Annotated in this window: 48 protein-coding genes, 1 tRNA gene and 1 rRNA gene (1 of these 50 running past the window's edge); 28 read left to right on the plus strand and 22 right to left on the minus strand. The window is 45.4% G+C overall.

Annotation, left to right across the window (positions count from 1 at the left end):
- Window positions 1-152 precede the first annotated feature (152 nt).
- Window positions 153-264, plus strand: a 5S ribosomal RNA gene (rrf, locus tag IE165_RS00005).
- Between the two features lie 178 nt (window positions 265-442).
- The gene (locus IE165_RS00010; protein ID WP_189624549.1) at window positions 443-1,921 is read left to right on the plus strand and encodes a S10 family peptidase; all 1,479 of its coding nucleotides are present in this window, start codon (window positions 443-445) and stop codon (window positions 1,919-1,921) included.
- A gap of 78 nt (window positions 1,922-1,999) precedes the next feature.
- On the opposite strand, the gene IE165_RS00015 is transcribed toward IE165_RS00010, so the two are convergent.
- Entirely contained in the window at window positions 2,000-3,862 is a 1,863-nt protein-coding gene (locus tag IE165_RS00015; protein ID WP_189624550.1) for a CocE/NonD family hydrolase, read from the minus strand.
- Window positions 3,863-4,002: 140 nt separating this feature from the next.
- Here IE165_RS00015 and IE165_RS00020 point away from each other — a divergent pair, with 140 nt between their 5' ends.
- From IE165_RS00020 to IE165_RS00035, 4 genes are read left to right on the plus strand one after another with little or no spacing between them, the layout of a single operon-like run.
- A complete protein-coding gene (locus IE165_RS00020) occupies window positions 4,003-4,515 on the plus strand; it encodes a GFO_1088 family ECF-type sigma factor (protein WP_189624551.1) in 513 nt (170 codons plus the stop codon).
- Complete coding sequence (locus IE165_RS00025) at window positions 4,484-5,128, plus strand: hypothetical protein (protein ID WP_189624552.1); 645 nt, start codon at window positions 4,484-4,486, stop codon at window positions 5,126-5,128. Before IE165_RS00020 ends, IE165_RS00025 begins: the two co-directional genes overlap by 32 nt.
- Window positions 5,129-5,139: 11 nt before the next feature.
- The gene (locus IE165_RS00030; RefSeq protein ID WP_189624553.1) at window positions 5,140-5,610 is read left to right on the plus strand and encodes a DUF4252 domain-containing protein; all 471 of its coding nucleotides are present in this window, start codon (window positions 5,140-5,142) and stop codon (window positions 5,608-5,610) included.
- Window positions 5,611-5,612: 2 nt separating this feature from the next.
- The gene (locus tag IE165_RS00035; RefSeq protein ID WP_189624554.1) at window positions 5,613-6,122 is read left to right on the plus strand and encodes a DUF4252 domain-containing protein; all 510 of its coding nucleotides are present in this window, start codon (window positions 5,613-5,615) and stop codon (window positions 6,120-6,122) included.
- Window positions 6,123-6,221: 99 nt separating this feature from the next.
- Here the strand turns inward: IE165_RS00035 and sucD are convergent, their stop codons facing one another.
- Both sucD and IE165_RS00045 read right to left on the minus strand, forming a co-directional pair.
- A complete protein-coding gene (gene sucD, locus IE165_RS00040) occupies window positions 6,222-7,094 on the minus strand; it encodes a succinate--CoA ligase subunit alpha (protein ID WP_189624555.1) in 873 nt (290 codons plus the stop codon).
- An 80-nt stretch (window positions 7,095-7,174) separates the two neighbouring features.
- A complete protein-coding gene (locus tag IE165_RS00045; RefSeq protein ID WP_189624556.1) occupies window positions 7,175-7,708 on the minus strand; it encodes an RNA methyltransferase in 534 nt (177 codons plus the stop codon).
- A gap of 166 nt (window positions 7,709-7,874) precedes the next feature.
- Here IE165_RS00045 and rpsT point away from each other — a divergent pair, with 166 nt between their 5' ends.
- Window positions 7,875-8,129 (plus strand): 30S ribosomal protein S20, encoded by a 255-nt coding sequence (rpsT, locus tag IE165_RS00050; RefSeq protein WP_189624557.1) that lies wholly within the window; start codon window positions 7,875-7,877, stop codon window positions 8,127-8,129.
- 106 nt (window positions 8,130-8,235) lie between these two features.
- Here rpsT and IE165_RS00055 read toward each other — a convergent pair whose 3' ends face one another.
- Both IE165_RS00055 and IE165_RS00060 read right to left on the minus strand, forming a co-directional pair.
- A complete protein-coding gene (locus IE165_RS00055) occupies window positions 8,236-9,081 on the minus strand; it encodes a 3-keto-disaccharide hydrolase (RefSeq protein ID WP_189624558.1) in 846 nt (281 codons plus the stop codon).
- A gap of 15 nt (window positions 9,082-9,096) precedes the next feature.
- Window positions 9,097-9,912, minus strand: coding sequence for an AraC family transcriptional regulator (locus IE165_RS00060; protein ID WP_189624559.1), 816 nt, complete (start codon window positions 9,910-9,912; stop codon window positions 9,097-9,099).
- Window positions 9,913-10,239: 327 nt separating this feature from the next.
- Between IE165_RS00060 and scpC the strand changes: the two genes are divergently transcribed.
- Entirely contained in the window at window positions 10,240-11,730 is a 1,491-nt protein-coding gene (gene scpC, locus IE165_RS00065) for a succinyl-CoA:acetate CoA-transferase ScpC (RefSeq protein ID WP_189624560.1), read from the plus strand.
- Window positions 11,731-11,775: 45 nt separating this feature from the next.
- Here scpC and gldG read toward each other — a convergent pair whose 3' ends face one another.
- The 7 genes from gldG to IE165_RS00100 form a co-directional block, all read right to left on the minus strand.
- Window positions 11,776-14,187: a gliding motility-associated ABC transporter substrate-binding protein GldG gene (gene gldG, locus IE165_RS00070; protein ID WP_189624561.1), complete on the minus strand. Its 2,412-nt coding sequence runs from the start codon at window positions 14,185-14,187 to the stop codon at window positions 11,776-11,778.
- A gap of 105 nt (window positions 14,188-14,292) precedes the next feature.
- Window positions 14,293-14,871: a hypothetical protein gene (locus IE165_RS00075; RefSeq protein ID WP_189624562.1), complete on the minus strand. Its 579-nt coding sequence runs from the start codon at window positions 14,869-14,871 to the stop codon at window positions 14,293-14,295.
- A gap of 57 nt (window positions 14,872-14,928) precedes the next feature.
- The gene (locus IE165_RS00080; RefSeq protein WP_189624563.1) at window positions 14,929-15,636 is read right to left on the minus strand and encodes an ATP-binding cassette domain-containing protein; all 708 of its coding nucleotides are present in this window, start codon (window positions 15,634-15,636) and stop codon (window positions 14,929-14,931) included.
- A gap of 42 nt (window positions 15,637-15,678) precedes the next feature.
- The gene (locus IE165_RS00085) at window positions 15,679-16,626 is read right to left on the minus strand and encodes a glycerophosphodiester phosphodiesterase family protein (RefSeq protein WP_189624564.1); all 948 of its coding nucleotides are present in this window, start codon (window positions 16,624-16,626) and stop codon (window positions 15,679-15,681) included.
- Complete coding sequence (locus tag IE165_RS00090; protein ID WP_189624565.1) at window positions 16,610-17,131, minus strand: shikimate kinase; 522 nt, start codon at window positions 17,129-17,131, stop codon at window positions 16,610-16,612. Before IE165_RS00090 ends, IE165_RS00085 begins: the two co-directional genes overlap by 17 nt.
- The gene (locus IE165_RS00095; protein WP_189624566.1) at window positions 17,131-18,330 is read right to left on the minus strand and encodes a BT_3928 family protein; all 1,200 of its coding nucleotides are present in this window, start codon (window positions 18,328-18,330) and stop codon (window positions 17,131-17,133) included. The genes IE165_RS00090 and IE165_RS00095 overlap by 1 nt, the downstream gene beginning before the upstream one ends.
- 3 nt (window positions 18,331-18,333) lie before the next feature.
- Window positions 18,334-18,879: a DUF1599 domain-containing protein gene (locus IE165_RS00100; protein ID WP_189624567.1), complete on the minus strand. Its 546-nt coding sequence runs from the start codon at window positions 18,877-18,879 to the stop codon at window positions 18,334-18,336.
- A 118-nt stretch (window positions 18,880-18,997) separates the two neighbouring features.
- Here IE165_RS00100 and IE165_RS00105 point away from each other — a divergent pair, with 118 nt between their 5' ends.
- The 5 genes from IE165_RS00105 to cysM are packed head-to-tail and all read left to right on the plus strand — an operon-like array spanning window position 18,998 to window position 22,430.
- Window positions 18,998-19,549 (plus strand): DUF4269 domain-containing protein, encoded by a 552-nt coding sequence (locus IE165_RS00105; RefSeq protein WP_189624568.1) that lies wholly within the window; start codon window positions 18,998-19,000, stop codon window positions 19,547-19,549.
- Window positions 19,536-20,333 carry a HipA family kinase gene (locus IE165_RS00110; RefSeq protein ID WP_189624569.1) on the plus strand — a complete coding sequence of 266 codons (798 nt, stop codon included), beginning with the start codon at window positions 19,536-19,538 and terminating at the stop codon, window positions 20,331-20,333. Before IE165_RS00105 ends, IE165_RS00110 begins: the two co-directional genes overlap by 14 nt.
- Window positions 20,311-20,694, plus strand: coding sequence for a DUF3037 domain-containing protein (locus IE165_RS00115; protein WP_189624570.1), 384 nt, complete (start codon window positions 20,311-20,313; stop codon window positions 20,692-20,694). The genes IE165_RS00110 and IE165_RS00115 overlap by 23 nt, the downstream gene beginning before the upstream one ends.
- 54 nt (window positions 20,695-20,748) lie before the next feature.
- On the plus strand, window positions 20,749-21,558 hold the full coding sequence (epsC, locus tag IE165_RS00120; protein WP_189624571.1) for a serine O-acetyltransferase EpsC: 810 nt from the start codon (window positions 20,749-20,751) through the stop codon (window positions 21,556-21,558).
- Window positions 21,558-22,430, plus strand: coding sequence for a cysteine synthase CysM (gene cysM, locus IE165_RS00125; protein WP_189624572.1), 873 nt, complete (start codon window positions 21,558-21,560; stop codon window positions 22,428-22,430). The genes epsC and cysM overlap by 1 nt, the downstream gene beginning before the upstream one ends.
- Window positions 22,431-22,441: 11 nt before the next feature.
- Here the strand turns inward: cysM and IE165_RS00130 are convergent, their stop codons facing one another.
- The 4 genes from IE165_RS00130 to IE165_RS00145 form a co-directional block, all read right to left on the minus strand.
- The gene (locus tag IE165_RS00130; protein ID WP_189624573.1) at window positions 22,442-23,128 is read right to left on the minus strand and encodes a hypothetical protein; all 687 of its coding nucleotides are present in this window, start codon (window positions 23,126-23,128) and stop codon (window positions 22,442-22,444) included.
- Between the two features lie 225 nt (window positions 23,129-23,353).
- A complete protein-coding gene (locus IE165_RS00135) occupies window positions 23,354-23,914 on the minus strand; it encodes a GNAT family N-acetyltransferase (protein ID WP_189624574.1) in 561 nt (186 codons plus the stop codon).
- 70 nt (window positions 23,915-23,984) lie between these two features.
- Entirely contained in the window at window positions 23,985-25,319 is a 1,335-nt protein-coding gene (locus IE165_RS00140) for a trigger factor (RefSeq protein WP_189624575.1), read from the minus strand.
- A 74-nt stretch (window positions 25,320-25,393) separates the two neighbouring features.
- Window positions 25,394-25,475, minus strand: a tRNA-Leu gene (locus IE165_RS00145).
- A gap of 153 nt (window positions 25,476-25,628) precedes the next feature.
- On the opposite strand from IE165_RS00145, the gene IE165_RS00150 reads away from it, so the two are divergent.
- From IE165_RS00150 to IE165_RS00190, 9 genes are all read left to right on the plus strand, one after another.
- The gene (locus tag IE165_RS00150; RefSeq protein WP_189624576.1) at window positions 25,629-26,243 is read left to right on the plus strand and encodes a hypothetical protein; all 615 of its coding nucleotides are present in this window, start codon (window positions 25,629-25,631) and stop codon (window positions 26,241-26,243) included.
- A gap of 1 nt (window position 26,244) precedes the next feature.
- Window positions 26,245-26,547, plus strand: coding sequence for a winged helix-turn-helix domain-containing protein (locus IE165_RS00155; RefSeq protein ID WP_229826214.1), 303 nt, complete (start codon window positions 26,245-26,247; stop codon window positions 26,545-26,547).
- 49 nt (window positions 26,548-26,596) lie between these two features.
- Window positions 26,597-27,082, plus strand: a complete 486-nt coding sequence (locus IE165_RS00160; RefSeq protein WP_189624577.1) for a Coq4 family protein — start codon at window positions 26,597-26,599, stop codon at window positions 27,080-27,082.
- A gap of 12 nt (window positions 27,083-27,094) precedes the next feature.
- Window positions 27,095-28,573, plus strand: a complete 1,479-nt coding sequence (gene creD / locus IE165_RS00165; protein ID WP_189624578.1) for a cell envelope integrity protein CreD — start codon at window positions 27,095-27,097, stop codon at window positions 28,571-28,573.
- Between the two features lie 136 nt (window positions 28,574-28,709).
- Window positions 28,710-30,803 carry a S9 family peptidase gene (locus tag IE165_RS00170; protein WP_189624579.1) on the plus strand — a complete coding sequence of 698 codons (2,094 nt, stop codon included), beginning with the start codon at window positions 28,710-28,712 and terminating at the stop codon, window positions 30,801-30,803.
- A 606-nt stretch (window positions 30,804-31,409) separates the two neighbouring features.
- Window positions 31,410-32,042, plus strand: coding sequence for a hypothetical protein (locus tag IE165_RS00175; RefSeq protein ID WP_189624580.1), 633 nt, complete (start codon window positions 31,410-31,412; stop codon window positions 32,040-32,042).
- 323 nt (window positions 32,043-32,365) lie between these two features.
- The gene (locus tag IE165_RS00180) at window positions 32,366-33,139 is read left to right on the plus strand and encodes a hypothetical protein (RefSeq protein WP_189624581.1); all 774 of its coding nucleotides are present in this window, start codon (window positions 32,366-32,368) and stop codon (window positions 33,137-33,139) included.
- A gap of 92 nt (window positions 33,140-33,231) precedes the next feature.
- Window positions 33,232-35,484: a TonB-dependent receptor plug domain-containing protein gene (locus tag IE165_RS00185; RefSeq protein ID WP_189624582.1), complete on the plus strand. Its 2,253-nt coding sequence runs from the start codon at window positions 33,232-33,234 to the stop codon at window positions 35,482-35,484.
- Window positions 35,485-35,499: 15 nt separating this feature from the next.
- Window positions 35,500-36,378, plus strand: coding sequence for a DUF4249 domain-containing protein (locus IE165_RS00190; protein ID WP_189624583.1), 879 nt, complete (start codon window positions 35,500-35,502; stop codon window positions 36,376-36,378).
- Between the two features lie 162 nt (window positions 36,379-36,540).
- On the opposite strand, the gene IE165_RS00195 is transcribed toward IE165_RS00190, so the two are convergent.
- Window positions 36,541-37,488, minus strand: coding sequence for an MlaD family protein (locus IE165_RS00195; protein WP_189624584.1), 948 nt, complete (start codon window positions 37,486-37,488; stop codon window positions 36,541-36,543).
- 58 nt (window positions 37,489-37,546) lie between these two features.
- Window positions 37,547-38,416: an N-acetylmuramoyl-L-alanine amidase family protein gene (locus tag IE165_RS00200; RefSeq protein WP_189624585.1), complete on the minus strand. Its 870-nt coding sequence runs from the start codon at window positions 38,414-38,416 to the stop codon at window positions 37,547-37,549.
- A gap of 196 nt (window positions 38,417-38,612) precedes the next feature.
- Between IE165_RS00200 and IE165_RS00205 the strand changes: the two genes are divergently transcribed.
- The 3 genes from IE165_RS00205 (at window position 38,613) to IE165_RS00215 (ending at window position 44,014) form a co-directional block, all read left to right on the plus strand.
- Window positions 38,613-41,231 carry a putative LPS assembly protein LptD gene (locus IE165_RS00205; protein WP_229826215.1) on the plus strand — a complete coding sequence of 873 codons (2,619 nt, stop codon included), beginning with the start codon at window positions 38,613-38,615 and terminating at the stop codon, window positions 41,229-41,231.
- A gap of 20 nt (window positions 41,232-41,251) precedes the next feature.
- Window positions 41,252-42,514: a competence/damage-inducible protein A gene (locus tag IE165_RS00210; RefSeq protein ID WP_189624587.1), complete on the plus strand. Its 1,263-nt coding sequence runs from the start codon at window positions 41,252-41,254 to the stop codon at window positions 42,512-42,514.
- 99 nt (window positions 42,515-42,613) lie between these two features.
- On the plus strand, window positions 42,614-44,014 hold the full coding sequence (locus IE165_RS00215; RefSeq protein ID WP_189624588.1) for a dihydrolipoamide acetyltransferase family protein: 1,401 nt from the start codon (window positions 42,614-42,616) through the stop codon (window positions 44,012-44,014).
- Between the two features lie 33 nt (window positions 44,015-44,047).
- On the opposite strand, the gene IE165_RS00220 is transcribed toward IE165_RS00215, so the two are convergent.
- Complete coding sequence (locus IE165_RS00220; protein ID WP_189624589.1) at window positions 44,048-45,439, minus strand: MATE family efflux transporter; 1,392 nt, start codon at window positions 45,437-45,439, stop codon at window positions 44,048-44,050.
- A gap of 184 nt (window positions 45,440-45,623) precedes the next feature.
- Between IE165_RS00220 and IE165_RS18595 the strand changes: the two genes are divergently transcribed.
- Together IE165_RS18595 and IE165_RS00230 are read left to right on the plus strand one after the other, a co-directional pair.
- Window positions 45,624-46,106 carry a Sec-independent protein translocase subunit TatA/TatB gene (locus IE165_RS18595; RefSeq protein WP_189624590.1) on the plus strand — a complete coding sequence of 161 codons (483 nt, stop codon included), beginning with the start codon at window positions 45,624-45,626 and terminating at the stop codon, window positions 46,104-46,106.
- 206 nt (window positions 46,107-46,312) lie between these two features.
- Window positions 46,313-48,541 carry a Tex family protein gene (locus IE165_RS00230; RefSeq protein ID WP_189624591.1) on the plus strand — a complete coding sequence of 743 codons (2,229 nt, stop codon included), beginning with the start codon at window positions 46,313-46,315 and terminating at the stop codon, window positions 48,539-48,541.
- A 38-nt stretch (window positions 48,542-48,579) separates the two neighbouring features.
- Here IE165_RS00230 and IE165_RS00235 read toward each other — a convergent pair whose 3' ends face one another.
- Together IE165_RS00235 and IE165_RS00240 are read right to left on the minus strand one after the other, a co-directional pair.
- A complete protein-coding gene (locus tag IE165_RS00235) occupies window positions 48,580-49,944 on the minus strand; it encodes a RagB/SusD family nutrient uptake outer membrane protein (RefSeq protein ID WP_189624592.1) in 1,365 nt (454 codons plus the stop codon).
- A gap of 13 nt (window positions 49,945-49,957) precedes the next feature.
- Window positions 49,958-53,503: a SusC/RagA family TonB-linked outer membrane protein gene (locus IE165_RS00240; RefSeq protein ID WP_189624593.1), complete on the minus strand. Its 3,546-nt coding sequence runs from the start codon at window positions 53,501-53,503 to the stop codon at window positions 49,958-49,960.
- A 200-nt stretch (window positions 53,504-53,703) separates the two neighbouring features.
- On the opposite strand from IE165_RS00240, the gene IE165_RS00245 reads away from it, so the two are divergent.
- The gene (locus IE165_RS00245) at window positions 53,704-53,994 is read left to right on the plus strand and encodes a hypothetical protein (RefSeq protein ID WP_189624594.1); all 291 of its coding nucleotides are present in this window, start codon (window positions 53,704-53,706) and stop codon (window positions 53,992-53,994) included.
- Here the strand turns inward: IE165_RS00245 and IE165_RS00250 are convergent.
- Window positions 53,991-57,671 carry the 3' portion of a translocation/assembly module TamB domain-containing protein gene (locus IE165_RS00250; RefSeq protein WP_189624595.1) on the minus strand. 681 nt of this gene lie beyond the right edge of the window, so only the last 3,681 of its 4,362 coding nucleotides appear in the window; its start codon lies off the right edge, out of view; it ends in the stop codon at window positions 53,991-53,993. The two genes, IE165_RS00245 and IE165_RS00250, sit on opposite strands and share 4 nt — an antisense overlap.

Consider the following 57,671-nt stretch of genomic DNA (forward strand, 5'->3'; position numbering starts at 1 on the left):
ATTGCCCGAAGCTTTCCACGCCGGTAGAACGTTGTTGTCTTCCTTCTTTTTCTTTCTTTCAATGCATGTCATTAATTGTAATGGGAATTGCGTACTGCGAATAGAGTGTTTTACTCACTGCGCATTGCTCTGTACCCAATACTAAAAGATATTCAGGTGCCTATATCGGCGGTGTCTACCTCTTCCCATTCCGAACAGAGCAGTCAAGCCCGCCAGAGCCGATGGTATTGCCGTAACAGGTGGGAGAGTAGGTCGGTGCCTAATTTTAAACGAAGCCCCTTCAGGAAACTGGAGGGGTTTTTCTTTTTTATCCGTATGGTGGTCTTTGTCCTTACTTCATATTCCATAGCGTGCTCCGTCCTCCGTAATAATCTTGTTTTAATCTTGCTACTCTTAGAAAAAAGCGCGTTATTGCAGGCATTGACTACCAATAATCTACGACATGATAAAACAACTATTTTTGGGTCTAATCCTATTCTCCGTATCCGCCTTGTGTTTTGGCCAACGGTTTCCGCCGGCGGATAGCGCAGTTGTGACCAAGCATCAACTTACGGCGAATGGGCAACGCTTCATGTACACGGCTAAAGCCGGTACACAACCCGTGTGGGACGAAAAAGGGAAAATATTGGCTACCGTACAATACACCTATTATACCCGGGACAACATCACTGATTTAGCACGTAGGCCGTTGCTCATTTCATTCAACGGGGGGCCGGGATCCGCATCCGTATGGATGGAGCTGGCCTATACGGGCCCCAAGTTGCTGCACATCGATGATGAAGGATATCCACTTCAACCCTATGGAGTAAAAGATAATCCTTATTCTATCTTGGATGTCGCAGATATCATCTATGTCAATCCCATCAATACCGGATATTCTCGAATTTTAGATGAGAAGGCCGACCGAGCGACTTTCTTTGGTACAAATGCCGATATCCGTTACCTGGCGGAATGGCTAAATACGTTTGTCACACGGCATAATCGCTGGTCATCCCCGAAGTATTTAATTGGTGAGAGCTACGGCACCACGCGTGTATCGGGCTTGGCGCTCGAACTGCAAAATGCACAATGGATGTATTTGAACGGTGTGATGCTGGTATCCCCGACCGATCTAGGCATTTCTCGTGATGGTGCGATCGAAAAGGCATTGCGCTTGCCTTATTTTGCTGCCACAGCGTGGTACCATAAGAAACTATCGGCTGATTTGCAGTCACGCTCGTTGGAGAGTTTATTGGAAGAGGTGGAGAAATATACCTTGGATATTTTCTTGCCGGCAGTAGCGCGGGGGTATTCCTTACCTAAAGCTGATCGAGAGCGCATTGTGCAGCAGGTGGCAGCATATAGCGCGTTGCCGATCGCCGTTGTGGAACAGAATAATTTAGATATATCAACATCGCTTTTTTGGAAGGAATTGAGGCGGGGTGATGGATACACCATAGGTCGACTGGATTCCCGTTACTTGGGAATCGACATGCGCGAGGCCGGCGAAAGACCGGATTATAACGCCGAACTCACCTCCTGGCTACATTCGTTTACACCGGCTATCAACCACTATTTTTGGAACGATTTGGGGTACCGGACCGATGTGAAGTATAATATGTTCGGGCCCGTGCATCCTTGGGACAGGAGCGATGATCGCACAGGGTTAAGTTTACGTCAAGCAATGGCTGCCAACCCCTATTTGCACTTGATGGTACAGTCTGGATATTTCGATGGGGCGACTGATTATTTCAACGCAAAATATAATATGTGGCAAATGGATCCCTCCGGGAAATTGGCGTCAAGAATGCGTTTTAAAGCTTACAAAAGCGGCCATATGATGTATCTCCGAAAAGACGATCTTATTCAGGCGACGAATGATATTCGTCAATTCATCAACGAAACACTGCCCAAAGACAATCAGGCGGCCAAGTACGAATAGTAATGATAAAAAGATAGCATGCGGTTTGAAGCGATGATGGGAATCCGCTCAAACCGCATACTGCTCTGCGCAAGCCTGCTAGTCAATTACTTCAAAAGAGATACTGCTCGGTTGGTCTTTTGCAAAGTATAAGCGGTGCTCATTTTTGATATAGTCTTTTGCTTCCGCTTGGTAAATATCCATAAACTGGTTTGGATTCCTGTCGACCAGCGGAAACCAAGAATGCTGAATCTGGATCATCAATTTATGGCCTTTCCGAAAGGTATGAGCGACGTCAGGCAACAGCACGCGAACAGGGGTCTTCTTGTTCGGTACAAATGCTTTTGGATCGCTGTAACTGTCCCTGAATTTACCCCGGAGTACCTCGCCACGTACCAACATCTGGTAATTTTGCATGACCGTGGTCTCGTCCCGAGGCGATGTTGCACTTGAACTGTCAGGATAGACATCAATCAATTTCACAACGAAGTCTGCATCGGTTCCAGTCATGGAGACGATAAGATTGGCCAAAACTGGTCCAACAACAGTTAAATTATCCTGCAGAACATCCGTCTCAAAAACCAACACATCCGGACGGTTCGCAACAAATCGCTGATCGGCCACCATATATTCTCTCGTTCGGTCGGTGATGATTCCCTCTTGAAAAGGAACGGGTTTGTTCGGATCACTACTATAGCTGACGTGGTCTTCGGTAGGCATGTCGGTTTGCGACGTAAGTTTGCCGGTCGACGTAAGGAAAAGTGTTCGTTCGCTACCTGTTGCCGGAGGCCATTGCTGAAATTTTTTCCAGGTATTGGAGCCGGTGATGTAGATGGTCGCTTCTGCAGGGTTGAAATTTCCTTTCCCTTTCAAGTGATGTTCGAAAAACGGGAGTTCGATTTCCTGTTGATAATAATGACTTGTTTTTTCGCCAAAACGGATATCACCAAAGTAGTCCCCTTCCGCACGCACCCATCCGCCATGATACCACGGACCTGCAACCAGCACGCTATTGTTCTTCGGACTGCGTTTCTCAATCATTTTATAGGTTTCGAAAGCCCCGTAGGTATCTTCGGCATCGAACAAACCGCCCACCACAAGTACCGCTGGTTTTACCGCGCCCAAATGTTCCGTTATCGTTCTGCTGATCCAAAAGCTGTCTCTCGCAGCATGTTTTGCCAAGTCATCCCAAAACTTGACCGTATGGTCTAAATAGGAGGCTTTCAAACCAGACAGCGTGGGGTTTTCGAGAAAGAACCGGTAATAGTCTTTCGATTTCAACTGGAATCCCTTGGGCGCCTCGGCATTGGTGACCGGTTTGGGCCGCGGTGCATCAAAGCTGTACATAAAGCGGAAGGCATCCATCAGGAACAAGGCACCGCCATGGTGAAAATCATCCCCAATAAACCAGTCGGTAACAGGTGCTTGCGGAGAAACTGCTTTCAAAGCCGGGTGGCTCCCAATAAGTGCTGCTGTGGAATAGAATCCAGGGTAAGATATGCCATACATACCCACCTTGCCATTATTGTTTGCAACGTTTTTGACTAGCCAATCTATCGTGTCGTAGGTGTCGGTACTTTCATCGATCTGTAAACCGTTCGATGGAGACCGCGTAGGCCGAATATTCTCGTAGGTACCTTCGCTCATCCAACGGCCGCGGACATCTTGGTAAACGAAAATATAACCGGCTTTTGTCATCGCGGGGAAGTTGCCTAAATAGTTTTTGGCGGTGTCGGTCCCATATGGTGCAACGGTGTAAGGCGTGCGATTAAGCATTATGGGATACTTCTTCTTGTTATCTTTAGGAACATAAATGGATGTGAACAAACGTACGCCATCCCGCATGGTGATATACTGTTCTATTTTTGTGTAATGGTTTTTGACATAGTCTGCCGTGATATCCTGTGCACGGCCAAGTGTACAAAAAATAATAAGGAAAAGCGTAATAAAAAGTCTATTCATCGGGCTAAATTTGCTTTAGTTTAATCAACTATGAAAGTACGCAAATAGTTTGGAAGCACAACCGCTGATTTTTGTAAAAAAAAGTGAATTTAGATGTAATGTTTTGCTATGTGTACTTGTCTTCCTATTAAATGAGCCAAATGAATCAAGATATCTTCAAAAAAACGGTTTTCGTCTTCAAAGACAAGATGTATCGCTTTGCGAAGAGTATGCTCACCGATACGGACGATGCCTACGATCTGGTACAGGAGGTCATGATGAAGCTTTGGCAGATGCGGGATGAGTTGGCGCAGGTCACCAATAAGGAGGCATTTGTGATACGCTGCGTACGTAATGAAGCGATGAATAGGCTGAAACATGCGAAGGTGGTACAGCTTTATCAATATACGTTGCAGGAAGGTGTGGTAACAGAGCATTATCCGGCACTGACGAAGGAGTTGATACAACGATTGATAGCAGCGCTGCCGGAAAAGCAAAAAATGGTTATGCACCTGCGCGATATCGAAGAATATGAGATTGCGGAGATTTGCGAAACACTGGATTTGGAAGAAAGCGCGGTACGTGTAAATCTGAGCCGGGCGCGACAACGTGTTAAAGGACAACTTCAAAAAATTTTTGATTATGAAAAAAGACAGATCAACAGAAATGGATGAGAAGTATTGGGAGGGGATTTCGTCTTTGCGCGAAGAACGCTCTCTTAAGAAAAAGGCAGAACAGCCCTATTATGAGCAGCTGGATCAGCTTGCCAAATCCGAAATGAAATGGGACTTTGATGATTTTGTGCAGATGACTGCAGAAAGCACGGAAAAGGGGTATATCGTACCAAGCAAATCAAAAAGCCGTTGGTGGGTGTTAGCATCTGGCATGGCGGCAAGTCTAGCTCTGGTCCTTGGGTTCCTTTTTTTTAAGTCGAACGATAGCGAAGAGGTAGTTGTTTCTGCGGCAAAGCACAGCAGCAAGATCCCTTCTTCAGCTACCTTGCCGGATGCGCCTCTGGTGCAAGTTGACGTGCCTAGCGATGTCGCTACGAAAAACACACGGAAGCAGCCCAAGAAGCGAATCGCTGTACAGCCGCAACCGCAAGAAATGATGGATGACCTGACGCAGACGGGCGACGATGCATATGTGTTCGTGAATGGCAAGCCGGTTTATGATCAGGAAGAAGCAGAAGAAATAGTCTTGGCATCATTGCAGATGATGACCGCTAATTTGCAAGAAGGAAGAAATGCACTGGAAAAAGTGAAATATATACAAGTTGAATTGTAAAAACCATAGATATGAAAATTATATTATCCGTCACGATGCTCCTTTGGGTAATCACGACACAGGCACAGGTATCAAAACTTGACAAGATTTTTGACAAGTATCAAGAGGCAAAGGGTGTAACGTCCATTAAAATAGGGAAGCCCATGTTCAGTATGATCCAAAAACTGAATATCGGTGAAGATGAGATGGGACAGATCAAGCCGTTGCTAACCAAAATCAATTCGATAAAGATGTTGGTAGTGGAAGACGACAGCCTACATATCAAAGATGAAGTTAAATCTGCATTTTCGAATATCCAGTATGAAGAACTTATGGCGATCCATAGTGATGGAAGTCGAATCAAGTTTTTGGCTGAAAGTACAGCTGGCGATGTCTTAAACAATTTATTATTGGATATTTCGGCGGATGGCAGCACTATTTTTATGATTTTGGACGGCCGCATCAGCTATGCGGATATTGATAAACTGGTAAATCAAAAATAGCCATGGTAAAAATATATCAACTTACATTTTGCATTGTCATGATTATCATGATGCAATCCTGCTACATCAAGCAGCGCCCTAATATGAACTTTGTGGACCGTGCGGATGCAGGGCAGCAAGCCGACATTGTTTCCATCAAGGTGCCAATGTTTTTAGTGAAGCCTTTTTTAAGAAAAGAGCTGCAAGAAGAGGATGACGAAATGCTTCGTCTTGCGATGAGGAAGATCAAAAGTGTCAAGTTAATGACCTTGTCAAACGCCAGCAATAATGCGCGCATCCAAGAAAACTATAAGCAATTTTTGCGAGACGAGCATATGGAGGAGTATGCAAGTATCATCAGTGACGGCGATCGGGTTACGATCAACGCACAAACCAAAAAAGACAAGATCCGAAAGTTGATGTTAGGTGTGTCTTCAGAGGATGGAGAGCATGTCTTTATCGAAGTAAAGGGAAATTTTTCTGTAGCAGATATTGCGCATGCGCTTGATTCTTACGAAAAGAAAAACAAGTAAATTTTTCTGCTCGATGTGTGGATCCGCCAGCCTTACAACAGGCAATAAAAAAAGCTCGAAAGTAATTTCGAGCTTTTTTTATATTGGTATCGTGAAAGCTTATTTTGCTAATTCTTCCGCGATTGCCGCGCCGATTTCGGCAGGAGATTCTACTACACGGATACCGCACTCACGCATGATTTTCATTTTAGCCGCAGCCGTATCGTCAGCACCGCCAACGATTGCTCCTGCATGCCCCATACGGCGTCCTGGAGGCGCTGTCTGGCCGGCAATAAAACCGACAACCGGTTTAGTGCCAAATTCTTTGATCCAGTTGGCGGCTTCCGCTTCCATGCCACCACCGATTTCGCCAATCATAATGATCCCTTCGGTTTCTGGATCGTTCATCAGTAATTCTACCGCTTCTTTTGTCGTGGTGCCAATAATGGGGTCACCACCAATACCGATAGCAGTGGTAATGCCTAGCCCTGCTTTTACAGTTTGGTCTACTGCTTCGTATGTTAACGTACCAGACTTGGACACGATACCTACTTTGCCTTTTTTAAAGATAAAACCAGGCATAATACCGATTTTAGCTTCTTCAGCAGTAATGATTCCCGGACAGTTTGGACCAATTAAACGAGATTTTTTGTCACTCAAGTAAGATTTTACTTGAATCATATCTTTAGTAGGGATACCCTCTGTAATACAAACGATTACTTCAATACCTGCCTGTGCAGCTTCCATGATCGCATCAGCGGCAAATGCAGGTGGAACGAAAATTATAGAAACGTTAGCGCCAGTTGCTTCTACGGCATCCTGTACCGAGTTAAATACAGGACGATCAAGGTGCGACTGTCCACCTTTTCCTGGTGTAACCCCACCTACCACGTTGGTCCCGTACTCGATCATTTGAGAAGCGTGATAAGTACCTTCATTTCCGGTAAAACCTTGTACGATTACCTTTGAATCTTTATTGACTAATACACTCATTTTTTCTGTTTTTTTGCAAAGCAAATCTACTATTTTGCAACGACTTCTAAAAATTAAGCTTAGGCTAATACTGCATTTTTTTATAAAAGCTTTAGCTTTTGGATGAAATGCCAAAGGATGATCCCTACCGTTACCGATACATTCAACGAATGCTTGGTTCCAAACTGCGGGATCTCAATGCAATGCGCTATTTCCTGCATCACTTGATCAGAAACGCCATGCACCTCATTGCCGAAAACAAATGCATATTTTTTTGTGGTTTCCACTGATATATCGTGCAGGGCTGTACTATCTGCCGCTTGCTCGATGGCTACGACGGTATAGCCGTTTTTTTTCAACGATCTTACGGCATCTAAGGTGTCTTCGACATGTTCCCAAACAACGGACTGCGTGGCGCCCAGTGCGGTCTTCTCGATTTCGCGGTGTGGTGGTGTGCCGGTAATGCCGCACAATAGTATTTTTTCCACCGCAAAACCATCGGCAGTCCGAAAGGTCGATCCAACGTTATGCATGCTACGCACGTTGTCTAACACAATAACGATAGGCGTTTTATCTTGCGCTTTAAATGATTCGACATCTGGTCGATTCAATTGTTCCATAGATAATTTTTGCATGATTTTCGGTGTTAAAAAGGCCAAAATTACATATTTTAATCCGGATCCCATCATAACAAAAAGCCGGAGCACTACATTTTTAAAAATAGATTTTGATAATTGAAAATATCATGTTATTTTTGCATTCCGAAATTAGTACACAGAAAATAAAAATCAGCTAAGAGAAATGGCAAATCATAAATCAGCGATCAAAAGAATTAGAGCAAACGCAGCAAAACGCTTAAGAAACCGTTACCAAGCAAAAACTACGCGTAACGCGATTAAAAAACTACGTAACACAACGGATGCGGAAGAAGCAAAGTCTTTGTTGCCAAGAGTTGTTTCTATGTTAGATCGTTTGGCTAAGAAAAACGTAATCCATAAAAGGAAAGCATCTAACAATAAATCAAAATTGACAAAATTTGTCAATAAATTAGCGTAAGCTTTTTGTTATTGAACAGCATAATAGGGAAGTATATTCGTACTTCCCTTTTCTTGTTTACGATAAGAAAATAGGGTCTGATGTTATACGCAGACCCTATTTTTTGTTAGCGTATTGCTTGAATGGCTTTATCCAGCTTGGCTTTATCGTTCTTATAAGGCGAGAGATCATACAGTTCCACTTTGCGAAAATCAATCGGGTGACTTTCACTTTGCAGGTGAATGAATCCGTTGCTCAACAGCTTTCCGTCCGGTTTTTGTTGTGGGTCATAGTTTTCAACATTTCCGCCTCCAAACTGGGGTTGGTTGTACTCCAATACCACCTGACCATCCAGGATATGTTGGATAAGCGAATCCCCAAGGACCAAAAAGTCGGCCGTGACCCACTGATCACCATGGTATGTCTTTGAGGTTGAGCTTTGGCAATGTGGCGTAAAAAGCTTTTCATTGATCACCACATTGGTGCCTGGCGTGCATAAGTTTGATGTGGTACGGGCATCAGTTCCGTTGCCACCTAGCAATTGCCCTTCAATAGAGATAGGGAAATCTTGATCCTTCAGCATTGTTTTCGGGTCTTGTCCATGCAGCATCGCACCGCTGTTTCGCCATGCCCAGCCTTCGCCTCCTTTCGCTTGCTCTTCTACAAAGCGGTATTCCAATCGCAGCAAGTAATAACTGTATGGAGTATTGTAGGCCAAATGTCCATATTGCTGATTGAAATCATCGTATCCATCGTAGCGCACTTTCAATAGCCCATCTTCCACACGGAAAGTATTGGCGTAGTTTTCTCCACTTTCATGCAGTCTGATTTTAGGAGTCCAGTTCTTCAAGTCTTTACCATTAAATAGCTGTATGGCTTTTGGGGTTTCTGTTGAGGAGGTCGCACGGCTGTTTGTTGAACAAGCAAAAAAAATGGCGCTTGCAGCCATTACCGAAAAAAGAGTGGTTTTCATGTTTACATATTAAGTTTAAAGTAGTAGATTTTTATTTTTTACATATTCGCTTGGACGTACCCCAATGATTTTGTTGAAGGTGTTGCTAAATGTAGGCAAACTGCTGTATCCGACGCGCAGTGCAACTTCGTTGATATGTAATTTCTCATCCAAAAGGAGTTTCAAGGCTGAAAGCATACGTAAGATGGTATAGTATTGGATGAACGACATATTAAGCTCGCGCTGGAAAAGACGGGCGAGTGTGCGCTCGCTGATATCAAATTCTTGGGCAAGCATTTTAAAACTGATGTTTTCATCGATACGATGGTCCAAGTAATTTACAATGTCCTTAAGCTTTTCATGTTTCGGATAAGGAAGAGCGAGCGGTAATTCGGTATTGGAAACTTCGGGAAGGATCAACTTGAATGCTTTCGCTATTGCGAATTTCGATGCTTCTGTCGGAGAGATGTTGCCGGTCCATCGGTTTGTAAACATGATAAATTCAATCAGGAAATCGTTCACAGGATAAATGTTTACCCGATCAAAAAAATCCGTATCCGTATGGAACGCCGGGAAATATAGGTTGCGCATGATCACCTGCGGGCTACTGGGGTGGATACTATGCCGTATCCCGGCGGGGATCCATATGTAATGTCGCGCCGGGAGGAAGTAGCTCTTTTCTGGTGTTTTCAAGAACACTATTCCGCCTTCCGTGTACAGAAACTGCCCCTTTTTGTGGCTATGCTCGGCAATAAACGTTTCGCCCATGACGGCGTGGTGGCAATAGATGCTGTCAGCAAACGAGTCTACCTCGGTCATGTAATATTTGTCGACATATAACTTATTGTCCATAGCGTGCCTTTTTCTTGAGGTTATAAATCTCATGTTTTTTAATGATATAACCAAGATAGTTCAGGGTATCGTGTACGGAAAACTATGTTTTGTTGCATGAAGCGAGCTGCCTTTCGGTTTCGAAAGTGGTCTTTACTTGATGATTCTTTTGTTGCTTGATATCTGTCGGGATCTGTATGGCAGTGGTTTGATGCTGAACGGACTCCTATACCGCTAGGGAATTTTGATAATAATGTGTCGCATGTTAATAAAATACGTAGTGAAAATATGCGTATTATTGTTTATCCTATTTTGGGACCTTTGGATCGGGTTTGTTAATCAATGAACATGGCTTACGAGAGAATAAAACTAGAACGATTAAAAGACAAAGTGATGTCGGCGGAAGATGCCGTGCTTTTGTTTGAAAATGATATGCTGGTCGGGGCCAGCGGTTTTACGAAGGCTGGCGACAGTAAGGTGGTGTTGGAGGCGTTGGCAAAACGGGCCAAAACGGAAGGTATTAAGATCACACTGATGACGGGTGCGTCGCTGGGCCACGATACCGATGGGAAACTTGCGGAAGCGGGTGCGCTAAAGAAACGGATGCCGTTTCAGGTAGACCGCGTACTGCGTAACAAGATCAATGCTGGGGAGGTGCTTTTCATCGATCAGCACTTAAGTGAAAGTGTGGAGTTATTGCACAATAAAGTAACACCCCCGCTGGATATTGCCGTTATCGAAGTTGCTTACATCGATCGTGATGGAAGCTTGGTGCCCACCACATCGGTAGGGAATTCGGCTACGTTTGCGGAGTTGGCCGATAAGATCATATTGGAGGTCAACACCGCCATTCCTATGGAGATTTACGGTTTGCATGATATCTATAAGGCGGAAAATTATCCCTATCGCAATGTGATCCCGATCGTTGCACCATGGAACAAAATTGGCAGGAAGACCATTCCTGTTAATCCGGACAAGATTGTGGGTATTGTGTTTACCGATAAAAAAGACAGCCCTGCGGATATTGCGGAGCCGGACGAGAAAACGACGGCGATTGCCGGACATATCCTGAAGTTTTTTGAAAATGAAGTCCAGCTCGGACATCTTACAGACCGGCTTTTGCCCTTGCAGGCCGGTATAGGTAAAGTGGCTAATGCCGTGCTAACCGGGTTTAAGCAAAGTAATTTCTACGATTTGACGATGTTCTCCGAAGTTTTGCAGGATAGCACGTTTGATTTGATAGACGCAGGTGTACTTTCTTTTGCTTCAGCCTCGTCCATTACGGTGTCTGCCGCTTGTTATGAACGGGTTTTTGGCAACCTGCAAAAATACCGCGACAAAATTGTCTTACGCCCTCAAAACATTTCAAATACGCCTGGGCTAATACGCAGGCTCGGTATCATAGCCATCAATACGGCGATAGAATTTGACATTTACGGAAATGTTAACTCTACGCATTTAGGCGGTACTAAAATTATGAATGGTATCGGAGGATCGGGTGATTTTGCCCGTAATGCTTATCTAAGTGTTTTTGTCACACAGGCGGCGTCTAAAGGAAATACAATCTCCCACGTATTACCGATGGTTTCGCATGTAGACCATACCGAACATGATGTTGATATTCTGGTGACGGATATCGGTTTGGCAGATCTTCGGGGTTTGGCGCCAAGGGAACGCGCCCAAAAGATTATCGATAATTGTGTGCACCCGGATTTTAAAGACGAATTGCAATCTTATTTTGATAGAGCCTCTGCAAGAGGTGGACATACGCCGCACCTGCTGGAAGAGTCCTTCAGTTGGCATATCCGTTTGTCGGAAACGGGATCCATGAAGAAATAGGAGAAAGGAAGGAGGTTGGCCTCTTTTTCTTTCGTTTTGAAGATGCTATCGTCTTGCTTTGCCAAATTTTCGTCTGCGAAACTGCTGTTGCGCAAGCGCAATGACGCTTAACAAGAGTATGGGCGCTGCTACATTTACCAGTTGCCACATTAGCTTTTGTTCCTTTATTTTGACGGGGTTCAGCAGTCTTAGTTTCACTGACCGATTTCTCAAGCCTATCAGGCTGTCATCGTGCAGCAGGTAGTCGACAGTGTTTTGCAGGAAGGCTTTATTCGCAAATTGCCGTTCCATGTAGCGATCCCATCCTAATGGATAGGGCGATTGGTCTTTGCTGTCAATTTGGTTGATGAGCCAATCTGCATCTGCAAATACGAGCATCTTGCTAGTGTGGTGGATGTTCGTCAAATCAATTGGTTCGGCGATGTCGCTAGGTGCCGCCCTGTTTTCAAAAAGATAGGGGAATTCTCCGCTCAGCAATACGGCAACGGGATAGGGATGCGTATGGAATTTCTTTGGATCGGGCTCTTCCTCCACCATTTGTAAGCTGATGGACGCAGGAACGCGCCATCTCTTTGCAAACGCCGAAGAAGTCAATATGATATTTTTTTTGATAGATGGCGAACCCACGGTATCTAAGGTGCCGACAAACTCCGTACGGATGCCGTCCAGGTTTCGGACAATTGGATGAGATGAGGTGGGCGTTACGATGGGGAAGAAATACCAAGGGGCGAGTGCTATCTGTGGTTGCCCGGACATAGCGCCTACCGTGATCGGAATCTGCCCGCATTGGAGGTCGGCAATGAGCTCATCATTCAGTCGTACACCATACATGAAGAGCTGGTCGTCTAAATTAAGCGAACGCGCTATGAGCGGCTGGCTACCGGTTTTTTGGAGGTGATGCAGGGATGCATCCACTTGATCGATCGCCCACACCACACGCCCACCATGCCGCACGAAATAATCGATCTTGTATTTATGACTTTCTTTAAATGCCGAGGTTGGTTTTACAATGAAAAGAAGCTTAAGCTGATCTAACGAGGCGTAGGTTACGGAGTCGAGATTGACACGCCCCACTTGATGCCCATCTGCCGCAAGGCACTGCATGGCATCGTATAGCTCTAGATCGCTAGGCTCCCCGTGGCCCTCCGTAAATCCTACAAAAGGGGGCTCCTGGCTATTCGCCTTTTTTAGGGCAGCGGTAAAAGCGTAGGCAAGATTTTGTATGGAGTTGTTGATTGCTTCTTCAGGAGAAACACTTTGCTTTTGTTGCAATAGGTTAACCAGGATTTCTTGTGTTCCGGAACGAATGACGGCGGTAGGGAAAATCAGTTTTTGGCTCCATCCCTGATCCGTCTTCACCCGAAGATTGGTGGGCTGTATGCCTCTCGATAGCAGGGCATCGGCAAAAGCCTGTTGTTCAGCTTGACTACCTTCCAAGGGATCGATCAAGGTATAGTCAAGTTTGCCAGGGGCATAGGATTTCAGATCGCTGGCCATATCCATAGCTGCTCGCTTTAGCTCGTTGAACCCGTTCGGTAAATCACCATCCAAAAAGATAGTGATGTGCACGGGGGCTTCCATACCCTGTAGTACTTCTTTTGTCGCCTCGCTTATACTAAATCGTCGATCTTCTGTCAAGTCTAACCGAATCGAATAAGAAAAGTATTGCTGGTTCAGGAGAAAGTAAGCTAAAAGAGTTGCTGTATACCACGTAAGTGTCTTGCTGCGTTTTCTGAAATGACGCCCCAAATGGCCGACGGTAAAAATGATGAATAGCGCTGATACACTGAAGAAATAAATCAGATCGGCTAGGTCCAGGACCCCCCGGCTGATGCTGGTATAGTGCGCCTGCAACCCCAGTTTTTTTATAAACGCAGTACCTGCTTCGAAGGATAGCAAATCGCCCATGGCCTCGAGACCGTAATAGGCAAAAAATAGGGCAAATACGGCAAGTAAAAAAGCGACGATGGCATTTTTCGCTAGGGAGGAACAAAAGATGGCGATCGCGGCATAGGTACATGCTAGAAAGAAGAGCCCGAGGTATGATCCCAAAGTAGCACCGATGTCGATATTTCCGGTAGGACTAGCTAGCAGGTAGATGGTACAAGCGTAGATGGTTGTGGGGAGAATGGATAAAACAGCGATCCCCACGATGCCGAGATATTTTCCCGCGACAATTTGGAATAGGGTATTGGGCCGGCTAAAGAGCAGGTCGAACGTGCCCGCTTCTTTTTCTCCAGCTATACTGCGTGCGCCAATGGCAGGAATCAGGAAAAGAAAAAGATAAGGAGCGACAGCGAAGAAGCTATGCAGACTGGCGTATCCTCCATCAATAATAGAGGTGCTGGGGAAAATCCAAGCCAGCAATCCACTAGCAAGTAAAAAAATGGCTATTGCCAAGTATCCTACCAGCGAATTGAAGAACGAATAAATTTCCTTTTTGAAGATGTTGATCAAGGCAAAGCAGTTTTGTCCGCTCGAAAATAGCAAATTCAGGGCGCTAAAGCAAGAACGCACGTATCCGGATGGATCGTGCGTTTTTTGTATCTTGCAATGTAGGGACTATCTTCTGCCTGGAAGGTAGATTTGGAAGCCGACGGCAACACCTAGGCCACTTTGTCCACCACCAGAGTTGACATTCGCTTTGCTATAGTTATAACCTGTCATCACCTCCAACGCAACGGTCTGTGTGATGAAGTGCGCATAGCCAACGTTGGCGCCGAGAGCAAGCGACACGTCGCTACCAGGTTTACTGCCGGCAATTCCGATATCGCCTTGTCCAAAAAAGCGACCAGATGAGCTTGCTCCTCCTGGAAAGTAATAACGCACAAACGGAGAGATACCATAATTGTAGACATTGTCGTCTCCTTTGATAGCTGTAAAGCCTAGGCTCGCTTGTGCACCGATAGCTAAACCATCCGTGACAAAATAACCTGCACGAGGATTAAGATTAATGTTAAACTGATCGCCTTCGAAGCTATATCCGATATTACCGATTGATCCTCCGACCATCCAGTTTCCCTGTTTAATAGGTTCTAGACCTACATTGGCTGTGGTTTGCGGAGTTGTTTCAATGCGCTGCGCTTCAGCAGTCAGCGCGAATCCCCCGATCAAAGCCATTAAAAATGTAAACTTTTTCATATCTAATCAAGTGTTAAAATGTATATTATAAACACTTGGCAAAAAAAATAGTTTGAATTATTTTGTTAAGCGTACAAAAATTTCTTCCAGCGATTGACCCGGGTATTTGGTAGCCATGTCGGCTACACGGAAATGGTCGCGAATCTTTCCCAGGTGTAGAATGATGACTTCATCACATATGGCTTCCACCTCTTGCAAGAGGTGAGTGGATAGAAGTACCGTTTTTTCTCGGCCCAGTTCCTTGATCAGGGCACGAATTTCGATAATTTGGTTCGGATCTAAGCCGGCGGTCGGTTCGTCCAACAGCAAAACCTTCGGGTTATGGATCATGCATAAGGCTAACCCTACACGCTGTCTGTACCCTTTTGAAAGCTGTGCAATCTTTTTGTGCTGTACCTCCAACAGTCCCGTTTGTCGGATCACAGCTTCCATGCGTTCGGACTTATTCGCTATGCGGTGCGTATTCGCCTCGTAGTCTATCAGCTCGGTGACATACATATCTGCGTACAACGGATTGTTTTCGGAAAGGAAGCCAATTTCCTTTTTTGCTTGTAAGGGCTTTTTCTTCACATCGATGTCTGCGATTTCGTATGTGCCAGCACTGTCGGGAAGCAAGCCCGCTAAAATCTTCATCGTTGTCGACTTCCCTGCACCGTTTGGTCCAAGAAAACCAACGATACTGTGCCGCTGTGTCTCAAAGGTTACACCATCCAGCGCAAGCTGTGTGCCATATCGTTTTGTTAGTTGATCTACTTTAATGGACATCTGTTCGTTGCGTTTGGGAGGTCATGCATGACCTTGGTAAATCTAATCAATATACGGAGATGATAGTCCTCGTTTTCGTATATAATACTGCAACGATTTTGCAGCTTGCACCGGCCTATCCGTGCTGAGGATGTCGGCACCCCGCTCAATAAATTCGGCATAGAGCTGGTCTCCGCGTGTCTCGGCTTGTCTATCCAGATTTCCCATTGTTCCCAAGATGCACAGGATGCCGTGCTGGTGCAAAAGGTCGGTCAACTGCCTGTCAGCTTCTTTCGTGCCTATAAACGCTAGGATGCGCGTGTCGGGCACGTCTGCGTCATTCAATCGAATAAGATCATCTGCGTTGCGTATTGATGCCGATATCATCAGGTCAGGCGCCAAATTATTCACGAGAGCGGCTTGGTTCACATTGTAGGTTATTAATGCTACATATGCTTCTGCGTGGGTTTTGCGGATCGCATCGACCACCAACCGATAAGGCACGTTTCGCTTGATATCCAAGGTGAAAATTACCTTACCTTTACCCCAAGCCAACGCTTCTTCCAATGTAGGAATCTGATAGGAAGTAAGGTTGCCCTGTGTATCCTTCAAGCGCAGTTTCTTTAGCTCCTCGAGTGTCTTATGAATCGTGTTTCCTTTGCCCGTGGTGGTTCTGTCCAAGGTCTCATCGTGCATCAATACCAGCACGGAATCTTTCGAAAGTGCAATGTCACATTCTATTATCGATGGGGTTTTGTAGGCGACACGTTGGAACGTTTCAAGCGCGTTTTCCGGGTAGTCCAAATCGGGGCCACCCCGGTGCGCGCTAACCAACGGAACCCGTTTATCAGAATACGTTAGGAATTTATGTAGATCTTCTACGCCTGCAAAATTAAAAATTTGATTGTGCTTCCCTAAGTGTCCAAGATCTGCTGTGCCGTTTGTACGGAAACAAGCTGTGGTAGAGAGGATGCAAAGGGCGCAAATGATAAATTTAAGACGGATCTTCATAGTTTGCTATGGCTTGGGAAAGTGCATCCACAGAGGTGTTTAATTGATCGATATGAAGCTGCGCCCGCTTATAAAAAGATTCGCGTTGACCTAATTTATCTTCGATGAACTGCAGCAGTGCTTCGCCCCGCAGTCCTTTCAAAGCCGGGCGGTTGGCGATTTTGGATTGTTGCAGTCTGGCATGTAACGCCCTAGGTGTCATCTGCAGATAAACTGCTAACCCATTTGCCAAGATCCAGTCCATGTTATCAAAATAGCAAGGGCTTCCACCTCCGGTTGATAAAACAACATCTAGTCCGCCATGCTCTTTCAAAACCTGGCTTTCCAGTATCCGGAATTGCTCTTCACCGTGCTTTTCGAAATATTCCGGAATCGACATCCCTACGCGATCAACGATCAAGTGATCGAGGTCTATAAATTTTTTCTGCAGCTGGTTGGCGAGCTTTCGTCCTAGCGTTGTCTTTCCGCTTCCCATAAAGCCGATCAGGAAGATAGGTTTATCCATTATTTTGCTAAATACTCTTTTTCTAATTCTTCCTTTGACGGAAACGTAATTTTAGACCATTTTTTGATGACCACCCCGTTCTGCATGAGCATGACGCCCGGATTGGACCTTACCATACTTTTCAAAGGTACCGCATCTGCGTAAAACATCTCGAGCACCAGGTCCATTTCCTCGTTGAGGCTATTCGCGATTTGCGCCGAACTTGCTGTCAATAATACCGCACGCAGGTTGTAGTCGGCGGAAAGATCCCGGATGGTCGTGTTTATACGATCTAGCGCAATCATGTCCGTTGTAGATAGTTTATCAGCATAGGTGCTCACGACAACGAAGTTGTAGTACGGATTGGTAATGATCTCTTGGGTTACATCGTTTCCATCAGCGTCCGAAATCAACAGATCCGTGATGGGGATTTGATATCCTTTTTTGACCAGGCGCGAAGAAGGCTCGCCAACCACCTCCCAGTTTTCGTCTTCCCAGATTCCAGCCATGTATTCTTTGTCTGTCACTTTTTTGGATTCGCCAGTGCGGATGTTTTTGATCTCGTAAATGTATTCGAAAACATCCCCTTCCTTTCCTTCCGGTAGTACCATCAGAGCTGGAATATTATTACCTTCTTTATAAGGTAGGAAATCGATAATAGGGAGAAAGTAAAGGGTGTATATCCCGATACCAAACGAAAATAGCACCACCAAGGTTGCTGCGATACTTCTTGCCGTCCCCTTTTTCATGATCGGGGTGATCCTGTTCCGATAGCGGAAAATGATCAGGATGAATACCAGCAATATCAGATCTTTCAGGAAGGATTGCCAAGGGGTAAGCGGTATGGCATCACCGAAACAGCCACAGGAGGTCACTACTTCGAAAAATGCCGAATAAAAAGTTAGAAAAGTAAAGAAGATGATCAGAAGCAGTAAGCCCCAAGCAACCTTTTGTCTATGCAAGCCCAACAGGAGGAAGGCGCCAAGAACAATTTCGAAGCCACAGATCAAGATCGCGATCCAGGCGCTGTAATCGTTTAACGCGTCCAGATGGAACACGTGGAAGTATTCCTGAAGTTTATAGCCAAATCCTGTGGGATCGTTGGCTTTGATAAATCCGGAGAAAATAAATAGTACGCCTACGACAAGTCGGCTAAAGCCAAGCAACATGCTGCCCAGGTTTGCTTTTTTCTTACGTGTAGGATTAAAGTTTGTTTCCATGTGTTAGTGTTGTTCGGCAAGCCCCATTTTTATCAAGGCAAATACGGCATAGTTTAACATATCTTGGTAATTGGCTTTCAAGCCCTCGGATACGATTGTTTGTCCGTTATTATCTTCAATTTGTTTTACGCGTTGCAACTTCATGAGGATTAGATCCGTCAGCGAAGAAATGCGCATATCGCGCCACGCTTCACCATAGTCGTGGTTCTTAGCAAACATCAGATCGCGTGTTTCGTTTACTTTTTCTTTATATTTTTCGTCCACAAAGGCATAGTCGAGTTCGCTGGGGGCATCTTCAGGAAGCTCCAGTTGCATCATGGCGATGACGCAATAGTTGACGATACCTATATATTCATCTAGTATCCCTTCGCCTACAAGTGATACCTTTTTTACCTCCAGCGTGCGGATGCGTTGCGCTTTTATGAACAATTGATCTGTCACCGAGGATGGGCGCATGATGCGCCAAGCAGTTCCATAATCTTTTGTTTTCTTTAAAAATAAATCTTTGCAATAACTAATGACCTGGTTGTATTCGGTACTTGTATCCATGTGTTGAACGCTGTTTTGCCTGTATGTTCTTTGACAAATATAGGCAGAATATGTTATTTGGGGGAACAGGATTGCCCCACTATTTGAGAACTAAGAAAAATAAGTGTTAATTTTGTTTATGCATGCTGTTAACTTGGATCGGTTTGGCCATATCGAACATTTGAAGATGGGGACGGATCAACAACAGGCGGTCTACCATCTGTTGACGAATGCAGGACTGTTCGATCAGTTGGAGGCGTATGATCCCCTGCTCGTGGGCACGGTGCCGATCGACATTGCTATTGCAACAAGTGATTTGGATATCGTCTGCTGTGCCAGCGATCTCGACGAATTCTGCCGCTTTGCACAAGAAACGTTCAGCTGGCGGGAGTCTTTCCAGCTATTGAAGTCGACCTTCAACCAAGTACCTACTGTTTTGGTCCATTTTACGTTGTCGACTTTTGAAGTTGAGCTGTTTGTGCAGCACGTCCCCTCCAAATTGCAGCACGGCTATCGGCATATGATTAAAGAATATGAAATCTTAGCAAGCCGCGGTCCAGATTTTAGAAAGCAGGTGTTGGCGTTAAAGCGTGCTGGTCTCAAGACAGAACCTGCTTTTGCTAAACTACTGGGGCTCGAGGGCGACCCTTACGAGCGCATACTTAACTATCATATACATGAAAATATTTAAACCGGAGATTCGCGAAGTGCAGATTACGCGATACGTACAGCCGTTTCGGGAGGGAGGATCGCTGCCGGCACTGGTCGATGCTGATGATGGCTTCAGCTACGTTATCAAATTCCGTGGCGCCGGACAAGGGCGAAAGGCATTGGTGGCAGAACTGATAGGAGGGGAGTTGGCCCGCTTTTTAGGATTGCGTATGCCCGAGATGGTATTTGCCGAACTCGATGAATCCTTCGCACGTACAGAACCAGATGAAGAAATACAGGATCTCTTACGCTTTTCTATCGGAAAGAATCTCGGCGTCCATTTTTTGAACGGCGCGATAACATTTGACCCGAATGCAGATCGGGTGGAAGCCCTAGAGGCCTCAAAGATCGTATGGCTTGATGCGCTGTTGATGAACGTAGACCGAACGGTGCGAAATACCAATATGTTGATGTGGCATGGTGAGCTGTGGTTGATCGACCATGGGGCATCCCTGTATTTTCATCACGCTTGGGACAATTGGGAAGAGCAGCTGGCGAAGCCATTTGTGCAAATTAAGGACCACGTCTTGTTGGGTTACGCATCGCAGGTAGAGGAGGTAGACCGCACATATCGCCACTTGTTTACGGCGGAAAACATACGCAATGTGCTTGATTTGATCCCGGACGAATGGCTTATGGACGAAAGTCGGGATCTTGATGCTAGCGCTGCCCGGGCTGTTTACCTATCCTTTTTGTTGGGGCGTATTGCACATGCCGATAATTTCATTAAACAGTTAGAAGATGAGCGAAAGAACCGTTTATGAATATGCCGTCGTGCGTGTGGTGCCGCGTGTGGAACGGGAGGAATTTATCAATGTCGGGGTAGCACTCTATTGCAAAAGGCAGCGCTACGCGGACGTGAAGCTATTTGTCGATGAGGCTAAATGCAGGGCATTGCATGCGGACATCGATCTGGAGCTGATTCGGAGACACCTGGATTCTTTCCGGCGAATCTGTGTGGGCGATCGTTCAGCAGGGAAACTTGCCGAATTGGAACAGGCAGAACGCTTTCGCTGGCTGACGGCAAAGCGGAGTACGTTGATCCAATGTTCGGTAGTCCATCCGGGACTTTGCGCATCCGCCGAAGAGACCCATCAGGTACTTTTTGATAAATTAATCCTATAGAAATAGTAGGTTTTCGTGAAATGAATCTTAAATTTGAGGCTAGACATGCAAGGGATGGACGATTTTTATCAACATATATTTCAGAAACAACTAGAAGTGCAGGATATGCCGAGTAATTCGCGTATTGCAGATTGGGCAAAGCATGTGCTTCATCTATTGTTTCCGGAAAAGCAATCGGCAAATTTTGGAACTGTGCGGGATGTACGCCAAGCTTTTGAGGAAGCCGAAGACGAGCTGTTTGCTTTGCTGCAGAAAACAAAGGCCTGTTCGCACTGCGATCACCGCTTGATCGCGCACGAGTTTTTTGAGGCATTGCCTAGCATTTACGCTGTGATGCTTACCGATGCCGAGGCCATCATGGATGGTGATCCTGCTGCCAAAAGCTTGCGCGAAGTCATTCGCACCTATCCCGGTTTTCATGCTATCTGTATATATCGGCTGGCCCATCAGCTGTGGAAGGCCGGTGTTCCGCTCATTCCGCGTATCCTCACGGAACATGCGCACTCCAAGACCGGTATCGATATCCATCCAGGAGCGCAAATTGGCAAGTATCTATACATTGACCATGGTACCGGGCTTGTCATCGGCGAAACCAGCATAATCGGTGACCACGTCAAACTTTACCAAGGGGTAACTTTAGGCGCCTTGAGTGTAGAAAAGAATATGGCCAACACCCAACGGCACCCGATCATAGAAGATTTTGTCATTATCTATGCCGGAGCTACCATTTTAGGCGGACAAACCGTCGTCGGTCATCATTCCGTTATAGGAGGGAACGTTTGGCTGACCTCGAGCGTAGACCCTTATACCACGGTTTACCACCAACCCAACTCAAAATTTATTGACTCTAAACCCCTCGCATAATGGGAAATCTAATCGATACAATTGGCAATACACCGCTTGTCGAAATAACCTCATTCCATGACAATCCGAACGTGAAGATCTTTGCAAAAATGGAGGGGAATAACCCAGCTGGCTCGGTGAAAGACCGAGCAGCGCTCAACATGATTCGATCGGCGCTCGAGCGTGGCGAAATCACCAAAAACTCGAAGCTTATCGAAGCGACCTCTGGCAATACCGGCATCGCTCTGGCCATGATTGCCGGACTATACGGCTTGGATTTGGAGCTGGTGATGCCCTCGACATCGACTAGAGAGCGTACCTTGACGATGGAGGCTTATGGCGCAAAGGTGACGCTACTGGAATCGATGGAAGTATGCCGCGACTATGCGGAGGAAAAGGCTGCCGCAGGCGATTATTTTATTTTGAACCAGTTTGCCAATCCGGATAATTACGGTGCCCATATTAAAACGACTGGCCCTGAAATATGGCGAGACACGGCGGGCAAGATCACGCATTTTGTGAGCGCCATGGGAACAACAGGAACCATTATGGGCTGCTCCATGTTCCTGAAAGAGAAAAATCCGGCTATCCAGATCATAGGCTGCCAACCTACGGAAGAGTCCTCTATACCGGGGATTCGACGTTGGCCTGTAGCATACTTGCCGAAAATATTTGATCCGGCTCGTGTGGATACTGTCATCGATATTGCACAGGGCGATGCCACCGCCCGTGCGCGCGAACTCGTGCGCAAGGAAGGTATATTTGCTGGGATGAGCACCGGCGGAGCCTTTCATGCGGCGCTGGCTGTTGCCCATGGTATCGAAGAGGGGGTGATCGTTTTCATCGCCTGTGACCGCGGCGATCGCTACCTCAGCTCCGATCTATTTACTTAATTAGGAATCAGCTACAGCTCACGGCTCCATATCTCGTGAATGGGGTCGCCCTTGGAACTGAGGCCGCTGTGGTGCCATGCTCCGTTTTGGATGGAGCCTTCGAAGGAAAGCTGTGCACCTACCCGTGCGTTGTCTCGCGAGAAGAAAAGGATCTCCTCTGTGTATTGCCCTCCAGTGAACGTATACAGTCCGCCACCGGTGCCGTAAAACCCTTTCTCCGCCGGATTGATAGCAACCCATTGAAAATATCCATCCACGAGCAGCTTGATTGTTTTCCGATCTCCTTTTTGAATTTCACTCATCTTGTCGCCCTGTTTACGTCCGGTGATTCGCCATAATCCATCTAAAACTTGTTTTTTACTGGGTTCTTTGGTCCAAGACGTTCCATCTTTACCCTTCATGCCCGATGCATCAGCATGGATAGGTATGGTAAGTGTCTGTCCAACACTCTCGGCATCAGCATCGTTGTATTCAACCTTAACGTTCAAGGATTTTCCGTTAAAGGTAAAAGGGCCACCAAAGGTGGATATGTATTGCTGGTGTTTGTAATGTGTTTGCGAGCAATAACCGTCTACGAATAGCCATACAATTTTGTCATCGCCTTTTGTCGTATGGTATACGCCGGAAAGCTTGGTCTGCTGGGCAAATCCAAGCAACGTAGCACATAATAAAATCACTGTTGACATTGCTTTTTTCATGATTTACATGTATTGGTGTGCTTAAAATTAGGGAATTATTGCTGATGTTTCTGCCTTAATTTTTATTTTGGCTCCTTTGCAGCATATTTATGCTTCCATTTTTTGCGGCGCGCAACGTCGAACTGGCGCTGCTGGAAAGCAATAGGGCTTTGCGCCGAATCCATGCCGGAAAATACAAAACTTCATGCCGCATAGTGGAGAGATTAGCATGAAAAGTGTGAACGGTTAAATCCAATATTGCAAATGAAGCATCTCCCTCCCGAAAATATTCTTTTGATCGACCTCTCGAAAACCGAGTTGGAGGTACAGCTTTTTCGCTTTGGGGTTTTCTTCGTCAACGAGCAATCCCAATATGGCATCCTGCTGCTTGCAGTATAGATCAATAGCATACAGCAAGAGGATTTTGCCTATGCCCTTACCACGAGCTGGAGGAGATACAGCTAGGCTATCCACATATATTTCTCCTGCCTGCGTCTCGAGTGCAGGATCGATATCCCGGCCATATTCGTTAGCAAGCATATTCAGCACCGGCGCGCGAAGTTGCCGAACAGCCGCGCCAGGATAGCAGCAGATTTGCCCCAGCAAGATTCCATCTTCCTCTGCAACGACAATGTGCTCATAGGAATACTGGTTGCCAGGCCTGCTTATCAGAGCGCTAAGGAAGGCATGCGCCTTTTGTGCATCGCTTTCTCCGATAAAATGAAATACAATGTCCTGCATGGCATGCAACATTAATGTTGCCAGCGCTTGGGCTTCCTGGCGATCTGCCTTTCTGATTTGAATCATATGCCTATAACAACAACTAAAAAGGCTACCCAAAGATTAGGTAGCCTCGCTATTTTATAATTACTGATACTTATTTTTCTAATTTTTCGAAATCTACATAGGTGATTTCCTCTGCATTCAACGTGACATTGTCTTTCAGGTATGCAAACACTTTCAGTGCCTTCGCTTCTTCAAACAAACGATTTGCCTGTTCGCGGTCTTGCAACAATTGCATGGCAAATTGATTTAACTGCTCGTCGGAAGGCTCATCATTGATGTTGTACATTTTGATTTGCGCGTAGATACGTTCTTTCGCTAAAGCGATCACTTCGTCGTACTTCACTTCGAGGCTATTCGCCGTGACGATACGGTTTTCAATGATTGTCCACTTTAAATTGCTTAGAAAATCTGCAAATCCCTCTTCCAGCTCTTCGTCAGAAATATTTGGATTGGTGGCTTTTAACCATTTTTTAAGGAATGCTTCTGGGAATTTGACATCTACCTTATCCATTCCATAGGCGTAGATATCGTTGCGCAACTTTTGATCGGCATTCTGTTTGAAGAGATTTTCGACTTCTTCTTTTACCTTGGCCGTAAATTCCTCCTCCTTCGTTACGTCGCCAGCAGGGAATAATTTATCGAAAAACTCCTGATCTAGATCCGATTCTTCCAAACGGTTTACATTTTGAACGGTCAGTTCAAATTTAGTAACGTCGAGCTGCTCGGCTTCTTCTTCGGTGATGCCCAATATGCGGGCGATATCCGCAGTTTTGAATGCTTTTTTGACATCAATCTTCACCGTATCATCTTTCTTCAAGCCAACCAATGATTTTTTTACTTTGGCGTCCTCGATAATGTCTGTTCGTATAGATGAGGTTTTTTCGATTCCATCTTCTTTATCCTGCTTTAGTGTTGCATACAATACATCACCTTCTTCTGAGGTCTCTGGGTTCGTCATCTTGCCGTAACTACGACGTAGGTTTTTTACCCGTTCAGCAAGTGTCGTATCGTCCGCTTTGATATCATACGCTTTAAATGACGTTTCTTTGGAAAAAGGGATATCGAATTCTGGAGCCAGACCAATTTCGTAGTTGAACGTAAATGTGTCGTTAAAATCCCAGTTGTAGCTCGCATCGGCATCACCTTCTGTCGGTAAGGGCTGACCTAATACTTCAAGTTTGTTTTCACCAATATATTCCGCGATCTTGTCGTTAACCAATTTGTTGATTTCATCAAACAAAATAGATTTTCCATAGGTGCGTCTGATGTGGCCAGCAGGTACCATGCCCGGACGAAAACCAGGTAATTTAGCCTTCTTTGCCTGCTCTTTAATAGCTTTATCTACTGTGGGGTTGTAATCCTCAGGTGTTAACTCAACGTTGATTTTTGCGTTGACATCGTCAACTTTTTGGTGTGAAATATTCATACTCTCGTTTAGCTTTTACGCATTTTTCAAAAAAAAATCCTCCCGAGTTTATTAAGTTCGGGAGGACATCCAAGTGCGGAAGAAGGGACTCGAACCCCCACGCCTTGCGGCGCCAGATCCTAAGTCTGGTGCGGCTACCAATTACGCCACTTCCGCAGTTATTAGGACTTTTATTGTGGCACAAAGATAGGGACGGAAACTATATTCTGCAAGTATTTTTTGAAATTATTTTTAAAAAAATAACAAAATAAAAATAACACTTGCATAAGTCTTTTATATTCATTTACTTTGAAACACAAAGTTCTTTGTATGGATCAGAAAGATTTAATAAAAGAGATAGGACACATTCGTTCCATCATGGAAAAGTCCTCTAAATTCCTCTCGATATCGGGTTTGTCGGGCGTGTTGATAGGAATGTATGCACTACTTGGCGCCTTTTTCGCCTATCAGAAAGTGTATGGACTTGGTGGGTTTACCTACCGAAACCATTATGTGACGGATGAAGGTGTCGTGGTCTACTTGGCTATTTTAGCGCTGCTGGTGCTCGCGCTGTCATTGGGCACAAGCGTGCTCATGGCAAAACGGAAGGCGAAGCGACTCAAACAAGCGATATGGAACCCTACCAGTAAGGCCATGTTGGCGGCTATGGCGTTTCCCCTGTTGACAGGCGGGTTGCTGACGATGATTTTCGTTTGCAAAGGTTATTTTGCGCTGATAGCAGCCACCTTGCTCATATTTTACGGTTTAGCACTTGCTGCAGGCAGCGTTTACACCTTCAAAGAAGTACGCTGGTTAGGCATCTTGGAAATAACGTTAGGATTGTTAGCTTTGCTGTTTCCCGGCTACGGACTTTGGTTTTGGGTGGTGGGCTTTGGCTTGCTGCATATCGTTTATGGTTTTATAGTTTACAAGAAATACGAATAAGGTGGGGTTGGATCTTTCGTTATATAACAAGGTTTTTGAAAATAGGCTTCGTCTACAGATTATGGGCGTGCTCTTGGCCAATGAAGACTATGATTTCAGTTCGCTGAAAGAGCTCTTGGAAGCCACTGATGGCAATTTGGCTTCCAATCTGAAAACCTTGGAGAAAGAGGGGTACATCACCGTGGAAAAAAGCTTCGTCGATCGGAAACCGCATACCCGGTATAGGAAAACAACGAAGGGGCAGAAAGCTTTTGCTGATCACCTGACCGCACTTGAAAACTTGATTAAACAGCAATACAAATAATTTTTTTTGTACATCAACTTTGTAATTCAAAGTACTTTTTAAATATTTTATGAAGACGATTCGACTACGTTTGATGATGGCCTTATATGATGGGTCATCGCGCTTATATGCGCAGTTGTTCAAGCGCCACAAGAAGCCCTGGGGTATCGGTAAGATAGCATTTTTGGCTTATCCTCCAGGTACATTGGGAGCAGCTTTAGGCGACTTTTATGCTCATAATGGCTTTGATGTGATGCCTAAACTGGAAAATCACGATGTCTTTCATGTACTCACGGAAACAGGCACGGCCATCCAAGATGAGGTTGCCATGCAGTATCTACTTTTGGGCAATGGCAAAATCAGCCTGTACCTGCTGGCCATGATCGTCATTGGTACCAGCCTCTATCCGGAGTACTTCCGCTACTTTGTACAATCTTTTCGAAAGGGACGAGCTTGCCAACCGTTTCATGGCCTTGAGTTTAGCTATCTTTTGGAACATCCGCTAAGCTTGCTGCAGGGTATGCTCATTGCTAAAACTGTCACTATTCATCTTTAACTAATAATTGTCATGGAACATAAAAACCAACCCTTTTCTCCCATTCCGGAGACGCCTTCAGCATCGTTAATCGATCGTTTATCATCGTCTATTGTACTTAAGCTTTTTGTGATGCTGGTGCTTGTTATGTTTTTGCTCATCCCTTTGTCTTGGGTTCAGGATTTGATCACGGAACGTAGCGGTCGGGAAGCGGAGGTAGGGAACGAGATTTCCAGCAAATGGGGCGGATCACAATTGGTGTCTGGCCCGGTGATTGGCATTCCCTATCGTTACGTGCAGCAGGTAAATAAAACAGGTACCAACGGGAAGCTCGAAACGGAAAATTATTGGGAAACGGATTATGTCTTTCTCACGGCCGATCAGGTTAAAGTCGAGGCCACTGTTGATCCGGAACTTCGAAAACGGGGGATTTACCAGACGGTCGTTTATAATGGCGCATTGCAGATGCGTGGTAGTTTCGGCGAGATCGATTTAAAAAAGCTGCATATACCGGCAGAAGATGTGCAATGGCAGGATGCAAAACTATTTTTAGGGCTCAGCGACGTGAAAGGTCTAAAGTCGGCACCTAGGCTGCAATGGAACGGGCAAACCTCGTCTTTCCAAATTGAAAGCGGTGAGGTTGCTCTTTTTGAACAGAATATGTCAGTGCCCGTTGACCTTTCCTCGGGATCCACAGAGGGATCTTTCACCTTACATATTGATATCCGTGGTTCCAAATCCTTGAGTATCTTTCCTACGGCAGAGGAGACCGCGATAGCTGCTAAAGGGACGTGGCCAAATCCGAGTTTTGATGGCGGATTTTTGCCCGACGAAAGAGAAGTGGGCGAGCAGGCCTTCTCCGCCAACTGGCAGGTTCCCAGCTTCACCCGCAAATTTCCTCGACAATGGACCGGAGCCAACCGCGCTTTATATCAGAAGCTTCCTACCGGTGAAGATTTTCCATTACCCAAAGTCGTTACAGATAGGCAAACAGTGAGATCCTCCGACATAGCCACCTTATCGGGCTTGCAAGATATGGTACAGATCAATTTTTTGGAGTCTGTCAATAATTACCAAAAAACAAGTCGTGTGGCTAAATATGCGGTACTCGTTATCCTGCTGACCTTCACTTCGCTTTTCTTTACCGAAATCCTGAAGAAGCAACGTGTGCATCTGATTCAATACATATTGATCGGATGCGCAATGGTCTTGTTCTATTCTTTGTTATTGGCCATTGCCGAGCATTTAGGCTTTAACTGGAGTTACCTGATCTCTGCCTTGGCAACCATTGCGTTGATCAGTTCCTTCATTTTCGGCATCACCAAGGATCGCAGGTTGGGGATTTATTTCAGTGGCATCTTATCCTCGTGCTATGCTTTCATCTTCTTCCTATTGCAATTGCAAGACTATGCATTGATCGTGGGCACCGTTGGTGTATTTGTGATGTTGGCCTTGCTTATGCGGTTCTCGTTGCAGATTGATTGGTATCAGTTTGAGCGCCGTTCGGCTTAACGTTTAAACATGAGCGTCATGGTTCGTTTTTTTGTTCATGTACGGGTGTATTTTACCTTTGTACGCATCGTGGATCGACATCGATTTCGGGATAGGCATTTGATTTCTTAAATTGCGGGCATCTAACACAAAAAATATGGATAAGATTTCTGCTTTGGCTTGTGCCCTGTTGTTCAGCTCATCCTTGCTGGCACAACATGCGCCCGAGAAAAGGGTTGATAGGACATTGATTACGAATAAAGTTTATAAGGTGGGAGAAGAACGAATGACGCCAGAGAAACTATGGCAACTCGGCCGTGTGTCAGCTGAAGGGCTATCGGTCGATGGTAAGCATGTGGTTTATGGCGTGTCAAACTATAGCTTTGGCGAGAATAAGTCTGAAAAAAATCTACATATCGTGCCGGTAAGTGGTGGTGCTGCGGTGCAGTTTACCCATGAGGCTGGCGCAGAATCAGTCGTGCAAATGACAGCCGAGGGCGATGTGCTCTATTTGTTTAAGGGGCAGTTATGGAGCAAACCGCTGGCTGGAGGACAGGCCAAGCAGCTGACCGATATAGCAGACGGTTTGGAGAATGTTAAATTGTCGCCTGATGGGAAGTATATTTTGTTCAGCCGTCCGGTCTTGGTCAACAAAAACCACAGTGCGGATAAGTATGCCGACCTGCCGAAATCAAATGTGTATATTTATGATGATTTGGATTATAGACACTGGGACAGCTTTAACGACGGCCGGTTCAATCACCCCTTTATCGCAACTTATGACAAGGGAAAGGTGGGCGAGCCATTAGATCTGTTGGCAGGAGAGCCGTTCTACAGCCCTCAAGCTCCATTTGGCGGTGCGGACGATTTTGCTTGGTCGCCGGATAGCAAAGCCGTTTTGTATGTCTGTAAAAAGAAATTTGGAAAGGATTACGCACTGAGCACCAATACAGATATCTATCGCTATGAGATAGCGACCAAGCAAACTACCAACTTGACCGAGGGCATGATGGGTTACGATACCCATCCGGTTTATAGTCCTGATGGGCAAAAGCTTGCTTGGTTGAGTATGAAAACAGATGGCTTTGAGGCCGATAAAACGGATATTATCATTTTTGATCGAAAATCAACGCGCCGTCTAAACCTTACCGCTTCTTGGGACGGTACGGTAAATTCGTTTATTTGGAGCCGGGATGGTCGTAAGTTGTACTTTACGGCTCCCACCAAGGGTACGGTGCAGCTGTTTGAGGTCGCGCTGTCTTCAAGTAAAAAGGATGCCGGTTTTGCCGTAAAGCAGATCAGCGAAGGACAATTTGATATTGGCGATATCGTTGCTGAGCTTGATGGTCAACTGATCGTAACCTCGACAACCTTGACGCGTGCTGCCGAGATTTACAGCTATGACCTGAAGAAAAAGTCATTGCGTGCGATAACAACGGTCAACGATGCCGCTTACGCTAATATTACAGAGACAAAAGTTGAAGGCCGTTTTACAAAGGCTACTGATGGAGCCGACCTTTTTTCTTGGGTCATCTATCCACCTGATTTTGATCCTAACAAAAAGTACCCCACATTGCTTTTCTGCCAAGGAGGGCCTCAATCCGCGACCACATTGGGATATTCTTTCCGATGGAATTTTCAATTGATGGCCTCGCAGGGTTATATCGTCATTTTGCCGAATCGACGTGGCATGCCGGGATGGGGCGTCAAGTGGAACCATGATATTAGCAAAGATTGGGGTGGACAACCCATACGGGATTATTTATCGGCCATTGACGATCTGGCAAAAGAACCCTATGTGGATCAGGCACGCATCGGCGCGGTAGGAGCTAGTTACGGCGGTTACTCCGTTTTTATGTTGGCCGGCGTGCATGAAGGACGTTTTAAATCGCTTATCTCGCACTGTGGATTGTTTGACATGACATCTTGGTATGGCACAACGGAAGAGTTGTTCTTTGCTAATTACGACTTGGGCGGTCCATATTGGGATAAAGCAAACGAAAAGACTTACACCGATTTTAACCCCATCGAGCACGTGGATAAATGGAATACGCCGATACTGATTTTTCAAGGCGGCAAAGATTTTCGGGTGCCAATTGGACAGGGGCTCGCGGCCTTTCAGGCCGCGCAGCTGAAGCAGCTGAAAAGTAGATTGGTGTATCTTCCAGAGGAAAACCACTGGGTGCTTTCTGGACAGAACGCTCAGGTATGGCAGCGCGAATTCTTTGGATGGCTGAAAGAAACGCTTTAGGTTCCATGCCCCTTTAGCTATCGAGGCGTACCCTTCCTGTCGGGTTTTTATGATAAGCCGGGAAATTTAATTGCTCGTATTTACAAAGCAAGATCTATCAAGGGTGGATCTTGCTTTTTTTATTGTCTGGGTAAACATAAGTGATAATGAATGTGTGTTTTATACATGATAATTTTCTTTGTATTTAATTGTAACATAATTTTTACATTAACTATAATATTCTTTTGAAGAAAAGTATATTATATTTGATTTTATTATATACACTTTTATTACGTAAAAATGACATTTAATATTTTTTTGATATAAATTTTTTAAACGTTTTTTAGCATTATGAAAATTAAAATTTTGACACTTGTATTTTGTTCGTTGTTGTTTTTTTTATCGTGTCAAAAAAATAATGACTTAACATCTAACAAGATTAATCCCTTATCATTGCCTTATTCTTTAGATTTTGTTACAGTCGATTCACATCTTCAAGTATCTGTGGAAAATGGAAAACTACATTTAATCTGGCAACTTGAAGGTACTATCCGAAAAGTAGGTTAAGTAGGGAGTTAATTGTCGGATTAGATGTACATGACCAATTTTAAATTAAAATTTGCTGAAATGAAAAAAATTATCTTTTTGCCTTGCATATTATTTATGCTACTCTCTTGTGACAAGCAAGAGTATCAGGCTGCCGAGGACCAGAAATTTGAAGATTTTAAAGAAAAGTATGAATTGCAAAGTGTTCAGAATAATGGAGGCTTCGCTCAATTTAAAACGGTAGAGGAAGCTGAAACGTTTATTAAAAACCTAAAAAAAGATAAAAGTATTCTTAAAGAAGCGATACTTCAGAGAATAGGAGATCAATACTTTATTAAACCGCAAAACATTGATTTAAAAGGTGTTAGACTCAAAAGTAAAAGTAATGAAGACGTATATGGATCTATCCACGCTGGTATGTTTTCTTCGTTTAGAGTAGACTTTCGGAGAAAATGGGCTTTTGGTAATTTTATCATCGATCCAAGCTCTGTCGTAGTGAGTGTTACAGGAGCTCCTATACTTTGGTCGTGGAATCAAAACAGCGTATCCATGTACGAAAATGTCACTTCGAGAGCCAGCTTTTCAGTCAGAGGAATAATTTCATGGGGAATTGGAGTTGGCGGGCAGGGTTTGGTATATAACGAAGCAGCGCGAATTCAGTACAATGTAAATTTTATAAACAATACTATAAGTGGATCCATTACAAAAGAATAATAAAGTTATGAAAAAAAACATCCTCATCGCAATAGGTATCATTATATCGATAATAATCATACTCTTTGTACTCGAGATATTTTACTTCCATAGAAATATAAACAACGAGCAAAAATCAGAGCTCATATTTCCGTAACAAGTAGTTAAGGGGCGTACTTACTGCTATTACTTTGCCTGATTGGGAACGTGTTGGTTTAGCGTATATCCTAATTTGCAAAAAGGGAATAAGGTAGCTTGCTAAATAATCGATATAACTAGTCGACTTTGAGTGAAGAAAAGTAAAATGCACAAGAGCGCCTAATTGCTAATAAAGTACACAACTTATGAAGAACGTAAAAAAATATTATCCGTTGGTCTTATCAATAATAGCTTCTTTGCTCACGGCCGGCTTATCCTTTGCACAGAAGAAACTTAACTGGTATGTAACGGCTGGAGCCGGAGCCACAGCCATGCGTGGCTTTAACAGTTCATTTTCCGACCTGCAGTATGATGTCAGAACGGAGGACGCTTCTATCTGGTATGGATTGAACAGCAAACCCGATTATCTGCTGCATACCGGTATTGGGGTTTCGGGTACATTTCAGGAAAGTGGACTGTTGGGATGGGATGTCGGCCTGAATATACGGAGTGCAGGATTCCGCCTGACCCCGGAGTTGGTCGAGCAGACCGGCGAACTGCCGAATATTTACAGCGAAATGTTGCCCGAATTTGGGAAAACAAGACGCTTTCGCTACTGGGCACTACATATGCCAATTTCGATAAACTACCTTCCTTTCCAATACGTCGGTTTTACGGCCGGTGCAGATTTGTACTATCAATTTTCCCCCAATATTACCGACGATCAGCCGCCTTACTACGGGCGGTTGGGTCAAGCAATGGGATTGGCATTCTATACGCCCGAATACCAGCATCCCTTTCAGGCCGGAGCACATGTGGGCGTATTTGTTCCAATCAATGAGAAATGCCGTTTGGATCTTGATTTCTTTACGGATATTACGCCGCGATTGGAAATAAGCCGCGTAGGATCTTCTTCGGTCTCCGATTCTAAATTTAGGGAGATGGGAATTCGTTTGAATACCCGCTATTATCTAAAATGATCAGGCTTGCAAATGCTGTTTTTACTATTTCCACAATCCTTGTTTTTGGACAGTTTTTTGTACCGGATCACGTTGTTGCTCAAACCCGCGTCATGGTTCATGTCATAGATGGCGACAGCGGTGTCCCGATCGAAAATACCAATGTTATCATGCTGAGAACCGACGTTATTAGAAGGACTGATCGTCATGGGATCGCTAGCATTTTTCTATCTGATACAGCGAAGGTAGCCATATCCCACGTTTCTTTCAGGGACACAACAATTTTACTCACGCCTAGCGTCACGTCTGTATATGTCACTTTGTATCCGCGTGAACTGCCAGCGGTGGCGATTTACGCTGGTGAACCTTTCAACAAAAAAGCTGCGAAAGGTGTAAATAGAATCTCCTTACCTGTTTTGACCGCTGTACCGTCTTTTCTTGGCGAACCCGACATACTGAAGGGGTTAACCTTTTTGCCGGGGGTCTCCGAAGGCCGGGAGGGCTATTCGCATCTCTTTGTCCGTGGTGGGGATCAGGATCAGAACCAAATGCTCTTGGACGGAGCAACGCTGTTCAACGTCAATCATTTCGGTGGATTTATTTCCATGTTTCATCCGGAAATGATCGATGGTGTAGATTTTTACAAGAACTACTGGCCATCGCGGTTTGGAGGACGGCTCTCATCTGTTTTGGATATCAAAACCAAAGAAGGAAATTATAAGGAACATCATCAGTCGTTTCAATTTGGGCTGATTGCGCCAAAATTTAACATTAGCGGGCCTTTGATCAGAAATAAACTGAGCTACCAAATTGGTATGCGTAGAACGCTTGCTGACCTTATAACAGAGCCTATAGCCAAAAAAATTCGTAACGGTAACCAGATCGGAGATATCGGCAGCTTGCTATCACAGGATATGACACTGCGCCTCGACGGACGATTAGGTATCAAGCAGCACCTTGCGCTCAGCGCCTTGCTTGGCAGGGACAAGTATGCCTTTTTGGAGCGAAAACCTCCATATAATCAGCTGATGGAAGACTGGTATCGCATTAAGAACGATCTGTTGACACTGAATTATAGTAGGCAATTGGGGATGGGTACCACCTTGAACGCGCACGCCAGTTACTCCGCTTACAGGCACGCTTACGCGGATTATTCATACAGCCATGACGGCATGATGGATTCGGGCTCAGAGGGAAGCCTTATGGAAACTGCCAGCATGTTGGGCAATGGGGTTACCTCGATGAAGTTCAATGTGCATGGAAAAACACAAATCGATGCAGCTTGGGAATGGAATTACGGGATAGAAAGCGAACGACTTGATTTCAGTATCTATAAAAGGCGTCAGGCAACGAGGATCGATGGCGTTATGCATAACAGTAACGAAGCTTTGCAGATGAATGCAGTGATGAATACCGCCGTGGCATCAGATATTTCGTATACACCGGACAGACGGTTTCACGTCAATACTGGCATTCGACTTTCCACATATGCTTTTGAGGGATACCAAGCGCTGCTGGCAGAACCGAAAATACTGTTGACCTATGTTGCGGATGAAAAGTCTACGGTTAATGCGGCATTTAATTTCCAGCGGCAGAGCACTATGCTGTTAGGGTTTATAGACGATATAGGACGCTTTAGGGAGTTTTACATCGCGAACGATGGCAACTCTCCCATCGCTTCATCCAAGCAATGGTCTATAGGATATTTTCGTAATGCCATCGGAATGTTGGACAATATATCCTTGGAACTGTTTTATAAAGATATGTCGGACGTCGTAAAATTTGTGCCCTCGATAGATTTTGAAAGCGATGTATTGGACTATGCTGATTTTCTTCATAGTAATGGGCATATGCGTGCATATGGACTGGAAGTTTTTATCCAAAAAACGCTAGGAAAGTGGCACGGCTCATTATCCTACACGTATGCTCATTCGAAATCCAGATTTCCCACGCTCAATGAAAGCCGTTGGTTCAATTCGGACTTTGATTTTAGGAATAGCTTGAACGCTCTGGCCATGTACAGCTTCGGACGGGGATACCGTCTTGCAGGGAGCTGGACATATAAAACCGGTAGGCCTTTTACGTTGCCCACAAGCCGTGTCGCGATAGAGGATTGGCGGACAGGCTTTCTGCTCATAAATGATTTGAATAATAGACGTATGCCTGCCTTTCACCGGTTGGACATGAATATCGAACGGCGGTGGACAAAAGCAAGTGGCAATAAGAAGTGGTTTGCGGTAGGTGTATACAATATATACAACAGGGTGAACCCGTTTTTTGCTCGACCATCCGAGACGCCAGGGCAGCTGGAAGTCGTTGGGATGTTTCCGATCATGCCCTTCTTTAATTTCGGATTTGAACTTTAATCGATGGATCGTTTTATGTTGTCAAGAAAAAGCCTCGCGGCAATCTATGTTTTGATCTTTGTTGTGTGTAACGCAGTTTCTGTGCAATGTACGGATCACAAGACCACTGTACCGTTTGATTTTCCGCCATATGTGCCGCGTTTGGTTATCTTATCATCGATCGGAACAATCTCAGGAGGGGAAGCTCATTTATTTTGGAGCAAACCATTGCCTGGGCAAGCGGGGGTTGCACCGTCAGCTCCTGAAGGTGCTGTGTATTTGTTGCAGGAAGGTGCTCGCATACACGCTTTCGCTGAGAAAGCGGACTCGAGTGGCTACTTTGTCCTGCCCGCTGATGCGATTTCGCTGCAAGTCAACACACCGTATGCTATTGAAGTCATCTTGGAAGAAAGTGGCGAAAGGATATATTCCCAGAGCTGCTTTCTGCCTGAAAAGCCGGTGCTAGAACGAGTAGCGGTGAATGTTGATGCCGTGAGGCCGTTCCAGTACACCCTATCCTGGCAGCAGCGCGGTACGACAACAAAAATTGGAGCGGCATCCGTTTTTCCTTATCTGCTGGATTCTATTGGGAATTTTGTGACTAGGCCGCGCCTTGCGATGTATTTCCGGTCGCCGGAATTCCGGTATGCAGGCGAGCAAGCATGGTCGGCACAAATTGGTAGCAGGCTATTTGATAGGCAGCTTAACGAAAGCCAAACTGCCTTGGCGCAATTCGTGGACGTACGGTTGGCATTTTTATCGCCCGAACTGAGCAGGTTTAAATGGGAGGTCGACCGTTCGGCATACCTCGGTGAGTCTATCTATCAAACGGTACGCCCACAATACTCCAATATCATTGGCGCTGAAGGGGTTTTTGGTCTATATAGTGAAGATAGTGTACTGCGACAGTTTTGATAGGAAGACATTAACCGGGGTCTGTTCGTCATTCGTCATTACCAAAACACCCTACAGCCACTCGAATATCGCTGTTTTACGAAAGTATGGAGACCAATAAAAAAGCTTCTCGATTTTCCGAGAAGCCTATAATTATTTCTGTTAAGTCCGTATCATACAAACCTACTTGGTGTCCTTCTTGCCAAATATGCTTAGTCTGATATATTTACCGGGGCGTTCCTTCAGATCTTTGATCAGGCCGTCGAGCTCTGCGGATGCATTATTCAAATTGTTGTATAGCTTGTCGTCATGCAGTAAAAGACCAATAGATCCTTCGCCGTTATTGATTTTTGTGGTGATGGATTGTATGTCTTTCATCGCTTGGTTGGCGTTATCAATTGTCGCCTTGATCTCGGTTTTTGATAAATCCTCTGATAGGTTGTCGAGATTCGCGAGTATACTATTGATTTTGTCATTGTTGTTTTTGAAGTTGTTTGTGATAGACTCCAAGTTCTGCATGATACGCGCAAGCCTAATTTTTTCTGATCCCATTAGTCCTTCTACATCGCTTGTAATGCGCTCCATATTGTTTAAGGACACAGAGATGCTGTGTAGACTGCTTTTGAAATCACGTTGAAATTCGTCATCCAGTGCGGTGTTCACCGCGGATAAAACGGAGTCTAATTTTACGACGAGATTTTCAACTTTTTTCTGCAGAGGCTCTACTTTTTCCAGAAGATTAGCTTGCACATCAGAAAGCAAAGGGTCCCCGTCTTTTGCCATTGTGGTACTGTTGCCCAATTCAAAAACAATTGCTTTGCTGCCTAAAAGATCGGCACTCACGATTCGCGCTACCGAATTGGAAGGGATCTGGTAGTCGTTTTTTATTTTGAAGTGGGTTCTTATCTTGCCGTTTTCCAAAAGTTCCATTTTCGAAACGCGTCCAATTTGGTATCCATTTACCACAACAGGCTTTGAGGCCGTGAGTCCATCTACATTGTCGTAGTCGGTATAAAACTCGTTTTCGGAGCTGAATACATCATTTCCTTTGAGGAAATTGTAGCCTATAAATAATAGCGCGAGGGCAGCGACGGTGATGATGCCAACTTTTGTTTCGTTAGATACTTTCAAAATGCGATTCGAAATTTAAATTTACTATGCAATAACAACAAACTAATGTACTAAATGTTTAGCGTTCCGTTGCTGTTTTATATGTTTTTATTGCATTAAATAAATTTGTTACAATTTCACTTTGTCCCGCTGTCGATAGCATGTATTCTTCTTCATCCGGGCTGCTGATGAAGCCAATCTCGGTCAAAACGGAGGGCATGCCAGCCGTAGCCAATACGGCAAGAGATAACTCCTGTACGCCGCGGTTCACTCGGGAAGATTTTACAAATTCGTCTTGCATATTCGATGCCAGTTTGATGCTTTCTCTTCGGAATTGATTTTTCATGAGCTGGAATACGATCATACTGGAAGGGTCTTTCGGGTCGAAACCACCATAATTCTCTTTATAGTTGTCTTCTAAAAGGATAGACGCGTTCTCCCGTATGGCGACATCCTGGCTTCCAAGGCGGTTGAAACCACATACAAAAGTTTCCGTTCCGCGCACAGATGGATTGCGGACCACACTATTCACGTAACGCCCTCTACTGTTCTTTACCCGGCGGTCACGGTCTGCGGAGTTGCAATGGATGGAGATGAAAAGATCAGCTTTATTTTTGTTGGCTACCGCTGGACGTTCGTAAAGGGGAATGAAAACATCGGTTTTCCGCGTAAATATTACCTGTACACCGGGCATTTCGTCTTCAATCTTTTTTCCTAGCTTCAGTGCTACGCTGAGCGCGACATCCTTTTCGTTGGATTGCCTGCCGCGGGCGCCGGCATCATGGCCGCCATGACCTGCATCCAACACGATGGTGCGCAATTTTTGAGCAGACCCTCCTGCTTGTCGGGGTTTCTCAGGAGGAGGGGCTGTGGCAGAAATGGTAAGGGTTAACGTAAAAATCGCTGCAACAAATAAATTCCATTTTTTTACATTTAAATTTTTCGTCATGTGTATAATATCCTGGTATATCTTCGTTTAAATAGTGTGCAAAAATAGCGTAAAATTTTATTTTCCTTATTCGTGTTCATGTGCCACGCTTTCTAAATCTTTTTTGACTATTTTTGCCGGAAGAAAGTTTAAAATCAAACAAAAATAACATTCGTAATTTACATTGAAGGCGTTAACTTGTTTTTTCTACAGCATTGTGTTTCTGTTTGCGTTGGCGCCAAGCTCTCTCGCTCAGGTTACACAGCCTGCCAAAACTAACAGTTCTAACGTACAAGACACCACAAAAGTTGTCTCCGACAGCACAAAAAATGATTTTAAGGAGAGCAGTGGGAAGGATACGGTAGTGATGCAGGGGGAAGATGGACTGGAGACCATGGTGACAATCGTGGCTAACGATTCTGCGTGGAACGAAGTCAGTAAAAATATCCTTCACCTGTATAATGGCGCGAAAGTTAAGTATCAAGAGTTTGAACTATCTGCTGATTACATTCGGTTGGATCGAAATACCAATCAACTTTTTGCGAGTGGTCTAACGGATCACAATGGCAAGTATGTTGGTCGGCCGGTGGTGATATTTCCAGGTGAGACGCCCAAATCGGTCGACTCCCTGTTGTACGACTATAAGACAAAAGAAGGAAATACCTATGGTATTATGACCGAGCAGGATGGCGCTTACATCCAAGCGAAGGTTGTCCGTAAAAACCTGTACGACGAGCTTTCCCTGCGAACGGGTATGTACAGCACCTGTAATTTGCCCTACCCCCATACGCATTTCGGTATACAATTTACCAAAGGTCTATTGGCGGGTAACCATATTATTGTCGGGCCTGCCTATCTGGTCGTGGAAAATATTCCGATTAAGTTTGCTGCTATTCCATTTGGTTTCTTTCCGAGGCAAAACAAAAGGGCTTCGGGTTTTTTATTTCCTTCTTTCGGGGAAGATGCGACGCGAGGCTTGGCGATGCGCGATATCGGCTGGTATCTCGCCTTTAGCGACTATTGGGATTCCGAAATTCGTGGTAGCGTCTTTTCGAGAGGGGCTTGGGAGGGGACCGTTAGGACAAACTATCTCGTGAACTACAAATACAGTGGTGGTTTCAATATTCGATATGCCTCTACGCCTACAGGCGTGGAAGGCACAGATACCTACAATCGCAACAAAGATTTTAACGTTACCTGGAACCATACACAACGGCAAGAGGCCAATCCGGGAACGTCTTTCTCTGCCTCCGTTAACTTCGGTACGAGTACCTATTACCAAAATACGGCGTTTAACCTCACCAATAGCTACCGCGACATCACAAACAATAACATGTCGTCCTCCATTTCGTATGGTCGGGTATTTGCAGATGGAAAAGTCAACTTTACATCCAGCTTAAGCCATCGCCAAACCATGAGTACAGGGCAGGTGGATCTGGAACTTCCTACGTTCAGTTTGAACGTTTCGACCTTCAATCCCTTTGATTCCAAGAAAAGGGTGGGAGAACAAAAGTGGTACCAGCGAATCACGGTGGGTTATAGTTTACAGGGGCGAAATTCGATCTCCACTGGGGATTCTGTGCTGTTTAGAAAAGAGTCTTTGAACAATTTTACGAACGGATTTCAACACAGTATACCTATTGCGCTCAACTTGAATGCCTTCAAATATTTCCAGTTCAATACATCGGTCAATTATACTGAGCGTTGGTACCTGCAAACGATTCGTAAAGGCTTGGTGAACGAAAAGAATGGTTTCTCAGAAATGCGTGATACTGTACAGGGTTTTCAACGGGCATACGATTATTCTGTTTCCTCTGGCTTGGCTACAAAAATTTATGGTATGTATCCGAAGATGGGCAAAATAGAAGCCATTCGCCACGTCATCACGCCGTCGGTCAACTTGAATTACCGCCCGGATTTTTCCGATTCGCGCTATGGCTTTTACAGGGATTTTGTGAATCAAAATGGCTTGGCCGAGCGCTACTCCATCTTCGAGGGAGGTATTTATGGCGGGCCGAGCGCTGGCCGCTCAATGGGAATAGGCTTCTCCGTGGATAATAACGTCGAAGCCAAGATACGTACTGACAATGATACCACAGGAAAAGGTTTCAGGAAAATAAAAATTTTGCAGGGGCTTACCTTTAGTGGTAACTATAATTTTATGGCCGACTCCTTGAAGCTTTCAACCATAAGTTTTTCGGGTCGTACATCGCTATTCAAAGAGAAAATCAACTTGAATTTTAATGGTGTGTTCGACCCTTACACTGTTGGAGAAAATGGGGCGCGAATCGATCGTTTCGCGCTACAAGACGGTAAGCTGGCTCGGCTGACCAGCTTTGGACTTTCCTTCGATTATAGCTTAAACCCGAATGCCAATAAAAGCCGGAACAATAACATCGATTCGCTCCGGAACCAAATGCCCAACCTGACACCCGATCAAGCCAATGCGTTGGCACGTATCAGTACAGATCCCAATGCTTTTGTTGACTTCAATATCCCATGGAACCTGAATGGGTCGTTCAGTATGAACTATTCCCAGTCTTTTAATCAAGAGACAAGGCGCATGCGCAACAATGTTACGGCGACCGTTAACCTGAATGGCGATTTTAATGTGACGCCCAATTGGAAAGTGCAATTCAATACGGGTTATGATTTTCGTCAACGTGCTGTCTCCTTGACTCGATTTAGTATCTACCGTGATCTGCACTGTTGGGACATGTCTGTCGGCTGGACGCCTTTTGGGCAGTATAAGAGTTATAACATCACCATTAGGGCGAAGGCGTCGATCCTGCAGGATCTGAAACTAACCAAGCGGGAAAGCCATACAAGCTTCTAGCATTTAAATTTTCATAACCGATGAACGCAGAAATTATAACGATTGGGGACGAAATTCTCAATGGACAAATCATAGACACAAATTCCGCTTGGATCGCACAGCAATTGGCTCCGTTGCATATTAGGGTGGTACAAATAAGCTCCATTTCAGATACCCCACAAGCGATTCATGGTGCTTTGGAGCAGGCCGAACAGCGGGCCGACATCATTCTTGTCACGGGAGGCCTTGGGCCGACCAAGGATGATGTAACCAAAAGCACGATTGCATCCTATTTCAATACGACATTGGTGCGGAATGCGCAGGTGTTGGCTCACGTGCAGCAGCTGTTCGAGCGATTGGGGCGCGGCGATATGCCGGAGATCAATAAACAACAAGCCGATGTGCTGGCAAATGCCGACATACTATTCAATGATGTAGGTACGGCTCCTGGCATGGCGTTGCGTCAGCATGGAAAATATTACGCCTTTTTGCCGGGTGTACCGTTCGAAATGAAATTTCTGATAGAAAACAGGGTACTCCCGGATCTCCGCCGGTTGCAACCGCAGCTATTTGTGTACAATGCGCATATTTTGACGATTGGTATCGGCGAGTCGCATCTAGCGCAGCAGATAGCTGATATTGAAGATACGATGCCACCCTTTGTGAAATTGGCGTACCTGCCGAAGCTAGGTTTGGTTCGCTTACGCTTTACGGCAATAGGAACAGATTATGACCAGCTAAAAAGCGCCACCGATAACATAGCGGACATGGTTGCAAGTCGATTAGCCGATAACGTCGTCGCCAGACAAGATTGTTCGTTTGAAGAAGTTATCGTACAGACTTTTGGCGAGCGAGGGTTAAGCCTTTCGACAGCAGAAAGTTGTACGGGTGGAAATATTTCGACTCAGATTACGGCGATAGCCGGAGCCAGCAAGATGTTTCAGGGTGCGGCAGTAGTTTACTCCAATGAAGCGAAAGTAGACGTCTTGCACGTGGATCCTGATACCTTGAGGGCGCATGGTGCGGTGAGCGAACAGATCGTCGAACAGATGGCTATCGGTGCGAAGGCTACCTTTCATAGCGACTATGCCATCGCGACCAGCGGCATTGCGGGTCCAGGAGGGGGGACGGCCGATAAGCCGGTTGGCATGGTCTGTGTAGCGGTAGCAGGACGATACGAGACATGCAGCAAGACGCTGTACTATAAGAACGATCGTGGTATCAATATCCAGCGTGCAACGATGGCCGGACTAACGATGTTGTGGAATTTGTTCCAAAAAGAAGAACGAGCGAAAATGGAATAATATTTTAATTTTAGTCCAATCGAAAATATTATATTCTGTTTACACGAATTAAGTAGATTAAATGTTAATTTAGTAAATCGTTCAACGAACTTATATCTTATGGCTATATATAAATTGTTACTTCCTAAAATGGGAGAGAGTGTTTCTGAAGCGACCATCACAAAGTGGGTGAAAGCTGTGGGAGATACCATAGCAGAGGATGAAGCGGTTGTTGAAATAGCAACGGATAAAGTAGATTCTGATGTTCCTTCGCCAGTGGTAGGCAAGTTATCAAAGATTTTATTTGAGGAGAATAAAGTGGTACAGGTGGGTGATGTGATTGCGCTGATCGAGGTGGAGGGAAACGACGACGCGGTGCTTCGCGATGAGGATGATGCAATGCCCAACTTCGTAGCTCCGGGACCGGTAGTGGATGAAGAAGTCATTGAAGCAGATCCTTCATCAAGCGCTGAGGAGTTTAGTTATGAAGAGGTTCCGGGAGTCAACCTGTTGGATAAAGAATCGGAAGAATTGCCTAACCAAAAGCCGAATGGCAGGTTTTACTCGCCCTTGGTAAAGAACATTGCGCAAGAGGAAGGGTTAAGCAAGGACGAATTGGATCAGATTGCTGGCAGTGGTGCTGAAGGTCGTGTAACCAAACAAGATGTCTTAGATTACTTGAATAACGCAAACCGTCGTCATGCTGTAAAAACTCCGGTAGTTGATGATACTTCAACAGGCGATACAACATCCGTTTCGACGTCGATAGAATCGCAAAAAAGCGTGCAGCAGCCCGCGCTGCCAACGACCTCTGGTGATGAAATAATTGAAATGGACCGTATGCGAAGGTTGATTGCCGATCATATGGTACATAGCGTAAAAACATCACCCCACGTGGCATCTTTTGTAGAGGCTGACGTGACGCATTTGGTAAACTGGCGAAATAAGGTCAAAGACAGTTACAAACAACGTGAAGGAGAAAATATTACCTTTACGCCACTTTTTATCGAAGCGATAAGTAAAGCCATTAAGGACTTTCCAATGATCAATGTCTCGGTGGATGGACATCGAATCATCAAGAAGAAGCATATCCATATCGGGATGGCGGCGGCTCTGCCTACGGGGAATCTTATTGTTCCGGTGATCAAGAATGCTGATCAATTGAGTTTGGTAGGGTTGAGCAAAGCTGTCAATGATCTGGCCTACCGATCAAGGAGCAACAAACTGAAACCCGATGATACGCAAGGTGGAACGTTTACTTTTTCCAATATCGGTGCCTTTGGGAATATCATGGGTTTTCCGATCATCAACCAGCCCCAAGCGGCCATTTTAGCTGTTGGGACGATAAAGAAGCGTCCAGCAGTACTGGAAACGGCAGACGGTGATGTAATCGCTATTCGACATATGATGTATTTGTCGATGTCTTACGATCATCGTGTAATTGATGGGGCCTTGGGCGGTATGTTTTTAAAACGCGTCGCAGACTACCTCGAAAGCTGGGATGTCAATCGAGAAATATAAAAAAAAGCCAGAATCGCCGATTCTGGCTTTTTTTTATTCGGTTATTGCGCGATGTTGGCTAGGCACAATGGCAGATTTGCGCTTGCGCATCATTGTTTTATACCGGAAATAAAGCAAAACCGAAGAACTCAACAAACCCATTGTCAAGCCATACCACACTCCTTGAATGCCGATCTGCAGGTAGATTCCAAAAAGATAGGCCGAGGGGATTCCAATGACCCAATAAGCGACAAAGGTGATGAGCGTAGGCACATTCACATCACCCATGCCCCGAAGAACACCCAATCCCACCACTTGCGTTCCGTCGAAAAGTTGAAATAAGCCCGCGATGATCAAAAGCTGGGCCGAAATACGAATCACGGCTTGGTCGTCGCTGATGAGTAAAGGGAGGTATTGATTAAAGAGGGTGAATATCAATGCACAAACGACCATAAACAGAAGCACGAGATGGTAAGACACCGTTGCGAACTTTTGCACCCTCTCCATATTTTTTTTACCGTAATTATGCCCTGTCTTTATCGTGGCAGCCGATGCTATCCCGCTAGCCATCATGTAGGTCATTGCCGCAAGGGTGATGGCAACTTGGTGACTAGCTTGCTCAACGGCTCCAATTTTGCCCGCAATAACAGAGGCCGCCGCAAACGCTCCTACTTCAAAAACATATTGCATGGCCACGGGAGCACCTATTTTAAAAATCGCTTTGATCTTTTGCAGGGCAATATGACCAACTTGGAAAGAAACAATATACACGTTAAATAGCCTTGACCGTAACACATAAACCGACATCGCGACCATCATGAGAATACGATCAATTAACGTCGCGTAGCCTACCCCGACAATGCCCATCGGCTCCAGTCTGAAAAAACCTTTTACGAAAACAATCGCCAAAATAATATTTAACACGTTTCCCCAAATGGTAATGTTCATGGCTTGTTTTGTAAACCCTAAACCTTCCGCAAATTGTTTGAAGGTATTGAATACCATGAGGGGCAGAATGGATAACATTAGGATAAAAAGGTAGGGTTTTGCCGTATCGACCACCCTAGGATCTTGATCCATATGCTGCATGGCGTACATGGATCCGAAATTCACTACAGCGAAAAGTACAAGAGCCGTAACGATATTTAACCAAAGACTATTGGATAGCAACTTTGCACATGCCGCTTTATCACCTTGCCCGTTTGCTTGTGCAATAAGCGGCGTAAGCCCGTAGGAGATACCTAAGCCGACAACCATAACGACGATGAACACGGAATGCACGAGCGAGACTGCAGCCAAAGGGATGGTTCCGGCAAATTTTCCCACTACAATAGTGTCGGCCGTATGCACCAATGTCTGACCCAATTGCGAGATAACAACCGGGCCCGCGAGCGCAAACGCACTCCAATAAAAGTGTTTATTTTGCTTGTAATATTTATATAACATAGTAAGGCCACAAAGATAGGCATTACAGGTCTTGCTACCGTTATCTAATTGTACTGTTTCTGTTAATTGCACACAAGGAACGCTTGCATCGTCAGGAAATGTTACTAAATAATTACATCAAAATTTTGAGGATAATTAAATTAACACTTACCTTAGATGACTATAAAGACTAAAAATAAAAGAAATGACTTTAGGATTCTTGAATATTGGATCGCAAGAGATGATACTGATTGTCATCGTCATCTTGCTGTTGTTTGGAGGTAAGAAGCTTCCTGAATTGGCGCGGGGATTGGGACGCGGGATCCGCGAATTTAAAGATGCTTCGGAAGGAATAAAGCGAGAAATTTCCGATCAGATCAACAACTTTGAGAAGGATTTGGATGTAACACCGGAAGAGCAGGCTAAAATTGCCGAGCAATCCGCCGAAGTAAAAGAGGAAGAGAAACTTACTGAAGTCGTCGCTGAGGGAAATGCCAAAGAGGAAAAAAAGGCATTGCCACAAATCAGTACGCCAGATCATGTTTATCAACATGATCCGGGGCAACAACCAAGCACGGGTGATCAGCATTATCAATACGGATACAATGATCATTTCGCATCCGAGGAAGCAGCAGATGGAGCGTCCGTCAGCAAAACGGTTGTTGAAGATTCCACCAAAAAAGTATAATTACAACCTTTAAACGATCGGGTGTTTATCGCAATAGGACGCTAAACCATTCAGAATACGTGTATTAAAGAACGAATGTTTACGAAGCAATCTGCACCAAGGTGATAGGTTGCTTCGTTGCTACTAGAGCGGCGGTACATGGTCTGTTATGCTTGAAAACGCCGATTGTCGTAACCCCATGATCGTAATCGAACACACTTTATAATATGGCATACGAAATTACCATTTCGCAAGAGCTTGGCGTAACCAACCGTCAGGTGTCCACAACGATCGCACTTCTAGATGAAGGGGCGACCATTCCATTTATCGCACGTTACAGGAAAGAAATGACGGGAAGCTTGGACGAAGTACAGATCGCGAGCATTCGTGATCGCCTTCAACAGCTACGAGACCTGGATAAACGAAAAGATGCAGTCCTGAAATCGATTAATGAACAGGGAAAGCTCACCGCTGAATTGGAGCTACAGGTAAAGTCGGCTGAATCGATGGCCATTTTGGAAGATATTTACCTTCCATTTAAGCCGAAAAGGAAGACTCGCGCATCGGTTGCACGGGAAAAAGGATTACAGCCGTTAGCCGAGCAGTTAATGGAGCAGCATAACCCCGACATTTTTCGTCTAGCTGAGCGTTTTGTGAGCGTGGAAAATGGGGTTGATAAAATCGAAGATGCGCTATCAGGTGCCCGTGATATTATTGCGGAACAAATAGCCGAAGATACCGAAGTTAGAACATTGGCGCGCAAAGTCTTTTTGGAAAAAGGACGTTTCGTCTCACGTGTGGTTTCGGGAAAAGAAGAGGCGGCGTTAAAGTACAAGGATTATTTCGAATGGTCCGAGTCCCTGAAAGACGCCCCGTCACATCGCGTTCTGGCCATGCGAAGAGGTGAAAAGGAGGAACTTCTGTACTTGGATATTGTGGTGGATGAAGCGGATATTGTACCGATGATAGATCAGCGTTACATCAAAGGTAAGGACGAAGCATCTGCGCAGGTTCGTTTAGCGCTGCTCGATAGTTACAAGCGCTTGCTTAAGCCCTCCATGGAAACGGAGGTGCGTGTTTTGACCCGACAGCGTGCCGACGAAGAAGCTATTCGTGTGTTTGCCGATAATGTGCGTCAACTGCTGTTGACAGCGCCTTTGGGACAAAAGCGATTGTTGGCGATTGATCCGGGCTTTCGGACAGGATGCAAAACCGTGGTGCTTGATGCGCAAGGTTCTTTGTTGGAAAACACGACAATTTTCCCGCACACGGGAGCAGGAGGCGCTGCTGAAGCCGCGAAGACGGTGAAGCACCTAGTAGATAAATATAACATTGAGGCCATCGCCGTAGGAAATGGAACGGCCGGACGGGAAACCGAAGAGTTTGTGCGAAAACTGGGTATGCAAGCTGTAACGCTGGTGATGGTCAATGAATCTGGTGCATCAATCTACTCCGCCTCTGATGTTGCACGCGAGGAGTTTCCGGATCACGATGTTACCGTGCGCGGTGCTATATCGATTGGTAGGCGTTTGATGGATCCACTGGCCGAGCTGGTAAAAATCGATCCCAAGTCGATTGGAGTGGGACAATACCAACACGATGTTGATCAACACAAACTGCAAACAGCCCTGGACGACACGGTGGTATCATGTGTTAATGCGGTTGGCGTAGAGCTTAACACCGCTTCTAAGCAAATTCTTGCCTATATATCTGGGTTGGGACCTTCTTTAGCGCAGCAAATCGTGAACTACCGCACGGCCAACGGCCCTTTTCGATCTCGAAAGGAATTGAAGAAGGTGCCGCGCTTGGGCGATAAAGCGTTCGAACAGGCCGCAGGTTTCTTGCGTATCCGCCATGGCGAACATCCATTGGATGCTTCTGCCGTACATCCCGAACGCTATGCCTTGGTTGAACAGATGGCGAAGGACGTAAACAGTAATGTTGCTGACCTTTTGACCAACGAAGAGATCCGGAAGCAAATTGATTTGAAAAAATATGTATCAGAACAGGTCGGTTTGCCAACCCTGAACGACATTTTAGGAGAGCTGTCCAAGCCCGGCAGGGATCCCCGCGAGCAGTTCGAAGCTTTCAGTTTCACAGATGGGGTGCATACCATTGCCGATCTCCGAGTTGGCATGAAATTACCGGGCATTGTCACCAACATCACTAATTTTGGGGCTTTTGTCGATATCGGGGTGCATCAAGATGGCTTAGTGCATCTCAGCCAATTGGCTAATCGTTATGTTTCTGATCCGCATGAAGTGGTTAAGGTACAGCAACGTGTGCTGGTAACCGTGACGGAGGTCGATGAGCGGAGGAATAGGATAGGGCTGTCAATGAAGACCGAGGAAAAGCTTAATCCTACACCGAAGCGTGATCGAAACAATCGATCAAATTCACAATCGGAAACGGACATGGCATCTAAGCTAGCCGCCTTGGCGAGCAAATTCAAATAAAAAAGAAGGGAGCAAAATCGCTCCCTTCTTTTTTATTGTTAGTAGCCTGGATTCTGTTCCAAGCCTCCGCCGAGCACGATTTGTCCCGACGGTATGGGGTAAACGAAGTATTGCTCGTTTGAAAGGCTACTGTATTTTTCGAGGGCCAGCCCCGTCCGACAAAAGTCAAACCAGGTTTCCCCCTCAAAAAGAAGCTCGCGCTCCTTTTCCTCCTGTACAAACAGCACAAAGTCATCTACATTTGTAAATTCCGAGATCTCCCGGCCCACGTTGGCCCGTGTTAAAACGGCGTTCAACGAGTTAAATGCTTCCGTAGAAACGGTGCCGCTCACACGCGCTGCCGCTTCGGCGTGAATCAAATAAATTTCGGCCAAACGGATGATAGGCAGGTTTTGGCTTGGGGGATTTGCATTGGGAAACTTACCGATGTAAAACTGATCCCGTGTTCCTTTAAACACAGAGAAATCACGTCTGCTGTCCCCTTCTTCGAACAAGGCAACAATGGAAGAGTCTTTGGCGCGAAACAACATGCTCGCGTTATCATTGCTGACCAAAGCCAATGGATTGGTTGTTTGGTCATCGAACTGGAGCTCGAAAATAGATTCGGTAGTATTTTCATTTTGCCAGATACTGCCAAAATTAGCTACCAGTTGAAATGCTTCTGAATCGATAATCTCTTTCGCTAAGCTGGCAGCCTGTGTATAATCGTTAGTATATTGTGCCTGATAGAGATACACCTTCGCCAACAAAGCTTTAGCTGCGGCTTTGGTAGCACGACCTTTGGTAGCATCAACGCTCTCGTTGGATTCTTGCAGAGCCTCCACGCTTTCCGTCAAATCAGTTACCATCTGCGCATAGATTTCCTCGGGGTCACTTTGCCGAATAGCTTGGTTCTCTTCCTCGGTCGTCGCAGTCAATTTTAGCGGAACGCGTCCGAAGGCTCTTACTAAGAAAAAATAGCTCATGGCGCGGACAAATTTTCCTTCACCGATAAACTGGTTTCTTTTTTCCAGGGAAATGGCATTCTCCGGAATTTCAGGAACGCGGGCTATGATGTTGTTTGCCGCATTGATCGTATTATACACCCCTTGCCATACATTGGAGGTCCAGGGATTGATAACAGTAACGTTGTGTGTAGCGAAGTTTTCGTACTCCGGAAATGCCGAAGCGTGGGCGACGTGTCGTGCGGAAAACTCGGGGACGATAACTGCCGTCTGTCCCCATGAGAACGAGCTGGTCATGGTGCGGTACATACCGATGACCGCCGAGTTGGCATTGGTTTCTGAATTGAAAAAATTGTCATTCGTCACTTGGCTGAGTGGTTCTCGATCGAGAAAACTATTGCAAGCAGAGAAGCCTACTGCGAAAAGCGCGAAGACAGAAAGTTTATATAGCGTATTCATGTGTGCTTTAATGTTAAAATGACAAATTGATACCTGCGGTAAAAATGCGCGGCTGTGGATAACTTCCATAATCGTAACCATATATCAGACCTGTGTTGGCACCGCCGTGACTGGATCCGACCTCCGGGTCAAATCCTTTATATTTGGTGAAAACATAGGCATTTTGTACGGTTACGTAAGCGCGAAGTTTGTTCACCTTTATTTTGTCTGTCAAATCCTTCGGTAAGGAATAACCAAGGGTTATGTTACGCAGGCGGAAGAAGGATCCATCTTGCACAAACCGATCTGATATAGCCGAGTTATCGAAATTGCCAGGAGTGGGGCGCGGCACATCGGTATTATCGCCAGGCTGTCTCCATCTATCGACCCAATCTACAAGACCGTTGGAGCTTAAGTTGGAGCCTCCTAGGCCCGTTGCAAGATTGTAATTAAACAGGTCATTGCCGTAAGAAAACTGCCCCATAATACTCAAGTCAAAGTTACGGTACTGAAAATTGTTGGTAATACCGCCAAAGAAATCCGGGTTGGGATCTCCGATGATCTGCCTGTCGAGCGGATCGCTCGGTGTTGTCGGTTGCCCGTCACGACCTTCGTATTCTATGAGTCCTGTTTGTGGATTTACACCGATCATCTTCCATCCGAAGAACGTTCCTAGCGGAAGACCTGCTTCCGCAATATTGAGTTCGCCAACACCGCCCAGCATACGTGGCACGCCCGGTGGCAGCGCAAGTACTTTGTTGCGGTTGAATGTCATGTTCAAAGATGTTGTCCATTTAAATGCACCCACAAGATTCTGTGTAGTCAATTCAAATTCAAAACCTTTGTTTTCAATATCGCCCGAATTGGTGAACTGATTGAGATAGCCCGAGCTGCTCAATATAGGTACAGCAATTAACAAATCTGACGTCTTCTTATAATAGTAATCGGCAAGGATGGAAATTCTATTGTTGAATAAGCCAAGGTCGATACCAATATCCGTCTGTTGCGTGGTTTCCCATTTCAGGTTTATATCGCCCAAAACCGCAGGAACAAAGCCCGGAGCGCCCAAATAGTTGTTGCCTCCAGAATACAGCGAATAACTTGCGTAGTTGCCAATATTTTGATTACCTGTCACCCCCCAGCTACCGCGCAATTTTAAATTACTGATACTAGGAAGCTCCTTTAAAAAGCCTTCTTCCGAAATACGCCATGCCGCCGCAACAGATGGGAATGTCGCCCAGCGATTTTCAGCACCGAACCGGGAAGATCCATCAGATCGTAGATTGGCTGTTACGATATATTTCTTTTGGAAATCATAGCTTACCCGTGCAAAACCAGACGCTATGGCCCACTCTTCTGGGAATGAATTTGCTCCTGTTACTACACCTCCGGCACTAATGTATGGAATATCGTTCGAAGGAAAATTATTCCGTTGTCCGTGGACGAATTCTAGTCGGGATTCTTGTACCGAGAATCCTCCCAAGGCATTCACATGGTGATCGCCGAACGTCTTATCAAATGTTAAGGTTGTTTCATTGATCCACAATTGATCTCGCGTATTCCGACGGGCGCCGATACCACCTTGGCTGGCAAACGCGCGAAGCCCGTTGGGAGGCATAAAGAAGGTCTCATCGATGAAACTTGCGTCTACGCCGAAACTCGTTTTAAAAGCAAGGGACGGGATGAAGCGGTATTCTGCACTCGCATTTGCCAAGATACGCCAAGTTTGCGCATTGTTAATCGGTAGGTTTAGTATAGCTAAGGGGTTCTCCCGTGTGGCGCTTACCTGATCGTACACATAGTTTCCGTTTTCATCATACACCGATAAATTTGGCGGTGCGAAGATCCCGTTCTTAGTGGCTCCTTCACGGGAGTTTTCTTCTTGTACGCGGTCGTTTTCTGCGCGCGTGATGTTAATTGCGGTGGCAAAATTCAGTTTCTCACTGTGTTGGTGATTCAGGTTGATGCGTCCGCTAATACGATTGAAATCGGATCCATGTAAAATACCGCCTTGTCGCATGTAACCGAACGAGGTGTAATACTGCGTTTTCTCACCACCGCCACTTGCGGCCACCTCGTAGCTTCGGGTAGCTGCTTTTCGAAACACCACATCCTGCCAATCGGTGTTGATGGAAGGGTTGGAAAGAATTTGATCAGGAATGACACGGCTAGGGTCTTCTTGTTGATAGATACTATAGAAGTCGCGCATATAGTCTTGGTACTGCGCGGTGTTCATCATCTTGTACTTCCGCTCTGCAGGCATTTCAGAGTAGCCTTCGTACATATTGAAATGAAATTGACTTGTCCCAGCTTCACCTTTTTTGGTGGTGATCAATACGACACCGTTTGCCGCCCGCGAACCGTATATCGATGAGGATGCTGCATCTTTAAGGATCTCAACGGACTGCACATCGGAAGGATTCAAAGAAGACAAAACGTTGATACCTTGTGTTCCTCCTCCAAAGTCAAAGGTCGAACCACCGGTGAAATTGGTGGTACTGTTGACAGGTATACCGTCAATGACATAGAGGGGGTCCGAGCTTGCGTTGATGGATGTTGTACCGCGTACACGGATGCTTAGCCCACCGCCCGGCGAACCCGACTTTTGGGATACCTGTACACCACCAGCCTTGCCTTGAATCGCTTGGGGGATACTGGGCAATACCTCGTTTTCAATTTGATCAGAACCAATACTGGATACCGAACTGGCAAGCGTTGCGCGTTCCATGGTGCCATATCCAACGGCAACGACTTGTACGGACTCGATCGTTTTGGTTTCTTGTATCAGCATGACTGATACGTCTTTTCTGTTGTTTAGCACTTCTTCATGCTCCCGGTAGCCTACTGCACTGAAAATAAGCGCCTGACTGTTAGCCGCGGCAATACTAAACTTCCCTTGGTCATCCGTTGCTGCAGTAATCGCTTGTCCTTTTACGGATACGGTGGCACCCGCAACGGGACCATTCGCGTCGCGCACAGTTCCCTGAACAAGATCCTGCGCGTTTTGGGGCGTCGCGCTGGAGTTGGTCCGTGCTGTTGTGGCTGATTGCGTGGAATCCTGCTGCACGGGCAATAACGAGATTGCTTTGGTACCGGTCGAATCCGTCAGTGTGGAATCTACAGCATTGGTTGCCATCACTGTAGAATCCGTTTGCGCAGAATCCGGCAGTGCTACCTTCAGAACGACGTGGATCTCACTGCGGTTGTTTACCGGCTCTTCGTGCCGTGCAAAGTCTGTTTTGTTGAAGATCAGGGTAGCATCGGGCTTCGCCTCCAGTGCATATGCCCCTTGCTCGTCCGAAACGACATTGACAGACTCCCCCTTAACGGTCACGATAACGCCCTGCATCGGGGCGCCCTGCTCGTCTTTGACAGACCCTTTGATTGCATTTAATGTATCCAATTGTAAGGGGGACGCCGACCAGTAATGGTGCGAACTGTTGTTCTCTTTAAGTGGGTTGGTAAAGGTAGTATTCACCTTTTGTGATGTTGCTTTACTTGTTTCGGCGTTGGAGAGAGAGGAAAATACAGGAATAGGCCCGAACAAGAGCAATGGAATTGCATAGATAGCATGTTTCATTCTTAACTTTTAGTTTTTTAATATATGTACCATTATCTGCAGTTCTAACAAAAAATCCGCTATCGTCGTTCAAGCTGTTAATTATAATATTTTTGTTACAAACTATCTTTCTAACGTTCTCTTTACAAATATTAGTATGTAAATTCAGATAAAAATGTATATTTCGAGTGCTAAAGCACAAGTACACACAAACATTTTAGATGACTTACGAAGATTTTTTGCGGCGCTTAGAAGAAGAACAAACTGCACCGACCGAATTAACAGCGCCTTTACAAGCGCTTTGGTATGAACGGAAAGGGGATTGGAAAAAGGCGCACGAGCTGATCGATCATTTGGACGATCATATTGCTGCTCACGTGCATGCATACTTGCATCGTGTGGAAGGCGATTTAGGAAATGCCCAATACTGGTATCACCGAGCGCAGCAGCCTATTTTCAAAGGGACTACAGCGGAAGAATGGCACAATATGGTGCGGTTGTTGTTGCGTTAATCGCTACTTGAGTTGTTCGGAAGGATTAGTAGGGGAGCTGCCTTTTGTTTCCGTTCATTCCAGATCCATAGCTTCCGCCAAAACTCCGAAAGGGTGTTAAACTCTTGCCGGTATACCACCCCGACGGCGCTGATGTAGTCGCTGTAGGGAGTAAAAAGGAAATTCCGCGTGTTCAAGCGGTTGTAGGCCCGTAAAACAAGGTTTCCATCCTGCCGCAATCGAAACGTAACTTCTGCATCGGTGGCAACCTGATCGGAAAACAGCGTTAAGTCATTCAGCTGGCTCCGGCTTCGGTCGCTTACCCCGCCGGTCAAGATCAGTCGGTCGTCGAAAAAACGTAGGGAGGCCGACGCATCGTTAAAAGAACGAATGTTCAGATCAAGAAAGTTCATGTTTAGGGATTGTGAAATAATGCTGTTTAACTGATTGAATGCGATCTCGGTGCCAGCAGATAGCAAGGTGTTGTTTACTTCCCGACCAAACTCTTGGGTAGAGGCGGGGGTAAAACTTCGGCGAACGATCAGACTGATTGCCTGTTGGTTCACATTATTTCCATCGCTTAGGTAACCCTGCAGTTCATCCTTTACATAGGGATCTTGTGGAAAGTTGAGGTCAAAAGACACTTCGGGTTGCGATAGGGTACCCTTCAGTATCATATCCGCCTGAGCAAGGATCCGATCATTATTTTCCGTTCGGCCAGCGGCATTATACAGCGGGGCTACGGACGTACGTTGTTGATAAGAGGCGCTGAGGTTGACGGTTGCTTCTGCAGGATTGCCCGCCCAACGGATGGTTCCTCCTTCCTTAAGATCAAAAAACTTATTGAAAAAGTCCTGCGCTGTAAAATGAAACTTTCCAGCCAAAACATTATAGTCCCCAAACATTTCAAAATCACCCAAATTGGAAATACGCAAGGAAATGTTACCTGTGCCTACTCCTTTGAGTGAGCCCAGGTTGTTTTCTAAATTTATTTCTGCATCCCGTGTTAAATTCAGATCCATATTCATCGTTATTCCTTGAAATAGTCGTTTTGATATGGATCTGTTTTTTTCTGCAGAATCGATGTTTGTAAAATAGAAAAAATCGTTGTCGCTTACTTTTAAGGAACTGTTGAAAGGAATCGTGATGGTCGTGTTGGTGTTGGATCGCGCGTTGATATCGATGTTGATACCACTGGTAGGCCCTTTAAAGCTAAAGGTGCCAGATGCATAGGCCGTGCCGAAAAACGTTTCGTTATCCTTTCTTCCCGTATTTAGTATTTGAAAATTTTCTGCAGTAGCTTCGATATCCAAGGTTGGGTCGCTCAATCTACTTAAATCGACATAACCTTTGGCGGTAGCCTTGCTGTTTTTTACATCAGAAAATTGGAAGTTATGGAGATGTACGCGGTTATTTTGAATCACAGACTGCTGGTTCGCTATCACATAAGTGGTTTGGAGGTAGTTTACCAAAAACGATGCATCTCGAATATCGGCTGTTCCGTTGATTATAGGATCGCGAAGTGTTCCAATAATATGCAGGTCTCCACTTATTTTTCCGTACAAGTCGGACACCAACGTTTGTAAAAAAGGTTGGAGGATGCCAGCATCCAAATCTTTTATTTTGCTGTGTAATTGCAGCTCACCGGCCGGAGACCCGATCTCGTAGGTGCCCTTTACCTCTACACCGCGCCCGTCCACGTCAGAAAGGTTGCCGTTTAGCTGGATCAATCCATTTGCAGGGGCAAAATCGGCGTTTATACGCAGCGTTCCTATTGGAAGGTTGTTGAAGATAATAGGAGTAGTCGAAATATGCGTAGACAGTGTAGGCTTTTGGAAGATGGAATGTATGCGAATATCCCCGTTCAGGCTGCCTTGGAGTTGTATGCCCAATGATTTCGTAATGCCGGCCAAAGACGATAAACTAAAGTCGCGGAAAGCAACTTCTAAGTCATCGTCTTCATTGGAGAGTATGCCGTTGAGCCGAACCTCCTGCCGGTCGCGTTTCAGCAAAAGATTTTTCAGATAGAATTTTCCTTTGGAAACGCGTAGATCTGCATCTTCGTTAATTTCCCATTTTTCATTGTTCAGTACAATGTCTGATTTCTCGAAACGGACGTAGGCAGGTTTGTTGTGCGCGAAATGAATATTGCCATTAAGATTTAAATAATTCTCCCTATTGTCTTCCGAAAGGGCGACTTGGAACGTCAGGCTATCGTTGGCTAATATATTGCGTATGTGGATATGATCGATATATGCCGAGTCTGAAAAACTAAACCTATCTGCATCGATCAATAGCGAGAAAGCTCGGTTGTCGGCCTGCTCGGTTAGGGATAGGTTTTCGATTTTCATGCCTTTGTAAGCGACCGTCGGACTAAATGCTTTAAAGGTTGCCTTATAGTCGTCCGATGAAAACTTGGCCGTTAAGCTAGCACCGTGCTCAAGGCGTAAATCAGGATCAAATAAAGCAGATACCGGGTTAAAGGATTTTATCGCTAAGCGGAGATCGAAGTTCTGCGGATTATATGGCGAGGATTCAATATTTATCGCGGGCGCATATCGCATCGCAAGCGATCGGAAATATGCACCAATGGTATGGAGATCTATCTGCCCGTTTAATTGCCCATCTACTATATCCGATTCTAACGTCAGTAATTTGGATTCCTCGTTACCGGCTGAGGTGAATTCAAGTCTATCCATCGCAAAGATACCTCGCGACGACCGGAATTGGATATCGTCCGCATGAATATGCCCGTTTAGTAAATTGAGGGACTCTCCCGCGAGCGAGGCGCGTACGTTCGCATGTTCGACAACGATACTATCTTTCGAGAACAAGTTCAAGCGTTTGAGATCAAGTGTTTCAATGGTCGATGAGAGGTTGTACGCGGTAGGCAAACCGTCTTCCCATCTCATATCGCCGTCGAACGTTAGTGTGGCATGGGTATCATCGATTTTTCCTTCAGTAGTGAGTAGCCTGTCCGCTATCCGGCCGTCAAAGGTAACTTGTCTGTACACGTAATCGTGGAAGGTAAAGTTATTCACCTGACCTTGAGCTGCAACCTTTATCCTAGCCAAATCGAACCCTTCACCGTCAAAACGGATGTGGAAGCCAGGCTTTCCGATCTCCTTGCTGCTTAAAAGTTGCCCTATATCGAAAGCTTTGCTTTCTATTAGCCCTGTATATTTTAACGTAGGGGCAAGCACAATATGGCTGTTCGTATTTAGGCTGCCCTGTGTTGTGGTGGCTTGCCCCTCTATCCTGAAATCATGATAGAAGCCACGAAAGCGCCCTCGGTAACCGACTGTTCCCAGTTTGTGCAGCGCATCAGGTAGTTGGAATGCGGGAATGCCTGCCAATTCGGATGCTAGTTTTTCTACGTCTCCGCTTGAGGTCCGAAGCGACGCGAGGTCAAAATCAAACCGTGTGCGCTGTATATCCGGAAGACCATACATAGAAAAGCTCCCCTCCAAATGTGTATTTGTTCCGGTAGTCAACGACACCCCTTCGGCACGAAGGTTGGCCACCGTTCCCGATACCCTGGCCCTGTTGACCGCGCTGATAAATTTGACCTGCGACATCTGGGGCGCAAAAAATTCGATATCTCTAGAATCGACAAATGCGTCTGCCAGCTCACCTTTGATTTGCACTTTTTCAATAAAGTTTTCAAAATCGGAAAAAGAGTGGTAATGGAATAGCAG

Source organism: Sphingobacterium griseoflavum (assembly GCF_014653155.1).
GTDB classification, from domain to species: domain Bacteria; phylum Bacteroidota; class Bacteroidia; order Sphingobacteriales; family Sphingobacteriaceae; genus Sphingobacterium; species Sphingobacterium griseoflavum.

What these genes read in the sequence shown, in the direction of transcription:
- IE165_RS00080 (WP_189624563.1), bottom strand. Translation starts at nt 15,636, where the DNA reads ATGTCCATTAAAGTAGATCAACTAACAAAACGATATGGCACACAGCTT.
- IE165_RS00085 (WP_189624564.1), bottom strand. Translation starts at nt 16,626, where the DNA reads ATGAAGATCCGTCTTAAATTTATCATTTGCGCCCTTTGCATCCTCTCT.
- IE165_RS00245 (WP_189624594.1), top strand. Translation starts at nt 53,704, where the DNA reads ATGACTTACGAAGATTTTTTGCGGCGCTTAGAAGAAGAACAAACTGCA.
- sucD (WP_189624555.1), bottom strand. Translation starts at nt 7,094, where the DNA reads ATGAGTGTATTAGTCAATAAAGATTCAAAGGTAATCGTACAAGGTTTT.
- epsC (WP_189624571.1), top strand. Translation starts at nt 20,749, where the DNA reads ATGGACGATTTTTATCAACATATATTTCAGAAACAACTAGAAGTGCAG.
- rpsT (WP_189624557.1), top strand. Translation starts at nt 7,875, where the DNA reads ATGGCAAATCATAAATCAGCGATCAAAAGAATTAGAGCAAACGCAGCA.
- IE165_RS00100 (WP_189624567.1), bottom strand. Translation starts at nt 18,879, where the DNA reads ATGGATACAAGTACCGAATACAACCAGGTCATTAGTTATTGCAAAGAT.
- IE165_RS00090 (WP_189624565.1), bottom strand. Translation starts at nt 17,131, where the DNA reads ATGGATAAACCTATCTTCCTGATCGGCTTTATGGGAAGCGGAAAGACA.
- IE165_RS00220 (WP_189624589.1), bottom strand. Translation starts at nt 45,439, where the DNA reads ATGTTATATAAATATTACAAGCAAAATAAACACTTTTATTGGAGTGCG.
- IE165_RS00135 (WP_189624574.1), bottom strand. Translation starts at nt 23,914, where the DNA reads ATGATTCAAATCAGAAAGGCAGATCGCCAGGAAGCCCAAGCGCTGGCA.
- creD (WP_189624578.1), top strand. Translation starts at nt 27,095, where the DNA reads ATGGAACATAAAAACCAACCCTTTTCTCCCATTCCGGAGACGCCTTCA.
- cysM (WP_189624572.1), top strand. Translation starts at nt 21,558, where the DNA reads ATGGGAAATCTAATCGATACAATTGGCAATACACCGCTTGTCGAAATA.
- IE165_RS00030 (WP_189624553.1), top strand. Translation starts at nt 5,140, where the DNA reads ATGAAAATTATATTATCCGTCACGATGCTCCTTTGGGTAATCACGACA.
- IE165_RS00075 (WP_189624562.1), bottom strand. Translation starts at nt 14,871, where the DNA reads ATGAAAAAGTTTACATTTTTAATGGCTTTGATCGGGGGATTCGCGCTG.
- IE165_RS00015 (WP_189624550.1), bottom strand. Translation starts at nt 3,862, where the DNA reads ATGAATAGACTTTTTATTACGCTTTTCCTTATTATTTTTTGTACACTT.
- IE165_RS00095 (WP_189624566.1), bottom strand. Translation starts at nt 18,330, where the DNA reads ATGGAAACAAACTTTAATCCTACACGTAAGAAAAAAGCAAACCTGGGC.
- IE165_RS00055 (WP_189624558.1), bottom strand. Translation starts at nt 9,081, where the DNA reads ATGAAAACCACTCTTTTTTCGGTAATGGCTGCAAGCGCCATTTTTTTT.
- IE165_RS00185 (WP_189624582.1), top strand. Translation starts at nt 33,232, where the DNA reads ATGGTTCATGTCATAGATGGCGACAGCGGTGTCCCGATCGAAAATACC.
- IE165_RS00110 (WP_189624569.1), top strand. Translation starts at nt 19,536, where the DNA reads ATGAAAATATTTAAACCGGAGATTCGCGAAGTGCAGATTACGCGATAC.
- IE165_RS00170 (WP_189624579.1), top strand. Translation starts at nt 28,710, where the DNA reads ATGGATAAGATTTCTGCTTTGGCTTGTGCCCTGTTGTTCAGCTCATCC.
- IE165_RS00210 (WP_189624587.1), top strand. Translation starts at nt 41,252, where the DNA reads ATGAACGCAGAAATTATAACGATTGGGGACGAAATTCTCAATGGACAA.
- scpC (WP_189624560.1), top strand. Translation starts at nt 10,240, where the DNA reads ATGGCTTACGAGAGAATAAAACTAGAACGATTAAAAGACAAAGTGATG.
- IE165_RS00190 (WP_189624583.1), top strand. Translation starts at nt 35,500, where the DNA reads ATGTTGTCAAGAAAAAGCCTCGCGGCAATCTATGTTTTGATCTTTGTT.
- IE165_RS00175 (WP_189624580.1), top strand. Translation starts at nt 31,410, where the DNA reads ATGAAAAAAATTATCTTTTTGCCTTGCATATTATTTATGCTACTCTCT.
- IE165_RS00230 (WP_189624591.1), top strand. Translation starts at nt 46,313, where the DNA reads ATGGCATACGAAATTACCATTTCGCAAGAGCTTGGCGTAACCAACCGT.
- IE165_RS00105 (WP_189624568.1), top strand. Translation starts at nt 18,998, where the DNA reads ATGCATGCTGTTAACTTGGATCGGTTTGGCCATATCGAACATTTGAAG.
- IE165_RS00160 (WP_189624577.1), top strand. Translation starts at nt 26,597, where the DNA reads ATGAAGACGATTCGACTACGTTTGATGATGGCCTTATATGATGGGTCA.
- IE165_RS00200 (WP_189624585.1), bottom strand. Translation starts at nt 38,416, where the DNA reads ATGACGAAAAATTTAAATGTAAAAAAATGGAATTTATTTGTTGCAGCG.
- IE165_RS00180 (WP_189624581.1), top strand. Translation starts at nt 32,366, where the DNA reads ATGAAGAACGTAAAAAAATATTATCCGTTGGTCTTATCAATAATAGCT.
- IE165_RS00150 (WP_189624576.1), top strand. Translation starts at nt 25,629, where the DNA reads ATGGATCAGAAAGATTTAATAAAAGAGATAGGACACATTCGTTCCATC.
- IE165_RS00060 (WP_189624559.1), bottom strand. Translation starts at nt 9,912, where the DNA reads ATGGACAATAAGTTATATGTCGACAAATATTACATGACCGAGGTAGAC.
- IE165_RS00045 (WP_189624556.1), bottom strand. Translation starts at nt 7,708, where the DNA reads ATGCAAAAATTATCTATGGAACAATTGAATCGACCAGATGTCGAATCA.
- IE165_RS00140 (WP_189624575.1), bottom strand. Translation starts at nt 25,319, where the DNA reads ATGAATATTTCACACCAAAAAGTTGACGATGTCAACGCAAAAATCAAC.
- IE165_RS00035 (WP_189624554.1), top strand. Translation starts at nt 5,613, where the DNA reads ATGGTAAAAATATATCAACTTACATTTTGCATTGTCATGATTATCATG.
- IE165_RS00235 (WP_189624592.1), bottom strand. Translation starts at nt 49,944, where the DNA reads ATGAATACGCTATATAAACTTTCTGTCTTCGCGCTTTTCGCAGTAGGC.
- IE165_RS00130 (WP_189624573.1), bottom strand. Translation starts at nt 23,128, where the DNA reads ATGAAAAAAGCAATGTCAACAGTGATTTTATTATGTGCTACGTTGCTT.
- IE165_RS00240 (WP_189624593.1), bottom strand. Translation starts at nt 53,503, where the DNA reads ATGAAACATGCTATCTATGCAATTCCATTGCTCTTGTTCGGGCCTATT.
- IE165_RS00020 (WP_189624551.1), top strand. Translation starts at nt 4,003, where the DNA reads ATGAATCAAGATATCTTCAAAAAAACGGTTTTCGTCTTCAAAGACAAG.
- IE165_RS00215 (WP_189624588.1), top strand. Translation starts at nt 42,614, where the DNA reads ATGGCTATATATAAATTGTTACTTCCTAAAATGGGAGAGAGTGTTTCT.
- IE165_RS18595 (WP_189624590.1), top strand. Translation starts at nt 45,624, where the DNA reads ATGACTTTAGGATTCTTGAATATTGGATCGCAAGAGATGATACTGATT.
- IE165_RS00025 (WP_189624552.1), top strand. Translation starts at nt 4,484, where the DNA reads ATGAAAAAAGACAGATCAACAGAAATGGATGAGAAGTATTGGGAGGGG.
- IE165_RS00010 (WP_189624549.1), top strand. Translation starts at nt 443, where the DNA reads ATGATAAAACAACTATTTTTGGGTCTAATCCTATTCTCCGTATCCGCC.
- IE165_RS00115 (WP_189624570.1), top strand. Translation starts at nt 20,311, where the DNA reads ATGAGCGAAAGAACCGTTTATGAATATGCCGTCGTGCGTGTGGTGCCG.